This window comes from Pirellulales bacterium (assembly GCA_035656635.1).
Lineage (GTDB): Bacteria > Planctomycetota > Planctomycetia > Pirellulales > JADZDJ01 > DATJYL01.
Genome location: DASRSD010000176.1, coordinates 1 through 57671, shown reverse-complemented (window position 1 = coordinate 57671; position 57671 = coordinate 1). Strand labels below are relative to the sequence as shown.

Sequence of the window (57671 nt, the reverse complement as noted above, 5' to 3'; positions counted from 1 at the left end):
CAAAGTGCTCGGCCCGCCGCCGGAGCCGCCGCAGCAAAAGAAAGCGGATTCTGGCGCGGGTGAATCTTCCACTGCCGCAGATGATTCTCCCGCCGCGCCACCCAAGAAAAAACTGCGCAAAGTGCCCCTGCAAGGCGGACTGGGCCGCTCGCCGATGGGCGATAAATTCGGCCTGAAGTGGTAGCAGTTTCTGGCGTACTGCTAATCGCGGCGTTAACCGCTCTTGACCCGCCCGGCCAAATTGTGATTCGATTGATCGCCTGGGCAAGGCCCGAGCCTATGTCTATGCCGCAAATGCGTTTGCGCCCGTAGAAAACGGATTGTCTCCACTTAGCGGCTAAGTCTTTGTGACGCCAGCAGTTCGCGTTGGCTACTCATATTCGTACCAGGTGCAAGGAAGCGCTGCGAGCAGGGCTCTGGACCAGTTGCTCGTCGTAGGATTGATTGTGATCGATGTTCATCAATACACCGACGAGCAATTGGCGGCAGAAGCGGCCCGCGAAGGGTCCGATGGCCCCGCCTTTGTGGAACTGGTGGAGCGTTTCCGCCAGCGGGTGTGGCATATTTGTTTTCGCTTGCTAGGAAACGAACACGATGCCAGCGACGCCGCACAGGAAGTTTTCGTGCGGTTGTTTTTGCATCGCGCCAAGTTCGAGGGCCGCTCCAAGTACAGCACCTGGGTCCACGGCATTGCGATTCGCACTTGCCTGACATTGCGGCGTGGCCGTGGCCGCCGTCAACGGCACGAAAGCATTACCAGCGATGAAACCATCGAAGCGCATTCGCCCGGCACGCCGGCGCCGACGGAAGGGTTATCGCTCGACCTGTTGCAAATGCTCGATATTTTAAGCGAAGAAGATCGTGCTTTGCTGATCCTGAAATATGCGGAAAATTACAGCCACGAGGAACTGGCGGAAATTTTTGGACTAAGCGTGAGCGCCTGCAAAATGCGAATCAGCCGCGCACGAGAAAAAATTCAAGATCAATTCGGAGAAAAGACGGAAGGCAAACAACCAAAGCCGCAAGCAGAAGAAACGGAAAACCAATAACCATCGTCCGAGCCGGGCTATTCCCAGCCCGGTGTGCGGCAAATGGAAACGACAAATAAGATTATGCAAACACCGGTGTGAGGACACACCGGCTCAGTAATATCAACCATCACAAACCATCCGATATACCACCAACGGATCATCACATGTCAACCGATTTACTTGAACGTCTGGCGGAACTGCCGGTCCCCCCGCCGCCGCCGCCAAAAACCTTCGATCGGGCGGTTCACCAGCGGATTAACAGCCGGCTGATCGTAGGCCAAATTCTCGATTTGCTGTTTCGCGGCTTTGGATACGCCGTGTTGCAGTTTGCGAAAGTGACACTAAGTGCTTTGCAGTTCACATTTACGGGAAAATTGCCGGACAACAAACACGATCGGGGCCAACCCCCGGTGTGACGCCGCGGCTTTCCTCGGCAACGCAGTTTGTTAGAAGCCGACCGCATGAGGCCAGCACAAGTAGTGCGGCAACACAAAGGCTGTGCGGGCGGCCCGAACAAAACATAAGCACTTCCCTTCAGCGAATTACTCACGCTGTTTCGATTCAACACATGTGCTTCGCAGAACGGAGGCTGCGGAGAAAAAGTATTAGCCCGATTCACTTTCCTTCACCTCGGCCGCACACTAGCGGCCACAGTTCAGTCGTAAACGACTGAAAGGAGCAGACTGTATGTTTTCGATTTTGGCAGACGTTCCCACGACTACGAATGTAGGCGACACGCTCACCAAAACAGGCCAGGAAGCCGGCACTGCCTTGCGAGCCAGCTTTGAAAATGCTTGGGCGCAAATTGTCGATTACACGCCCCGCGTGTTAGCGGCCATTGTGGTGCTGGTGGTTGGTTATTTTATCGCCAAGTTGGTGGCCCACGCCGTCACGTTGTTGTGCGAACGGGCCGGCTTGCAACGAGCCGCCGAACGCAGCGGATTGTGGGAATCGATGACCCACATGAACATTAAGCGGAATGTCCCCGCCATCGTCGGCACAATTGTGTTCTGGGGATTGATGCTGGTGTTCTTGATGGCCGGTTTCAACATTCTGAAAATCACTTCGGTTTCCGATTCAATTAGCCAGGTTGTGGCGTACATTCCCAACTTACTGGTCGCCACCGTGATGGTGGTCGTAGGCTTGCTGGTCGCCGGCTTCCTGCGAGGCGTCATCGCCACTAGCGCCGATCGGGTGGGAATCAGCTATGCCGATCATCTGGCCAACGGCTGTTATTACATCATGGCCCTGATGGTCTTCATGGCAGCGTTCGATCAGCTCCACATTCATTTCGAGTTGCTGAATTACGCCATCCTGATTGTGTTCGGCGGCTTGGCCCTGGGCTTTGGCCTGGCGCTGGGTTTGGGCGGGCGCGATACGATGGCCGGCATTTTGGCCGGTTATTATGTGCGACAACGGCTGCAGGCCGGCGACCGCGTGACCGTGGGTCACCTGGAAGGCACCGTGCGTGAAGTCGGCCCGGTAGCCACCGTGATCGAAACCGAAGAGGCAGGCATGTTGAATCGCCACAGTGTTCCTAATTCAAAAATGCTGAACGAGGCCGTGCGGTAACGCCGGGGTGATTCCAGCCGGCAATAAAATGGCCGGTGCAAAATCACGCCTCGTTTAGCGACAAGTAACCGTCGCTAAGGCGGAAAGCGACAACGGCCCTGGAGTTCTTTATGGATTCCCAGGGCCGAGTTTTTTGAATGACCAAGACCAGGAACGAAGATAGGTCATTTTCGTTGTCATTTTCCGCTGAACTGCCGCCAGAAATAATATGTGGCTAGCGAAAAGCCAATCACCACGACTATCCGCCGCACAATGGTGCGGTCGATTTTCTGCGCCAGCGTGGCTCCTAAAAAGCCGCCGATAATGGAACAGACAATCATCGGCCCGGCCAGCGACCAATCGATTTGCCCCTTCGTCAAAAACACCAGCACGGCCATAATGTTGATGGCAAACGCCAGGCAGTTTTTCAGGCCGTTCATCACGTGGATGTCGGCCAGGCCCATGAGCCCTAGCGAGCTCAGCATCAGAATGCCGATCCCAGCGCCGAAGTAGCCGCCGTAAATGGCCACAAAAAATTGGAACACCACAATTGCGGCCACGGTGCCGCCATGCGGCTGGGCGTGCGGCGCACCCACGCCGGTCCAGCGGGCAATTTGCGGCTGCAGCACGAACAGCACCGCCGCGGTCAAAATCAGCCAGGGCACCAGCGCACTGAACTGATCCGGAAAAGTAACGACGAGCAATCCGCCGATGAGCCCACCCAGCAAACTCGGTGGCAACAGCCACTTGAGCCACTGCTGCGAGTGCTTCAATTGCCGACGATAACCCCAAGCGGCGGCAAAAATGCCGGGGATCAAGGCCATCGTGCTGGTTTGATTGGCGACCACGGCCGCCGTTTTTTCATCTCCCAGCTTGTGCGTCAGCACGGCAATCAGCACAGGAAAGGTCAACAAGGTGCCACCGCCGGCCACAGAATTCACGGCTCCGGCCGCCAAGGCTGCACAACACGCTAATATGATTTCCCAACTCATGGCCGGAGTGTAACGTGCGAAGAATAGAAGTTCTAGGCGATTTTTAAAGCGTGATTTTTTCTGCCGCTGGGAATGACGGCCGTGCGACTGCTGGGTAGCGGGCCAATTTGATGGAAACAGTTTGGGTGGCCGGCGTCGAGTGCCGCCGAGCCCCCGGAATTTCTGCGACTGGGGGCTCACTTCGTTCGACCCCAGCCACCCTGAAAAATCAAACTGGCCCACTACCGACTGCTGCCCGATGGCGGCAAATCGGTGTATACTCGCACGCGCTAGATGGATTTTTGAGCCCCCGCACTTGCCGCCTGCCTTTCACGTTAATGCCTTACCTTATCGGCACGGACGAAGCCGGTTACGGACCCAACTTTGGGCCGCTGATTATTACCGCCACGGTCTGGCGCCTCGACGATGGGGTGGACGCGGCCACTCTGTACAAACATTTGCGGCGGCATGTGACGCCGCATGCCGCTCGGGCAGGAAAAAAGAAAATCTGTTGGGCCGATTCCAAAGCGGTTTACAAAAACGGCTGCGGCCTAGATCACTTGGAGCGCGGAGTGCTTGCGGCGCTTGGCATGCTGGGACGAACACCGCGCCAGTGGTGCGAGCTGTGGCATTGGCTCGATCCGCAATACGCGCCGCGCATTGACGAATTGCCTTGGCACTTGGGTTACGCGGCGGAGGTTCCCTTGTGGACCGACGGCGACGAACTGCCCGCGCTGATCGAAATGCTCCAACTCGGCCTGGAGGCCCTGGGCGTGCGCTTGATCGGCCTGCTGTCGCGCGCGGTTTTTCCAGACGAGTTCAATCAATTGGTCGCCGCCAGCAACAAGGCCGATGCACTTTCACGAGTTACCTTGGCGCTTGTGGCCGAGGCGCTGTCGCTGGCCGCCGACGGCTACGTGCAAGTATTTTGCGACAAGCACGGTGGACGAGATTATTATCATCCGCTATTGCAAATTCAATTTGAGGAAGCGTGGATTGAAGTGCGGCAAGAATCGGAAGCGATCAGCGTGTATCGCTTCGGCCCGGAGGAGCGGCGTGTGGAAATTGGCTTTCACGTCGGCGGCGAGCGGTTTTTGCCCGTGGCCCTGGCTTCGATGACTTCTAAATACTTGCGCGAAGCGGCCATGCGGCCGTTCAACGAGTTCTGGTGTGCCCGGGTGCCGGGGCTAAAACCGACGGCGGGTTATCCGATGGATTCGCGGCGATTCAAACAGCAAATTGCCGCCACGCAGCGCGAACTAGCGATTGACGACCACATTCTGTGGCGCAGCCGGTAATTTTTGGCACCGGGTTGGCGCGGAAGTTAGAATTGCGATGATTGGCGGGTCGTTTCTATTTCTGATTGGATCCCACCGAGAGACACACCATGCTGCTTTACATTGTTCGCCATGCCTGGGCCGAAGAGCGCGATGAACACAAGTGGCCCGATGATTCGCTGCGTCCACTCACCGACGTCGGCGAGAAGCGGTTCAAGAAGCTGGTGAAGCAATTGACCGAGGTGCGCTTTGCGCCAGAGGTGATTGCCACCAGCCCGCTAGTGCGCTGCCAGCAGACGGCCGAAATCATCGCCAAGCGATTTCCCAGCAAGCCGGGCGTTGTGCCGCTGGAGGCGTTGGCGCCGAATTCGAATTTGGAAGCGCTGGTTCAATGGACGGCCGAATTGCAAAACGACGAAGTAGCGTGGGTCGGTCACGATCCGGATGTGTGCTATTTGGCGGCGCGGCTCATCGGCAGCGGCGACGCGGCCATTCGGTTTCGCAAGGGAGCGATTGCCGCGATTCGCTTTGAAGAACCCATCGGCCTGGGCAAAGGCGCGCTGCAGTGGCTAGCGACCGCGAAATTGCTGGGAGTGTGAAGCAGGGCCTGGTGTCTCCACCAGGGCATCGCGGTGATAGCCGGATGCTCACCGCATCCGGTCCGGAAGGCCTGGCCTTCCGGCTAAGTTGAAGACGGGCACCAGCCTATTCGACCCCTTCTGCGGTGCCTTGTTATCAATAATTGCTATCGGTAAAATTCAGGGTCTCTCAGGCGCCCACTCCTTGAATGTCGCTTGGGGCGCGGAGGCATCAACTTGTAAAAATTGACGAACAGCCTACAGAAGCAAAGCATCATGTCAGCCGCAACCAAATTCCCCTTCCGCCATGCCGCCGGCGGCGGCGCCTCGAACCTCGACTGGTGGCCCAACCAGCTGAAGATCGAACTGTTGCACCAGCATTCCTCCAAGTCCAATCCGATGGGCGGGGAATTCAACTATGCCGCAGAGTTTAAGAGCCTCGATCTTGCGGCGGTAAAGAAAGATCTCGCGGCACTGATGACGGACTCGCAAGACTGGTGGCTGGCGGACTTCGGCCACTATGGCCCTCTATTTATCCGCATGGCGTGGCATAGTGCCGGCACCTACCGCACGGGGGACGGCCGCGGCGGCGGCGGCAGGGGCCAACAGCGTTTTGCGCCGCTGAACAGTTGGCCAGATAATGTCAGTCTGGACAAGGCCCGCCGTCTGCTTTGGCCAATCAAGCAAAAGTATGGCCGCAAAATTTCGTGGGCCGACCTGATGATTCTGGCCGGCAACGTCGCGCTGGAAACAATGGGATTCAAGACATTTGGTTTCGCCGGCGGTCGTGAGGATGTGTGGGAGCCAGATCAGGATGTCTATTGGGGCGCCGAGAAGAAATGGCTGGGCGGAGATATTCGCTACACCCATGGTTCCGAAGGCATCGACAAAGATACTGCAGTGCTCGTCACAGATGACGACCCAGATGGCGATATCCACAGCCGCCGACTGGAAAATCCGCTGGCGGCCGTGCAAATGGGGCTGATTTATGTCAACCCCGAAGGTCCCGACGGCAATCCGGATCCAGTCGCCGCTGCGGTCGATATCCGCGAAACGTTCAAGCGCATGGCCATGAACGACGAGGAAACCGTCGCCCTCATTGCCGGCGGACATAGCTTTGGCAAGACGCATGGCGCCGCCGCTGCATCGAATGTGGCCTTCGAGCCGGAGGGCGCCGGACTCGAGGAACAGGGCCTGGGCTGGAAGAACAGCTTTGGCGCCGGCAAGGGCCCCGACACAATTACCAGCGGCCTGGAAGTCACCTGGACCACGACGCCCACGAAGTGGAGCATCAACTTCCTGGAGAACCTGTTCGGATACGAGTGGGAACTCACCAAAAGCCCGGCCGGCGCGCATCAGTGGGTGGCCAAGGGCGCCACCGCGACCATTCCCGATGCTTTCGATCCATCCCAAAAACGCTTGCCGACCATGCTCACCACCGACTTGTCACTGCGGATCGATCCGGCATACGAAAAAATCTGTCGGCGGTTCATGCAGCATCCCGATCAGTTCGCTGACGCTTTCGCCCGGGCGTGGTTCAAGCTCACGCATCGCGACATGGGTCCGCGCGCCCGTTATCTTGGCCCAGAGGTTCCAGCGGAGGAACTCATCTGGCAGGATCCCATTCCGGCAGTGAATCATCAATTGATTGCCGCCGATGACGTTGCCGCGCTAAAGGGCAAAATCCTGGCTTCCGGTCTCACCGTTTCGCAACTGGTTTCCACCGCCTGGGCATCGGCATCCACATTCCGTGGTTCTGACAAGCGCGGCGGCGCGAACGGCGCGCGCATTCGTCTGGCGCCGCAGAAAGATTGGGAAGTCAACCGGCCCGCTCAACTTGCAAAGGTGTTGAACGTTCTCGAAGGCATTCAGCGTGAATTCAACGGCGCCCGGATTGGCGGCAAGCAGGTGTCGTTAGCCGACCTTATCGTTCTGGCCGGATGCGCAGGCGTCGAGCAAGCTGCGAAAAATGCCGGTCACGAGGTCACGGTTCCTTTCACACCAGGGCGCATGGACGCCTCGCAAGAGCAAACCGACGTGGAATCGTTCGCCGTGCTCGAGCCCATTGCGGACGGCTTCCGCAATTACCTTAAGGGTGAATACACCGTACCAGCGGAAGCGCTGCTGATCGATAAGGCACAACTGCTGACGTTGACCGCACCCGAAATGACGGTGCTGATCGGCGGCATGCGCGTGCTCAACACCAACTCGGGTGCGATGAAACACGGTGTGTTCACCAAGCGGCCGGAGGCCCTGACCAACGACTTCTTCGTAAATCTGCTCGAGATGGGTACACAGTGGACGCCGGTCACAAAAAACGCCGACATGTTCGAAGGCCGCGATCGGAAAACGGGCGAACCGAAGTGGACCGCCACACGCGTTGACCTCGTCTTCGGCTCAAACTCCCAACTACGCGCCCTGGCTGAAGTCTATGGGAGTTCCGACGCGAACAAGAAGTTCGTCCACGATTTCGTCGCAGCATGGAACAAAGTGATGAACCTCGATCGCTTCGATCTGGCACGATCGTAGGCGACGACTGCAATCGCCTCTTGCCTTACGAAAACAGCTCGTGCACGGGTTTGCCGCCGTCGACCACTTTGATCGGCCGGCCGATGCTGCTCATGTTTTCGTGCTCGGGCTTCATGCCCAGGCTTTTGCAGAAGGTTTGGAACAAATCGTTCACAGCCACGGGGCGTTCCTTGATTTCCTGGCCCGTGGCGTCAGTTTCGCCAATGACGCGGCCGCCGCGAATGCCGGCGCCGGCCAAGGCCACGTTGAACGCTTTGGGGAAGTGGTCGCGGCCGCTGTTGGCATTAATGTTGGGCGTGCGGCCGAATTCGCCCATCCAAATGACCAGCGTTTTATCGAGCAGGCCGCGCTGCTTGAGGTCCGCCACCAGCGCGGCGAACGGCTTGTCGACCGTGTCGGCCAGCCGCGAAACGCGGGCGAAATTATCTTGGTGCGTGTCCCAGCCGTCCAACTGCACTTCGACAAACGTCACGCCTGCCTCCACCAGCCGCCGGGCCAGCAAGCAGCCGTTGCCAAAGGCGCTGTCGCCGTAAGCGGCGCGGGTTTTATCGTTTTCCTTGGTTAAGTCGAACGCTCTCATGTCGGGGCTGGTGATCATCTTCACGGCCCGTTGGTACAGTTTTTGATGATCGGCCGATTCCGACGACAGCTTTCCGCCGCCGGCCGCAATTTCCAACTGGCCGAGCAAATCGAGCCGGTTGTTGTAGCGGCCCATGTCGGTTTGCACGGTGGTGTTGGTGGGCGGAGCGCTAGGGTTGGGAATGTCGAACGGATCGAACTCATTGCCCAAAAATCCACCGCCGCCGCCGCTGGCACGTCCGCCGCCGATGCGCACAAACGAGGGCAATTGCCCGGCGGCATCGGCAATTTCGTGGGCCACCAGGGAACCTAACGTGGGATACTTCACCGTCGCCAGCGGCAAATATCCGGTGTGCATGAGCAACTGTGCGCGGGGATGCGCGCCTTCTCGGCTGTTGACCGAGCGGATGAAAGCAATGTCGCCCGCCTGCTTGGCCACTTCGGGAAAGTCGGAGGCGATTTGAATGCCGGGAACGGCCGTGGAAATGGCCTTGGTTTCGCCGCCGGTGGCTGTGCCGGGTTTGGGGCTGAACGTTTCGAACTGGCTGGGGCCGCCTTGCATCCACAGCAAAATGCAAGCCATACCGCGGCTGCGCAAATCGGCGGCGTTGGCGGTGACTAAATCGGTCCAGTGCAACAACCCGCCCGCCAGTCCGCCGGCGATGGCAGAGGCCGAAATGCCTTTCAGAAAATCGCGCCGGCCGAAGGCGCCTTCTTTATGAGCTTTGGCGGTAATGCAATGGCAAAGTTGGATAGACATGGCTGCCTCGTTGTATACGGTATGCAGTATACCGTAGGAGGTACGCAGAGGCGGTTTTTGTTTCCTGCCGCCTGCTGCATACCGCCTACTGCCTGCTGTTTACCGCCTACCTCCGTTGTAAAAATTCCGTCGAATTAATCAGCGCCCACAGCACATCTTCAAATCCTGTGGTGCGGTTGCTGGTTTTTTTCACGTGATCGACACAAGTTTGGAGTTCGGCTTTATTCGGTTCGCGCCCCAGGCAGCGCAAATACAATTCGGTGGCCACGGCCTCATTATCGCTAGTAGAGTTGAGCAACTGCCCCAACGTGCCGCCGCCGGGACGGAAGCCGGTAATGGCCCGATTGATTTGCGGCCCGTTCATCATTAGCAGGGCTTGCGGAATGGAGCCGGTCACTTCGTCGCGGGGTGCGCTGGGATCGTAACCAAACACCTGGTCGAATTGATTTCGCGGCGATCGGAGAAGTGCCGCGGCTTTGCCTCCCTTGGCGCCGTCGGCCGCGGCAAATCGCAGGGCCGGCATGTCTTCGTTCGCGCCCAAGGCGGAAACCAGCGCGTCGTACACTTCGTCGCCGCGCAAACGCTCCGGGCAATTGGCCGCAAAGGGCATTTCGTCGGGCTTGCGGCGCGAACGGCTGTCGCGCTGGTACGCTTCAGTATCGGCAATAATGTGAAATAGCCGCTTGATATCGAAGCGGCTGTCAGCAAACTCGTGCCCTAAAATTTCCATGGTTTTGGGCGCGCTGCAAGTGCGGTCGGGCCCAAGGTCGTCGATGGGGTTATAAAATCCTTCGCCCACCAGCTCGGCCCAAATGCGGTTGACGAACGCCTTGGCAAACCATTCGTCGCGCGGATCGGTAATCCACTTGGCAATGGTTTCACGGCGCTGGGCATCGGGCGTGCCGAACGGCAAGTTTTGGCCGGTGAGGAAAAACACCGGCTGCATTTTCGTTCCTTCTGATTCCGGATGCTTCAAGTCGGGCATGAAATGCTCGGGGCTGCCGACCGGACGGTTGGCCATTTTTGGATTGACTCGCCGGATCGGGTTGTCGTTCCCGGAAACAACAAACGTGCGCTTCTCGCCTGCGTTGTCTGGCTTGAGGGCAACTCGCGGGAAGAAGGCCGCCAATTGGTGAAACTGTTCGCGCTTCCAGCGATCGGTTTTATGGTCGTGACAGTTGGCGCACTGAATTTGCACGCCCAAGAAAATGCGCGAAATTTCTGAAGTAATATCGGACGTCATGCCGTTTTGCGCCATAATAATGCCGGTCGCGCCGTTGTCTTTCACGTCGCCGTCGGCGGTCATGAACGAGCGGGCAATGGCATCCCACGGCGTGTTCTTGTTGAACTGCTCGGTCAGGTAGTCGGTGAGCGCCGGCTGCACCAGCATGGCCCGATCTTCCTGGCGACGATACATAATGACGTCGCGCCAATAGCGGCCCCAGTTTTCGCCGAAGCGCGGATCGTCGAGCAATTTGACAATCAGCTTATCGCGCTTGTCCTTGGCCGGATCGAGCACGAAGGTGGTCACTTCGTCGGCTGTCGGATTATGGCCGATGAAATCGAGATACACCCGCCGCAAAAACACTTCGTCGCTGGCGCGCTTGCTGAACGTCAGCACCTTGTTGGTATCGTCCGAGGCGGCCAAATCTTCAGTAAGCGAATGGTCGATTACCTTGGCCAGCGCCGTCGGCTCCAATTTGCTTTGCGAAAACGGATCGGCCTTGCCGGTCCATGTAATCAGCGGCGTTTTCTTCGCGGAAGTGTTGTACTCGGCCGCCGGCAGCGACAGACCCCAGGCCGCCAAAACCAGTCCTACGACCACCACAGAAATAGGCTTTAACATGGCAGTTCTTCTAAGAGTGAGCCCATCCCTTTAATTCTCAGCCATTTATTTGAACCCCGCAAGCTCCGCGGCAGTTCCGGGGGCTAGTTAGAAACTATGCTTTCTTATCGGGCCGCCGCAAGCAAGGTTTCCAGAAAACAGCGCCGTTGAGGATCGGAAACACCACCCAATAAGTTGCATGTACATCGTCCGGGGGCATCGGGCGGGTGCGGCAGCACGGTCTGAGAATTGCCCCAAGTCATTACACCGTAAGCGTATGTTCAACGTAACAGAGCTTAATTCGCTGTCAGAACTGAGCGGTTTACAGACCGTATGGGGCGATTTGCTGGCCGCGACCCCGGGGGCGACCTTTTTCCAATCGCTCCCCTGGTTGCAAACGTACTGGCAGTTTTATGGAGATGGCGTGTCGGCCCTAAGCCATGCCGCTAACGAAAACACAGCCCCCGTCCGTCCGGAGCGGTTGCGGGTGCTGGTTGTGGAAGCCAATCGTGAGTTAGTCGGCATCTTGCCATTAGTCATGACCACCGAACCTTATCGGGTTGGCCCGGTGCGAGTGCTGGGCTATCCCCTGGCCGGTTGGGGTAGCTTTTACGGCCCGATTGGTCCACATCCGGCTGCTACGTTGCAAGCCGGCTTGCAACACATTCGCCGCACGGACCGAGATTGGGATTTGCTCGATCTGCGCTGGGTCGATGCCGAAATCGACAGCAACAACACTCCCCAGGCAATGCAAGCGGCGGGTTTCGGTTTTGACCGTCAAGTATGGCATCAATCTGCACAAGTGGATCTAACACCAGGCTGGGAAAATTATTGGGGCACGCGCAAATCGACTTGGCGAAGCAATGTGCGCCGCTGTGAACGGCTGCTACTCAAGCGCGGCAAGCTGGAATATTTCCGCTATCGTCCGTTGGGCGAGGCACACGCTGACGGCGACCCACGCTGGGATTTGTACGACACCTGCGTGCAGTTGGCGGAACGGAGTTGGCAAGGCGATTCGAGCACCGGCACTACGCTTTCCCACGACTCGGTGCGGTCCTACCTGCGTGCGGCACACGAATCCGCAGCCCGGGCCGGCGCGGTCGACATGAATTTATTGTTGCTCCGCGATAAGCCGGTGGCGTTTTCGTACAACTATCATTATCGCGGCTGGGTCTACGGCGTTCGCAACGGTTACGATCCGATGGCGGTGCAGGAAGGGGCCGGCACGGTGTTGCTGGGCAAAATGATCGAAGACAGTTGCCTCTGCGGCGATCGGCTGATTGATTTGGGCCCGAATTACTTGGAGTGCAAGCGCTACTGGCTGACCCGCTTACAGCCGGCCTACCATTACACGCACTTCCATCCCGCCCGGCTGCGTGCTCAAGCCTTGCGCTTGAAGCGCATCGTCAAACGCTGGCTGGCCTGGAGCCGGCCCGAGCCGCAGTCTGCCGCCGATCAAAAATCTGTCAATCTGCTTGGATGAATTTTTCTCTCTCAACCCATTGACGCCGATCGACCGAAACTGTATTTTACCGATTAGTTAATTAACCAAACGGTAAATTACGGTTCCGACACATGATTGCCGATCCCCTCAGCACCACGTTCGCCGCGCTGGCCGATCCCACACGCCGGGCGATTTTGGCGCGGCTGTCGAAAGGGGCGACATCGGTTACCAAATTGGCCGAGCCGTTTCGCATTACCCTGCCGGGAATTTCCAAGCACCTGAAAGTGCTGGAAAGGGCAGGGTTAATTGCCCGAGATCGGAAGGCCCAGTGGCGACCGTGTCGGCTGCGGGCCAAGCCGCTGAAAAACGTGGCCGATTGGGTGGAGCGCTACCGCCGCTTTTGGGAAGAAAGCTTCGACCGGCTGGACGAGTACTTGCAAGAGCTGCAAGAGCAGGGGCGTAAAAAGTAAATCTTTCCAACATACCGGAGCCCAGCCCTAATCATGCCGCTGTACATTATCGTTCTTATCATCGCCGCGGTCATTGTTGTCGGCCTGTGTTTGATCATTGCCCTGCAGCCTGGCTCGTTTCGGGTGGAGCGCTCCACAATCATTTCCGCGCCGGCAGCCACCGTATTTGGCAACGTGAACGATTTGCACCGCTGGGACGCCTGGTCGCCGTGGATTGGCATTGACGCCAACTTGCAGCAAACCTACGAGGGTCCGCCGGCCGGCGAAGGGGCAATTTACAGTTGGGTCGGCAAAAAAACGGGAGCCGGCCGCATGACGATTATCGAAAGCCGCCTGAATCAGCTCGTGAAAATCAAGTTGGAATTTTTCAAGCCATTCATGGGAACCAATACCGTCGAGTTCACGTTTCAGCCTGACGGCAATCAAACCGTCGTGACCTGGTTGATGTACGGTCCCAAAAACTTTGTGGCCAAAATGATGCACATGCTGGTCAACATGGACAGCATGGTCGGGGGCATGTTCGCTCAGGGCCTGGCGAAACTGAGGATCGTCAGTGAATCCTAGGCACAACAACTCTATTTCAACCACTTAAAATAGCGAAGGTGATCCTATGAATACCGAACCGAACCCATCTGCCAACAAAGAATTTACCATTTCGCGCACCTTCGACGCCCCGCGCGATATGGTCTGGAAAGCGTGGACCGAGCGCGAGCATTTGATGAAATGGTTCGGTCCCAAGGGTTGTATGATTTCGACGGCCAATCTCGATTTCCGCCCCGGCGGCGTGTTTCATTACGCCATGAAAACCCCCGACGGCAAAGAAATGTGGGGTAAGTTTGTGTACCGCGAAATTGTGCCGCCGGAAAAAATTGTGCTCATCAATTCCTTTTCCGACGCGCAAGGAGGCATTACCCGGCATCCGATGAGCCCCACTTGGCCGCGGGAGATGCTTTCGACTTCGCTGTTCACCGAGCAGCAGGGGAAGACGACGATCACGCTGACTTGGATTCCGTTCAACGCCACGGCCGAAGAATGGGCCACCTTCAACGCCGCGCATGGCGGCATGCAGCAGGGCTGGAACGGCACCTTCGAGCAGTTGGAGGAATACCTGGCAAAATTGCCTGGATAGACCGTTTTCACGTAGCCGAGTTTCTCCGAAACTCGCACGCGTCTTGGAGAGACGCGGCCACATGGTCATCACTCGTCGTAACGCGCGCGGCGAGAGTAGCCGCGGCGGTAAAAGGGCATCCGCGCGCCCGGCGGTGGGGCCGTTACGCCTTCGCGGAAGAAGTAGCCGCCCATCAAGCGGTAGAAAAATAGGAGCAGGAAGGCGCCGGCTGTGCCGACGACAAACCCCAACGGGCTGATTGGCGAGATGTGCCGGTCGGAAAAGTACGACAGAATACCGCAACCAATAATGGTGCCGCCAATGCCCATCATGAGCGTGGCAACGGTGCCGCCGGGATCGCGGCCGGGCATAATGGCCTTGGCCAGCAAGCCGACCAACGTGCCGAAGCCAACCCAGACCAACAATTCGTTGGCCGCTTGTTGCACGGCGGTGGAAAATTCAACATCGGCCATGGGAATCGCGGGTGGTCGGTTGGTTCACAAAATTACTTGAAGCGAGACCCAGTGCGGCAATGACGAATGACCAAATCCCAATGACCAAGGATTTGCTTCTGAAATTGGTCATTGGTGCTTGGTCATTGGTTATTCTTGTCGTGTGAGGCTTCCCTCAGCGCGGCTGACGTCCGATGGGGCGCCTTGTAAAAGGCGACGCCAATCAGACGTCAGCGCGAAGGGGTCGTCCCCCCTGCCGCCGGTTGTCGTTGCCGCCGTGGGAGCAAACTCCCGTGTGGCAGGCAACGGCGCCGGCGTCCGACAAACTTGTTCGGCTCGACTCCGGGAAGGGCGCCGAGCCGGGCCTCAGCACGGATGGCCGAAGCGGGTTGAACTAGCTAACCAAACTCAAATTTCAATTTCGATGGTTTGCATTACTGCTCCGTGGGAACGGGTCCTTGCTGCTGGGCCTGAGTTTCACGATTCGCTTTTTGCGCCGCGGCTTCTTCGGTCAGTTTGAATTGCGGCCCCGGCGGATAGTATTGCAATTGCGCGCTCAAATAATATGGGCTGGGCAAATTCTGGCCGGAATAGTTCGCCATGCAGCCGGTTAATCCGCAGCTAGCGGCCAGGACCACTCCCCAGAGGGCTTTTTTCCAGCAGCGAACGGTTTGCCATTGGCTCATCGGCCACCTCCTGCACAAGACCTGCAAATTTTCGGATAGCGCAAGCCCATTCCAAGCCGCGGCAGTCCGGACCGCCAGCGGTGTAATTTCTAAAATCGGCACAATCGTTATCGTCTATCCAAGCGACCAACTTGCGGACGATTTATGAAATCGCCCCCCGCTAGCATCTGAATCGCTTAACCACGGAGGCACAGAGGCACGGAGAGAAGGTTTTTTCAGGGAAGCTAGGAAACCAGGAAGGAACGGTTGATCGCCCTTTTTCCTTCCTGAATTCCTGGGGTTCCTCATCATACCATTGGCTGTCTTCCTCCGTGTCTCTGTGCCTCCGTGGTTATAAAAGCCTTAAAGATGAGGGGAAGCGTCAGTAGTCGCGGAACATTGCAGTGGCGGGTATGATGAACTTATCGCCGAAAACTGCGGTCGGGACAGATATTATCGAGGAGGCGATTTATGCCGGGACTATTTTCGCGCCGCCTGCGGGCAGCCCAATCCGGATTATGTGCGCCGGCACTTTCCGTCGCGATTTTGCTGTTCACCGTGTTGCTAGCAGTGCCAGCCAGGACCGCGCCTCCTGCTGCCGCTGGTGCTGGGCAAACCCAGCAAGTGCCGGTGGTGATAGGCGCCCAAGTTGCGCCGGGAAGCGGGCGATCGTATCCTGCGCCGAGTTATTTTTTCGCGTTCAATTCGCTGAACGACGGCGATTACCGAAGTGCCCTGGAACAGTTTACCCGTGAGCTGCGGGGAGCTTATCGCAACGGCCAGAATCGGTGGATCGATTCGATTTGCGATTACACGATGGTCGGCGAATGCGATTATCGCTTGGGCGACTACTCGGCGGCGCTGGAAAATTTCAATGCCGCTTTGCAGTTATACATGACCAATTCCGATTGGATGTTGCGGGTGCAATTTCCGCCCACGCTGGGCTCCTCCGGCGCTTCTCGCGGCGCGCCGTGGGGCAAAAGCAGTCGGGGCAGTGCGCCGGCCCGCTTTTCGGAAACGCTGCCCATTGCCGTCGGCATGTTCGATGCCAACCAAGTGAACAACGTTTTGCAACGCGGCGGCGTGCTGCAAGCGCCGATGTATTTGACCGTGAATGTGCAAGAAATTGTGCGCTGCACCTGCCTGGCGATGATGCGCCGGCAAGATATTTTAGGCCAGCTCATCACGCACGACACGCTGACCGATGAAGTGCTTTCCGTTGCCAGCCGGCGGCAGGGTCCGCCCAATCATTGGTCGGAAGCGTGGCTGGATGCCATGCAGGGCACGGCGTATAACTCTGCCGGCAAAGGAGGGCAGGCGCTGGCGCTGTTGAAGCGTTCGCTGCTGATGCAGGGGCAATTCGATCATCCCCTCACCGGCTTGGCGCTGTTGCAGCTAGGCCAGTTGGCCATGGATGGGGGCGACAATAAAATCGCCAGCGGATACTTCGAGGAAGCCACGTACAGCGGTTACAATTATTCCGACGCCACCGTGATTGCCGAGGGATTCAAAAAACTATTCTTGGCGCATTTGCTGGCCGGCGATGTGCAAACGCTAGACACCGCGCTAACCTTGGCGGCCAGTTGGGCTCACAATAAAGCCCGCGAGTTGGATGCTTCCATTTTGCTGATGGCCGCCGAAAGCCTAGCCATGCGCGGGCAGCGGAACCAGGCCGTGGCCTTGCTCGCCGAGGCGACGGGAACCATCGGCCGGCGCACCATGGGGCTATGCGAAATTGGTTCGCAATTGAATTTTTTGACCGCGCTGACGCAATATCAGCAAGGGGCCATCAACTCCGGCGATACCGCATTAACCAACGCTTTGCAGTGGTACAAAAACGGCGGCTCGAAATGGCTGTTTCAAATCGGACAGGCCGACAATTTGTGCTTGACCAATCCTAACGGGCGATACGATCGGCACGTGGCGATGCCGCTTTATGCCACCATGCTGCGCGATCCCACGCCGGCCGATTGGACAATGCAGCCCATAGAAAGTTTGGCGGTGCTGGCCACGCCGCATCCGCTCCCCTTCGAGCATTGGTTCGAAATTGCGATGCAGCAGGCCACCTCGCCCGATGTTGCGGCCCAAGGGGCACTATTGATTTCCGATTTGGCGAAGCGGCACAAATTTTTAAGCACGCAGCCGTTTGGCGGGCGAATGTTGGCGTTGCGCTGGGTGTTGGAGGCGCCGCCGGAGACGCTCGGCAAAGAAGCCAAGCTCCAACGGCAAGATTTGCTGTCGCGCTTTCCCAAATATGCCGAGGCGGCCGATAAAGTTCGGCAACTGCGGACCGAAATCATTCAAGCGGGTGTGGTTCCTGAAGGGCGTGATGCGCAGCGCGCGGTATCGCAAAAATTCACAGAGGTGGCGGCGCTAACCACCACGCAGGAAAACATGTTGCACGAGATGGCCGTTAGCCGCGTGCCCGCCGACATGCTGTTTCCACCCGTTCGAGGCGTCAAAGAAGTGCAGCGCGCGCTGGGCGGCAATAAATTGCTGCTCATGTTTTTTGCCACTGCGCACGCCATGTACGGCGGGTTTTACTCCGGCGACCGCAGCTCGGTGTGGAAAATTGATAACCCGGCGCTACTGGAAAAGCGGATTGCGACATTGCTGAAATCGTTGGGCAATTTCGACGCCAATCACGAGCTTCAAGAAGTCCAACTGACCGATGATGCTTGGCAGCAGCCCGCCAAAGATGTGCTGGCCTCGGTCCTGGCCAATCCCAAAACTGCATTCAACATAGAGTTCAAGGAACTGATTGTGGTTCCCGATGGATTGGCGTGGTACGTGCCGTTTGAAATTTTGCCAATGGGCGACCCAAAGGCCACCAGCACGTTAATTTCACGGATGCGGGTCCGCTATGCGCCGACGGTAGGCCTGGCGATGACGGAGCGTGCGGGACGAAAGCCCGCGCCCGATTTAGGCGTGGTGGCGGGCAAGTTGTATCCGAACGAGCCGGCAGATTTTACCGCCGCAGCGGTGGAAGACATTCGGCACGTGGCTGCGCATGCCATTGTATTGCATGCACCGCTGCCGGCGATTTCACCGCTGGTGGGAGCGATGCTGGACGGCGTCGTGGTGCTGGACGATATTCCTATGCCCGTGGCGCAAGCTGGCCCTTACGAATGGTCGCCGCTTCCGGTGGAAAAGAATAAAGGCATTGGCGCGCTTTCCGCCTGGCTCGGATTGCCGTGGAAGAATGCGGATGTGTTCATTTTGCCGAGCTTCCATACAGCAGCGGAAAACAGCTTGAAAAACCTGGCGGTGGAAAGCAAAAACGGCATCACGGCAGGCAGTGATTTGTTTTTGGCCACCACCGGCTTAATGGCTACCGGGGCCCGCACCATTTTAATTAGCCGGTGGCGGACGGGCGGCCAAACGTGTGTCGATCTGGTGCGGCAATTCATCCAGGAATTGCCGTTCTCCTCCGCCGACGCCGCCTGGCAACGAGCCGTGGAACTGGTTAGCCAATCTCCGCTCGATCCACAGCACGAGCCGCGCGTGAAGCGCAAGCCCGATGCGCCGCCGACCAATGCGCAAAGCCCCTTCTTCTGGGCTGGCTACTTGCTCATCGACAGCGGCGTCGGGCCGGAGGAATCATCGGAGCAGCCCAAAGATAAGCCGCTAATTTTAAAGTTCGATGTCAAGAACATTGGCAACGACGTCAACAATGCCGCCGGCGACAAAAAGCCCGCCGACGGCAAAGAGGGAGACGCCAAGTCGGAACGGCCAAAACTGCCGGAGATCAAATCGATCGATCATCCCACCGGCGTCAAATCGGGCGAGCAGAAGCCGCCCGGCGCATAACCGCAGCGGTTACAACTTTTTATCGGTCAGGGTTTTTTCCAAATCCTGCTGCGCGCGTTGTAAATTGCTCATTTGATCGGCCAGATCGGGCCGCTTGCCTGCCTGATCGATGGCTTGGTTGATCCAGCCGCGGGCTTCCGCCGCCCATTTTTTAAGCGTGTCGGGGGTTACATCGTTTTTGGCAGCAGCCAGTTGAATTTCTATCCCCAGCGCTCTAGCTGCGAAGGTGCGCCACCGCCAACTATCCGGAGCATCCGGGGCCAACGTAATTGCTTTGCGAACATCTTCCAGCGCCCCTTTGCGATATTCCAACTTCTTTGCCGCAGTGAATGTCGGCGAGCTAGATTGCGCGCTTCTGAATTTCACATTGGCAGAGTACCAGTCGGCCATGGCTTCGGTGCGTGGGCCCGGTTTCAATTGAATCACACGATTGTCGTCTTTGATGACTCCTTCGGCCGTCGTCATGTTCCAATCGCTATTGGGCAGGCTGTACCGGCATGCCGCCCGCGCTAATAACAGGCTGACATCGGCGCCGTCCACTTTAGAAGGATCCAGCGGCTTCGTGGGGTCGGCCTTATCGTAATCAGTAAGAGCAGCGTCGTATTCCTTGATGGCGTCGTTCAATTTGGGCGGCTTTTCAGCTAGCAAGCTTTCGCCCACCAGCAGTACTGCTTGCTTGGTTGTGGAGGATCCGCCCAAGCTCGGGGCCTGCTTCAGTTCATCTGCGCGCTCGCGGACGGCTTTGGTTCGATCCGCGTCGGAAAGCGCTTTGTTCAAAATGGCGTTGCGGGTCCAATCGACTATAAACATGGAGCGTTCCGGCAGCTTTTGCTCTTCTGCCAGCTTTACCGAACTGCCCAAGGCTGCATCGGCATCGTCATATTTGCCGAGCACCTGGTCGACTTTCCCCAGCCACCAATCGGGCTCAACTGCATTGGGATTCAATAGTTTTGCCTGCTGCAAATCGGCAATTGCTGCTTGCATGTTTTCTTCCAGCGTGCCGCCACCGAGCGCCTTGGGATCCAGCTTGCTGTCGGCAATCGCCTTATAGTAGCACCGGGCCCGGCTGACCAGCGGCAGCGCCGAAGAAGGATTGTTGTTGATGGCCTGGGTGAATGCATCGATCGCGGCGCGGTAATTTTTCTCCGGCTCTTCACCCACGATCCAAGCCAAATCTTCCAGCGCATTGCCCAAAGCGGTGTAAGCATAATCGGGATACGCCTTTTCCAAATCGACCGCTTGCTGAGCATTGGCGACGGCCTGGCTGAGCAAGTCTTTTTTCACCGCCGAATCGGTATCGAAGTTCGCCCGTTCCAATTGCGCCATGCTCAGATATAGGAAGTGCATGGAGCGGTCTTTATCGTCGGCTTTCGATTTTTCAACGGCTGCTTTGCACTGGGCCAAGGCCTTTTCCAGATCGGCGGTGCGTGCGTCAGCCGAGGGCTCCCGTCGAGAGCGGTAAATGAGCGCGTACCCTTGCAGAGCGTAAGCGGCCGGCAAGTTGGCATCCAGCTTGACCGCCTCGGTGGCATCTTCCAGCGCTCCGTCGACATTGGGCGGCGTGAGCGAAATGCGGGCAACACCGCGCTCCGTATAGTATTTGGCCACTTTCGGGTTGAGCTTAATGGCCGTGCTAACCAGCTTTTCAATCTCCGCCTGACGGTCAGTAAATGGCCACTTGGTGGCTCGTTGATAGTGCTTAACGAATTCCGCAGCCGCGGCGTAAAACTTATCAAGTTCCGCTGGAGGAGATTTGCCTGCCGCCAGGCCATCAGCCACACCCAGCGCGGGCTGCAGCACTTCGGTGTAAATGGTCACCGCTTGTGGATCGGCCACGCCGAACTGCTTTTGGAACAGCTCCGCGATTTGCTGTGCGGCCTGCACGCCTTCCAGTTGCTCTGCCTGGGTGTTGTTCAGCGTGCGGTAAGCAACGTACAAAATGGGGAAAGCGTCGACGCCCAAATCTGTATTGGACAATTTTGCCAGTTGGGCAATTTTTCCCAGCAGGAGTTGTTCGCTAGCCTTGGGCTTCCACTGTGCGGCCAGCGACCAGTTCACCCACAATTCGCGTTTGTTTTGCTTCAAATCGAGCTTCTCAAGATCTTCAGAAATGACCCGCGCCACATGCAGCCAGCGGAACACTTCGGCGGCGACGGCCGGATCGCCAAACGGATTGGAAAGCACCGTCGCCGGATTGTTCGAAATGGGCACGCGCTTGGTCATGCCGGCTTCGATCAGCATTTTGGCAGCCAATGCTCGGCGGAATTGCGGCGCCACTAACCCGGCCGAAGATGTTCCATCGCCGTAGGCCCCAATCAACAGTTTGGCAATTTGCGTCCAATCAGGCTGCGATGCTAATCGCAATACGCGGGCTTGCACAAACTGCGTGTAATTGTCGACCGGCTTGGCGTGATCCATGAGCGCGGAAAGTTCCTGGCGATCGGGCGAGCTTTGCGCCAACAAGCATTCGGCGTGGAAGGCATCGAGCGTGCCATTGGCAGCCATGCCGGCCGTGTCAATCTGATCGAAATCTTGCAGCAGCTTGGGCAGTTCTTGCGCCGATGGCGGATTCGGCTGTGCGGCGCGCTGCATCAGGCGCGCGGTGAGCAGCCGCGCCAGACGATCGAGCGTGCCTTTGTCGCCGGGATCTAAATCGCGGGCTTTGGTGGTGAGTTCAATGGCCGCTTCCAGCAAGTTGCTCTGTGGTGCCAGCGCCAACGCTTCTGCGGCCTCGCACAATCCGCCGCGCAAGCTGGGAGTGAGTTGCCCTAGCAATGCTCCGCACTGGCCGAGGGCTTTGGCTGCGTCGGGCGGCTTCGACGCCGGATCGCGCAACGTGATCAGCAATTCGGTGCCGGTTACTTCGGGCTTTAAATCGGAATCGGCCGGAAGCTTTTCGGAAACAGCCTGCAACATTTTGCGGGCGTCGTCGTAGTTCTTGGCTTCCACCGCCGTCTTAATTTTGAACATTTGCAGCTCGGCGCTAGAGCCCAGCTGTTCTAATTTTGTAACCAGCGCGGTGGCCTGATCGGCGGGGAGCGTATTCAATGTTGGCCGTACGTTGTCGATGATCTGCGTGCGCAAACTATCCAGCCGGCTGCGCTCCCACGAATTCAAGGCCAGCGCGGCCGGCGGGGCGGCCCCTTTCTCCAGCGCCAAATAAGCCAGCATGTCGTCCAGGGCCTTCATCCAATCGGCCGGAGCCGCAGCTTGGAGTCCTGTGGCCAGCACCAATAAGGCGGCATGCAGCGGTTGATATTCGATGGGCAATTCGGTCGTTTTCCCAATTTTGTTCAAGCCGGCCAAGCCGCCGGCATAATCGCCTTGTTGAATCTGGCAGCGGGTGACGACAAACAGCGCATCACGGTCGCCGTCGAAGCGGCGGAGCAAGCTGTGCGCGGTTTCCAAGGCACGCGTGGGTTGGCCGTTTTGCAATGCTTCCTGGGCTTTGGTGAGCCACAGCCCGCGAATTTTTTCGTACTCCTTTTGCTTATCTTCCGGCGCCAGGCCGATGCCCGCCAGCGTGTCATCCAATTCGGCCAAGGCTTGCACGTATTTTTGCCCCCCGGCCAGCGAATCGATGTAAGCCAGAAACGCCGTTTTCAGCCGCTTTTGCAAATTCTCTTTTTCGTAGCCCGGCAATTTGCTGGGCGCCTTGTCGAGCAGATCGATGGCGGTGTTAAAATCGCCGCCGTTGATGTCTTTCTGCACGGCCTGAATGTACTGCGTATTCTCGTCCGGCGGCGGCGCTTCCTTGACCGGCTCCGTCACGTTGGCTGTTGTATCTGGGTTGTTGCTGGCCGTTTCTTGCCCTTTGACGCCCGAATCCGGATTTTTTCCGAGCGTTCCTGATCCGCTGCCGGCCGAATTTTGCACGCCACCAGTCGAAGGCTGCTTGCTTCCGCTGACCGCTAAATTTCCGTTGGAAGGCTGCGTGTCGCCACCGGCAGTCGGAGCGTTTTGGTTGTTGTTCAACAGCTTCGGCACAACCACAATTCCTGCCAACACTCCACATCCCAAGACGACAGCTCCGATCATGGGAACCAGCGACTTCTTTCGCCCCGGAGCGACTACTCTGCCCTCTTCACCCAGCGCCGGCTCCATTCCCAGCGGCGAGGGAGACGTGCGCTGCGAAAACATTTCCGAAGGGGTGTGACCACCGGGGTGCATGGTGTCTCGGCTGGGATCGACCGGATGCCGTGTTGGTAAGCCCGTGCCACGCAATTCTGGCCGGGCCGTAAGCGAATGGCTGGGCGTGGGGCCGCCGGTGTAGGCCACCTCGCCGGGCCGCAAGGGGAGCTCTCCGGTTTGCGCTACCGCATGCCGCAGGGCTAAAATTAAATCGCGCGAGGTTGGCCAGCGATCTTCCGGGATGCCATCAGTCGCCCGCATCACGACTTGCTTTTCCGGGTCCGGCAGCCGGCTGAAATCTAAATTGCGCGTGACGTGTGCTTCCATCACCTGGTAGGGAGTCATCGTTTCGTCAAACGGCAACCTGCCGGTGCGCAATTCGGCGTAGGTAATGGCCAGCGAATACTGGTCGCTGGTCGGCGTCACTTTTCCTTTGAAGCTTTCGGGGGCGGCATAAGCCACGGTGACCGGCGCCATGGAAGTTTTTCGCAGCGTTTCCACCGCGCGGGCCAGGCCGAAATCGCACACTACAGCCGCATCGCCCACAACCAAAATGTTGTGTGGCTTTACATCGCCGTGGACAATCGGCACCGGACCATTGCCCAAGTCGTGAATGGGCTTGTTCAAAAAATCGATGCCCCGCGCCGCCTGCTCCAAATATTCCAGTAGTTCCGCCACGGGGACGCCGGCCTGCCCTTGCTCGCGGCATTCCTCCAGCCGGCGATGCAAGCTCATGGAGCCCAACTGCATGGCGATGATTAATTCCACCGGCCGCGCAAACCGCGTGGTCATGGCAATGTTCGACTTGGCTGCCTCCATGGCTTGCTTGGCGTTGGGCAAGAATGCCGTTTCCTGCAAATTGCTGGGTGCGGCTTCGCCTTGCTCATCGATAATTTGTCCTTCCTCATCTTTCATCCAGAACGCTTGCAGCGAGATGAGGTTAGGATGCCGGACTTTTTTCACTACCCGCAGCGAGGTGAATTCCTGCACCCCTTGTTGCCCGGTGAGATCGATAATTTTCAGCGCCACTTCCGTGCCGCCCGGGGCCGTCGCCTTCCACACCTCACCGAAGCCGCCGGCACCCAAATGCGACATCAGCCGATACCCGGCCACGGGCTCATCGCCGATTTTGTAACGATGAAAAGTGTGCGACATGATTGGTGCAATCGATCCAGCTAGCGGGTTGCCGGCGGAAAACCTACCGGCGCGCAAATTCAGCGCAGATTCCTACTCATTCTAGCCTAACGGCCCCTGCTCGGCGATTCAAGAAAGTAAATGGTCGTGGGTCAATTTAAACGAAACGTTTTGGATGGCCGGGGACGACGGACACCGCTACGAACCCGTGTCGGCGAGTCCCCGGATTTCAGGCAATGTGGGCATAGTTCGCCCACAGTCCCCTGGCCCCTCGGCGGCGATTCAAGAAACAAATCGCTGCCTTTATTGATAGCGTAATTCGTCGCTAGCTATTACAACTTTAATCCGCAGCCGGCCGGTCCGATGGCTTTTCCCGGTAAGGTTTGTGCTGTTGGAATAAATCGACCCGGGTTTGCATGTCGGCCCGCATTTTTTCGTCCTCTTCCAAGCTGACGGCCTGCTTTTGGTTTTCCACAGCCTTGTCAAAATCTCCCGCTTCGGCGTAAGCGGCGGCCAACGTGTCGATGAGCGCGGCATCCTTATCGTGCGTCAACTCTACCGCCTTTTTGGCCTCTTCCACGGCTGATTTTCCGTCTCGGAATTTGTCTTCGGGGCAAGTGGCCAAAATCCAGGCCAATTCGTTGTGAGCCTGGGCCCGACCGGGAGACAGCTCGATTGCTTTTTTGAAGTCAGAAATGGCCGCCCGCCATTCCTCGTTCTGCACGAACGCATCGCCCCGGGCGTCGTAAATGGCTGGATCTTTGGAATCGAGCCACAAGGCCGCAGTGTAGTCGGCAATGGCGTGCTTGAAATCTTTTTGAACGGCATAAGCGCTGCCGCGCAGCAAATACACCGTGGGATTTCGGGAATCGAGCTTTAGAGCCTCGTTGAAATCGGCCATCGCCTTGTCGTATTCGTGCTGATCGACATACACGCCGGCGCGATAGGCCAAAACTTCGGCCTTGAATGCATCGTCCAAATCGTGGCTGAGCGCTTCGTTGAAATCGGCCAGCGCTTTAGCATACTCCTTGCGCTGGTCCCACACGTAACCGCGCTTCAGCAAGGCCAAGGCGGGATTCTCTTCGCGCTTCACCGCGGCGTCGAGATCATCAATTGCTTTATCCCACTCGCGCTTCGCCACCCAAATTTCAGCGCGATTGATCACGTAGCTTGTTTTGTCCGGCTCCAAGCGGATGAGGGCGTTCAGATCGTCCAGCGCAACATCCCAATCTTTTTGATCTTCGGCAATGGCCGCTCGGGCTTGGTGCAACTTGATATTGTCGGCGTCTTCGGCCAGCAGTTTGCTCAACGGCTCCAGAGCATTATCAAGCGGAACCACGTCGGCGGCATCGACCCAGCCAGCCCGCCCGGACGTTACGCCCAGAAATCCCTGGTCGTTCAACTCTTCCACCACCAGCGGCGTGCCGGCCTCCAGTTGCTTTACTGGCAGGTCGTCTACGCGCAGCGGAGTTTCGTGAATCACAATGACGCGGCTGCCGACTTTATACTTCGGCGTCTGAGATTCCTGCGGCTTCGCTTCCTGTGTTTTGGCCGCTGGCGCATCCTCCGCGCGAGCCTTAGCTCGATCAGCAAGAACCGCTCCTACCGCGGCCAGTGGCAGAACAACAACAAGCCATTTGGCAAACATGATCAGGCGCCCTTCAACAGATCTTTCCAGCGCTGCCAGGCTTCGTCACGGGCTTTAGCGTTGGCTTCGTGCTGCGGCGTTTTGCTGGTGGGGTCTTCGCCGTCGCGCATAAAGCCGTGGCCGGCCCCGTCGTACGTCTTTGGTTCGTAGGTTTTATTTTCTTTTTTCATGAGATCCGTGATGGCGGGAATCATCGCTCCAATGCGGCTATCCATGCCGCCGTAGAAACCGTACACGGGACAGTTGATGCGGGCGACATCGGCCTGGGAGGTTGGCGGCGGACCGTAGAATGAGTAGACCGCTTTCAAATTTTTGTTGTTCGTGGCGTAGCGGAATCCTTGACCGCCGCCCCAGCAAAATCCGCAGACGACCACTTTGCCGTTGCACGAGGGGAGTTTGGAAACATAATCGTACACCGCGTTCAAATCGGCCGTGATTTGATCCGGCGGCAGCGATTGAATCGCCCGACCAATGGCTTGCGATCCGTCGGCCTTGATGATGGCTTCGGTCCCTTCGCCATTGGCGGCCTTGCCCCATAGCAGATCGGGCGCAATGGCAATGTAGCCTGCCTCGGCCAGTTCATCGGTCACGCCGCGAACCCAATCGGTGAGGCCGAAAATTTCGTGAATGACAATCACGACCGGCACTTTATCTTTCGCTTCCGGATACGTGATGAAGCAGTTGACGTCGCGATTGTCGTGAGTGACTTTCACCCATTCGCCGTGGCGAGGTGACTTGTCCAGCCGCTGTTTGGCCCAATCTTGAGCCAACAAGCCAGTGGAACAAAACGCCGACAATGCAAAATAAGTTGCCAGCGCGGTTACAAACGAGCGTGTCATGGCAAGTGTTCCTGTAAGGAAGTAGTGAGCGTGCAAGTTGGTGGCGTGCGGATGCTGCGCCGCATGAGAGACATTTGAATTTCTGAAGCGTGCCCGACTCCTATTTTTCCGAAATACAAAACAAATGTTCTTTGCCCCGAACGAATAATTCGTTGCCGACCAAAGCCGGCGAGGCGTCGACTCCTTCGCCCAACGGATTCGTTGCTAGCACTTCCAGCTTGTCGGCATTGCGAATCACCACGGTCGTGCCATTGCGGCCAATCAAATACACCCGGCCATCTGCGCCAACCGGCGAAGCGTAAGCATCATCCATGCCATCGAGTCGTTCCGGGCCAAACAACCGATTTCCCGTGGCCGCATCGAAGCACGACACAATCGCTTTGTTTACTTTGTAGCAATACAAGCGACCGTCGTACAGCAGCGGAGATGGCACATAGGGAGTATCTTTATCGAACTTCCAGGCAATGGCATCCGTCCCCGTAAGATCGCCCGTCTGGCCCAGTCGAATGGCCAACAGCGAGCTGCCTTGAAAGCCCGACATCAGGTACACAATCCCGTTGGCAGCTACGGGCGTCGGAATGGCAATTCGCGTCAGCCCGTTGCACTGCCAGACCAGCTTGCCATCAGCCAAGTTGTACGCTCGGGCCGTTTGATTGCCGGACGTGACGACCAAGGTTTGATCTGCCGTTGGCACCACCAGCGGCGTGGCCCAGGAAGATTTTTCATCGCGCTCGGTGCGCCACAGTTGCTCGCCGGTTTCTTTATTGAAGGCGATGATGAAGGAACCCGCCTCGTGATCCCAATTCACGATGACAGTGTTGCCGTACAGCGCCGGCGATGAACCTTCGCCAAAGGAAAAAATCGTCGTCATTTTGCCGAGGTCTTTTTCCCACTTCAAATTGCCGTGCATGTCGTAGCAGTGCAGCCCGCGCGAACCGAAGTAGGAAATCACGCAAGTGCCATCGGTCACCGGCGAGTAGGAGGCATACCCATGATCGGGATGATGTCCTTCGTGCGGCACGGCTTCGGCGGCAATTTTTCGCCAGCGTTCCTGCCCCGTTTGGCGATCAAGGCACAAGAGCACGAATTGATAGTATTCGTTCGGCTTTTCGATGTTGAACATCGGCGCTTTGGCGGATTTTGCCGTGCCGGCTTTATCCGCTTTGTCTGTCGATGGTGATGCCTCCTGAGCATCGGCGGGCGGATCAGTCACCACTTCTGCTTTGCGGCCGGTAGGAATGGCCGTTTGGATGAAAACTTGATCGCCCCACACAATCGGCGTGGACGAGCCTGCGCCCGGCAAAGCCACGCTCCAGCGGATGTTTTTTTCGGGGCTATTGTCGGTTTTTGCGCTCCAAGCCAGCGGCGGATGAGCGTCGGGCGCCACCCCTGTGCCAAGCGGTCCGCGCCATTGCGGCCAATTTCTGACGTACTCCGGCGTGGCCTCAAGGGGCATGCCTGATGCAGCATCGGCGGGCGTGGCGGCCAGCGCGGGGTGGCCGTCGGCGATCATCGACAGCAGCGCGAACGTGAAACAGAAGCCGATGGGGAAAAGCACTCGACAGATCAAACAGCGCATGGCGTTGATTCTCTGCGTCGCGGAACAAATATATGGAAACGGCGCTGAGATTTTAACCGGCTGCCAGCGACCCTGCCATTGGTCGGTGAGAAATATTTGGCTGCTTAGGACTTACGCGCCGGCGACAGCAGGCTGTGCAGCGACGTGCCTGTGAATTTAGATTCAAAGCAATGCAGGCCAAACTTTTCCGAAAGGTCTTGGCAAACTTTGATGCCGCGGACGCTGTTGCCTTTGGCATCTAAAGGGGGTGAGAAAATTCCGATGCCGAATTGTCCGGGCACCACGCCCACGATGCCGCCGCCAACGCCGCTTTTGGCGGGAATGCCTACGCGGTAGGCCCATTCGCCGGCGTAATCGTACATGCCGCAGGAGTGCATGATGCTGAGCAAGTATTTGACGTACTCCTGCTTGATGGCGCGCTGGCCGGTGGCAGGATTCACGCCGCCGTTGGCCAGCGTGGCGCCGATCATGGCTAAATCGTGACAGTTCACTAGGATGGAACACTGTTGGAAATAGAGTTCCAGGGAATCTTGCATGTGATCGCCCACCATGCCGAAGTTCAACATTAAATGGCCGATGGCGCGGTTGCGATGACCGGTGACGCGCTCCGACATGAAGACGGTGTTGTCGAGATACATTTCGCGCCCGCAATAACGGCTGAACATGGCGAGCAAGCGGTTGACACGCTCCGGGTAATCTTTGCCGGTGATGAGATCGGCGGTGGCAATTGCGCCGGCGTTCACCATCGGATTGAACGGGCGGTTGGATGCTTCATCCAGCACAATGGCGTTGAATGCTTCGCCCGTGGGTTCCACACCGACTTTTTTCAGGACGTAATCCAGCCCATGATCTTCCAGCGCTAGGCCGTAGACGAACGGCTTGGAAATGGACTGAATGGTGAAGAGCTGTTTGCAATCGCCGACTTCGAACACTTGGCCATCGGCAGTGGCGATGGAAATGCCGAACCAGTTGGGATCGGCCTTGGCGAGCTCGGGAATGTAGTCGGCGACTTTGCCGTCGTTAACGGCGGCGTAACGGGCATGCAGTTCGCGAAGAACTTCGCGCAGCGGGGCGGCGGCCGATTTCATTTTGCCCAGCAGCAGGTCGAGTTCGCCGTCGTCGGAAGTTACGGACACAAGTTCACTCCAAAATGCGCTTGGCGACGCCTTGCAGCTCCTGGCTGAAAGGATGGTCGGGAAAACGGTTGGTGAAAATTTCGCCGCTGGCCAGGCGGACCATTTCGGTATTGAGGGGGAGCACGCCGGCGACCTCGGCCTGATACATGGTTTGGATTTTTTCGCGCAACTCCGGCACGTTGGTGCCTGGCGCCACTTTGTTCACCAGCAACAGCATTTTGGGAACAGCGAGCTTGCGTGCCAGTTCCACAGCGACGGCCGTGCCTTGGAAATCTTGCTTGTCGGGGCGGACGATGAGTACGAGCATGTCGGATACGGCGATAGAGAGGAGCGTTTCCTCGTTGACGCCGGGATGCGTGTCGATGAACAGATAATCTAAATTCAGCCGGCGGACGGCGTCTTGCAGGCCGTCGTTGAGGAGGGCGACATCGTAACCTTCGCGGAGAATGCGGGCGATTTCGCCGGTGCGGAGGCTGGAAGGAATGAGGAAAACGCGCGGGCGGGAAGCATCTTCGGGGATGTTGCCGATGCAACGGGCAGTGACATCGTAAGCGGCTTCCTCGATGCGGCAACGCTTCCAGAGATAATCGTTCAGCGAATATTTAACGGCGGATTCTTCGAGCTGAAACAGGACGTGGATGCCGGGGGATTGAATGTCGGTATCGATGACGCCGACGCGATGGCCGGCGCGGGCCACGAGTACGGCCAGGTTGGCCGTGGTGTTGGATTTGCCGGTGCCGCCGCGGAACGAATGCGTGGAAATAATTTTTGGCAAAGGGTTGGCCCTGGTGATTATTGGCGTTGATCGCGGAGTTGTTGGGCGCGGCGCTGGAGCTGCTGAAAGTAATCGGCGTCGACAATTTCGCTGACTTCGCGCTCCAGTTTGGAGTGATCGAGCGCGAACAGATCTTCGCCGACCGTGGAATCGAACATCATGGTCATGCGGTTGTCGGTGTGTGGAGGCGCGGGATTGAAACGGAGCGTGGGGCCGTCGGATCCCAAGCGAAAGGTGGTTTCGCCTTGAATGGGAACTTCGGTAATGGACTGGCCTTGCACAATGACGCCGTGGCGGCCGAGCGAAACCAGCTTCCACCCGCCATCGGAATGTTGCAGTTGAGCGTGGTCGCGGGAGACGTAGGGATCGCTGATTTGGACGTCGCGGTCGTCGGCGCGGCCGATGGAAATGAGCGGCTGGTCGGTGAATTGCCAACTGCGAATGGGGCGGCCCAACGCCGAATCCAACAGGTGAATGGCAGCGTAGAGGGATAGATCGGGGACATTCGGTGCTGGAGTTGGAGCCATGTGCCGATCCGCCTAAAATCGGTGGTTCGATAAGCGCAGCATTTTCCCCTTGCCGCTAACGATGCCGGGTGGTTCGCAATTACCATGCCGCTGAAAATGTCGCGATTGAAAAGAAGAGTTAACTTGTTGATTCGCAACGCGCTTGATGCGGAATTAATATATTGCCGGAAGGGCGATTGCCAAGCTGGCAAGCACCGAGTGCGCTGGTTGTGCGCAGTTTTGCGGCGGGTTAAGAAAAGATTGTTAAAAGCGTTGATACACTGCCAGCGGCTTCGCGGCGCACAAACATTATTCTTCGATGACTTCTTTGAGCAGTTGCACGAAGTGGGGTGATTTGCCGGAGGCGCTTAGCTCGGCTGCTTTTTTGTCGGCATATTTGCGCTCGTTGTATTCGAACTTCACGACCGGCTTCATCGATTGGTTATAGACGGCCCAAAATGCCTTTAGGCGCACTTCCTTGGGTGTTTTCGCGCGGCTTTTGCGCTTGGTCGGCGTCTTTTTGGCGGCCTTCTTATCACCCTTTTCGCCAGCCTCGGCGGCTTCCGCTTCGTCGTTTTGGGCACGCAACTCTTTACGATTCAGAATTTTTTTGGCCATGGGGCGCTCGCGGGTTTAATTCAGAAAATATCGCCTTGTTGCGGCGAAGTGCGGCAGCCCAAGATTCTAGCCGAATCAGGGCGAGACGGCTAGCAGGCGTGTCCTGCTAATAACCGCAATTTGCAGCAGTTTTTATTTCCCAATGGGCGTGGCCCCCGGGGGAGGCACTCCGCCGCCGGCTTTCACGTAATGAGTTCGGCCGGCGGCGTAATCGGCAGCGGCCGGGAGATTGTCAACCGCCGCAGTTGAAGAGGTTTCCTGGTGGGCCGCTTCAAAAAGTTTGCGCAGATACGGCCGACACCAGCCGCAGCCGGTGCCGGCGCCGAAGCACTCGCTCATTTGACTCGCGCGCCGCGGCTTTTCTACATGCAAAAAGTTCAGTACTTTTCGCTTCGTGACGTGAAAGCAGAGGCAAAGTTCGTCGTCCAGTTCCATGACCCTCTACCCCCTACTCTCCACCCTCTGTGTTTTCTGTCGCCGTTGCCAGTCGCAAGGCAATTTCGCAGGCCTGATGGAAGGCCGCGATGTCGAGCCGTTCAGAAGTTGTATGGGCGTTCATTTGCCCGCAGCCGAGCGTGACCGTGGGTATTCCGTGCACGTGCATCCAGTTGGCGTCCAGGCCGCCGTTGGAAATTGCCCGGACGGGATTGAGGCCCATGTCGCGCAGGGCAGCTTCGGCCACTGCGACGCAAGCTTCGCCATCGTCGAGCTGGAACGATTCGTAATCGAGATGGCCTTCAAACGTCACTTTGCCGCGCGCTCCTTGTGCGCTGCGAACTTGTTTGGCGGCGTCAGTGAACGCACTTTCGATGGCCCGCACAATTTGTTGGCGAAATTTCGGATTGTGACTGCGCGCCTCAGCTTTAAGCTGCACCTGCTCGGTCACCACGTTGGTGGCCGCTCCGCCTTGAATCACGCCGACATTGCTGGTTCCACTCTGTTTCCCCTTGACGATTTTTCCGTGCCAGCCTTCCTGGTGCAGCCGGCTGATGGCCAAAGCGGCGATGGCGATGGCGCTAACTCCCAGTTCGGGCGCGGAGCCGGCGTGGCTGGCCAGTCCTTCAATTTGAATTTGCATCCGGTAACCGCCGGTCGCGCCCAGCGTCACTTTTTCCGGAGTGCCGCCATCCCAATTGAAGGCCAGTTTCGGCTGGCCGAGCAGCTTCACGTCGGCGTGTCGCGCACCGTACAGACCAACTTCTTCTTGAATGGGCCAGAAAAAAGTGAGCGGCGGATGCGGCAAGTTGTATCGTAAAATTGCCAGGGCGGCGCACAAAATAGCGGTTGCTCCTGCGCGATCGTCGGCGCCTAAGCCCGTCTTCGCATCGGCGGAACGAACAAAGCCCTTTTCGATCAGCGGTTTGCAACCCAGGCAAATCGGCACGGTGTCCATGTGTGCCATCAGTAGCCGCCGCGGAGCTTTGAACGTGCCAGGCAATTTCAAAATCAGGTTGCCCACCTCGCCGGCAATCGGCGTGCGTTGGTGGGCGGTATCGAGCTGAATCGCTGTTTCCGGCGCGCCGGCATGCCGCAATTGATCCATAATGAATTGCGCCACCAAACCCTCGTGGCCGCTGAGTCCCGGCAACGACATCATTTGCATTACCAAACGCAGGCCTTCGTCCGTAGCGACCTGCTGCCCCGCTGCTGAAGCGCCGGTTGGCTTTTGTTTGGAAGCTTTCCCAGCCGGGGCGCGGCGCTTGCGGGAACGGCGAACCTGAGATTTTTCAGCCATGTTGCGGATACAATGATCGATGTAGTTTGCCGCTTGTTGCCCCGGGGCCGCTATCCTAACCTAAACGCTGGGCCTCGTCACCCGAATCATAGCATGTTGCACCTTCTCGATCCTGTTGTATTTGCCACGCTGCCCCACTGGTTGGCGCAGTCGGCTGGCGGCGCGCCGGCGTATCGGGCCGAGCAAATTCGGCAATGGCTGTTTGCCGGCAGGGCGGAAGCATTCGACGACATGACCAACTTACCCAAGCCGCTACGGCAGCAATTGGCGGCCGAATTTACGATTTGGACCACGACCACTGAGCGGCATCATCAGGCGACCGATGGCACGGAAAAACTACTGTTGCGGCTGGCCGACGGTCATCACATCGAGTGCGTGCTATTGCGCGATGGGAGTCGGCGAACCATTTGCATTAGTTCCCAAGTCGGCTGCGCCATGGGCTGCGTTTTCTGTGCCAGCGGATTGGATGGCGTGGTGCGCAATTTAACGGCCGGCGAAATCGTTGAGCAAATGCTCCGCTTGCAACGGCTGCTGCCCAAAGACAGCCCTGCCGGTTCTGATGCACAGGGTGAAAGTGCCGGGGAGCGGCTCAGCCACATTGTGGTCATGGGAATGGGGGAACCGCTGGCAAACCTCGATCGTTTGCTGCCGGCGCTGGCCGAAGCGACCAGTCCCACCGGCCTGGGAATAAGCCACCGGCGAATCACGATTTCTACCGTCGGCTTGCCGCCGGCCATGGATCGGTTGGCAGAACTCGATTCCCGCTTTCAACTGGCCGTTTCGCTCCATGCGCCCAACGACGAATTGCGAAATCAACTGGTGCCGGTAAACAAAAACATCGGCTTATCGGCAATCGTGGCGGCGGCGGACCGTTATTTTGAAGCTTCCGGCCGGCGGCTCACGTTTGAATACGTGCTGCTGGGCGGATTGAACGACCAGCCGGAACACGCCTGCGAACTGGCCCAATTACTGCGCGGCCGCTTAGCTTTAGTCAATTTGATTCCCTACAACGCAGTGCCCGGCCTGCCGTATCACGCGCCGACCCAAAAAGCAGTACAGCAATTTGTAACCACGCTGGAGCAGGCCGGCTTGAACGCGCAAATCCGCGAGCGCAAGGGAGACGAAATCAACGCTGCCTGCGGGCAGTTGCGCCGCGCCATTCAAATGGTTGTTTAGAAACGGAGCAAGCCATGGACGTAAAAAACTTGCAGCAAGTCGAGGCGTTCATTACCAAAGACGGCTCGGAAATTCGCGAGCTATTGGCCCATCGCAATTCGTGCATTGTCAACCAAAGCCTGGCCGAGGCCCGCGTTGCGCCCGGCGCTCGCACAGCTCCGCACTTTCATCGCTTGACGGAAGAAATTTATTACATTCTTCACGGCCAGGCGCAAATGACGATTGATGCGGAACACAAAACGGTCGGACCCGGCGATGCCATTGCAATTCCGCCGGGCGCGATTCATACCGTTTTCAACTCTGGGCACGAGCCGCTGGTGTTCTTATGCACGTGTGCGCCCGCTTACGAACACGAAGACACCGTGCTCGTGGAATGAGTCCCGGGACCCATGCGGATCGACAAAGGTCTGCATTTCGCTTGCGGTTTGGGTTTGATGCGATTGTCACATTCGGCATATCTTACCAAGGCCGCAGGATGGATTTGTTCTAGGGCCAAGCAAGCTTTTCTCCCGCTCCAACTTAACCCGTGCGCGGCTGGCCTGCGAAATCGTCGCATTCGGCATGGCCTGGCAGTCTGTTTTTACGTGTCGCGAATTTTCGGAAAGTTCGGACTTTCAAACTCGGCGAATCGCTCGATTCTCTGTCGATTGCGGTGCTATCGTTTTCCGATTTAAAGGTTAAGGCGTTCTGGCGTCGGTGTATGGATTTTTGGCGCCGGGCAACAACGAACGCCCAAGCTATTGTCAGGCGGCGTAACGGATGACCCACATGAATTCCAACCAGCACAGCCCATTGTGGCCCTATCTGCTGGTTTTGACCGTTCTATTTTTGCTGAGCCTGGCGGTGCCTCAGGGCTGGCAAGAAACTCAAGACAACGGTTTGCGGCCTCTGAACCATCGAGCCCAGGTCCGGCATCGAGACCTCGGCAGCGAAGTGGCGACTTTGCATGCGACGAGCGATTCGTTCGGCGCGCCCCTTGCCATGGCATCTCGCGGAGATTCCGACTGGACCAATTCGGCAGACACCGTCGCCGCCGACACCCAAGCTTCAAATAACGTTTCGACAAACGAGTTTAACGTTTCGACCAGCGAATTAATTGCCCCCTGGGCGGAAACGGTGGCGAAGAAAATTGCCGATTTACGGCATTTCGATCCACTCCGGTATTTGCATCACGAAAGCAACGCCGTGTCGGTTGCCGGCGAAGCAACTCCCGATGATGGCGCTTTCCGTGGTCAGCAAGCGGGGCGGGTGCCGCAAGAAGCGACCGATGCGGCGGCTGAGGCAAATTGGCCGATGCCCAATAGCTTGCTTGCGCAACTCGATCGGCTGTCGCAATACGGCGAATGTTCCACTTGGGCCGCCGAGGTAAAGCAGCAGTGTCTGGCGTTGTGCCAAACTTCGCCCGGGGCTCCGCAACGCGCCAGTGCCATTGTCGACCAATTGGAAAGCCTGGCCAAACAGGCGGAAAAGCTCGATGGCAAGTTGAAATCTGCCAATGCTGCCTCGGAATTCCGCCGAGCGCGTTATGCGTTGATCCGCCGCTTGGCGCTGTGGAATGTGGCCTTTCCGGCTGACGAACAAGCGGCCGTCTATGCCGATGTGCCTTCGCTGGAGGTGCAACAACAACGGTTAAATCAAGCGTTGGAGGCGGCCGATGATTTTATCTGCTCGATTTCCTATGCCGACGCCTGGCGCAGCTATTTAAATTTGGACGAGGTCTCGAAGTTAACAGACGCCAATCAAAACATTTCCACCGAGCAGGCGCGCCAAATTGCCCGGCAAGTTCTGGCCCGTCTGCAGCCGCCGCAGCCCACCGCTGCCCAACGGAACGTGCTGCAAGATCGCACCCTGTTGGCCTTGGCCGAACAACTGCGGACTTGGGGGGACGAATCGGTCGACGTGCGCCAGGTGTTGACGAACTTGGAGCATTACGAAACGAGCGGCCTGCCCAGCGATGCCCGAACCGTCGCGGTGAATTTGCGGCAATTAGATTGGTCGCCGAGCGAACAAAATCGCCAGTTGGCTTTGCAATTGGATGAGCACTATCGCAACGCCAACCTGCGAATTGCCATTTCGGGCGAATTGCTCAATCGCTTGGCGCCCGATCAGCCGACCGCCAAGGGCGTGGTGAACGACACCATTTTGGGCGCCTCGGTCAACGGCACCTCCACCACCAATTCGCAATTGCTAGTGAAACTAATTCCCGATCCGCTGCGGCTGCACATGTGGATCGACGCGCAAGGCACCGTTGATTCCAGCACGGAATCGACCAGCGGACCGGCAACATTCAACAACAATGGCCGATCGAGCTTTGTCGTGCACAAGGCGGTGCTGGTCGATCGGCGCGGCTTGTGGATCGCCAATGCAGCCACCGAAGCCAATACCGATACTCAATTGACCGGCGTTCGCACCGATTACGACAACATTCCCCTGTTCGGTTCGCTGGCCCGCCGGATGGCTGTGTCGCAGCATAATGCCCTGCTAGGCGTGGCTGAGGAAGAAACCGATGAGAAAGTCGCCACACAGGCCAGCCAGCAAGTGAACGCCGAAGTGAAAGCACATTTCACCGAAGCCGAAGGGGCCGTGCGAAAGAGTCTATTCGATCCCTTGGCCAAATTAAGTTTGTCGCCCGAGCCAATTTCGCTGGAAACTTCCCAGCAGCGATTGACGCTGCGGCTGCGAATTGCCGGGCAAAATCAGTTGGGCGGCTGCTCGGCTCGGCCGCAAGCATTTTCCGATAGTTTGGCCAGCGCCCAAATGCACGAATCGGCGTTGAACAATATTTTGGATCAACTGCAGCTCGCGGGCCGCACCTTTACCTTGCCGGAATTGTATCGGCATGTTGCCGAGCGGCTAAGTTGGGACCAAACCGAACCCCCGGGCGATTTGTCGGCCGATGTCCACATTACCTTTGCGGCCAAAGATCCGGTCCGCGTGCGCTGCCAGAATGGATTGGTGCAATTGACCTTGGCCGTCGAGGAACTGGAGCAAAAGGCCCGGCGCTGGAATGACTTCGCGGTCACCATCAACTACGAGCCGCAAATCGAAGATTTGCATGTCCGCTTGGTCCGCCAAGGAGCCATTGAATTGGGCGGCGACAATTATAAAGGACAACCCGAAGTAGCTCTGCGTGGAGCATTCAGTAAATTATTCCCGCGGGAACGCTCGTTCGAGCTAGTTCCGGAAATGATCGCTGACAGCCCCCGGTTAGCCGGCCTAAGCATTACCCAGTGCGTGGTTGAAGACGGCTGGATTGGCCTGGCGCTGGGCCCCGAGCGAGATGAAAGTCCTCCGGCGAGCGCCATGCAAAATCCAGCGACGGCGCAGCGCTAGAAATTTCTGGAATTGGATTCGCGAAGTCGCCAGTAGATAATTGCTAAGCGGCAAACGAATCATCGTCCGAATCGGTTCTCATTGCTGCTTATCTTCCAAACCGTAGCGGCCACGGAATTCTGCCGCGGGGTATTTGCGCTCGTTCTTTACCATTTTGTTGCGAATCGCTTCCGAAATGTCGATTTTCAATTCATTGGCCAGCGCCAGGCTGTAGCACAAAATGTCGGCCAGCTCATCGGCGACTTCGCCTAATTTTTCCGGCTCGCTGGCCACAGCCCGCGATTGCTCGATGGTCAGCCATTGAAAATGCTCCATGAGCTCGGCCGCCTCAATGGCCAGCGACATCGAAAGATTCTTTGGTGAGTGAAACTGCTGCCATTCGCGCGCCGCCACAAAGTTGGCAATCAGCGTCCGCAGCTCGGAAACCGTAGTAACTTCATCGTGCATGGTGGAATCGGTGGGAAAATTTGGAGTGGAAAATCAGGGGACGCAAATGCATGATCGCTTGCTACGAGGGACAATCGCCATGGCTGCCGCCGTTTGCCCGCTCGAAATTATTTGTTATACCTGAGTTCATCGGTGCCCAGCCATTACCATTGTGTTCCCCGGATTGGGCCAAGTTGTCAAGAGCGGTGCCCCCTGAGCGTCGGCTGATCAAACATGCGAATTGCTTACTTCGATTGTGCCAGCGGCATCGCCGGCGATATGTTGCTGGGCGCATTGGTCGATGCCGGCGCCGAACTAGCGGCGATTCAATCGGGCGTGGCTTCGTTGGGCTTGCCGGGGGTGAATATCACCGCCAGCGAAGTGCGGCGGCAAGGATTTCGCGGCCTGAAAATCGAAATTCAGCACGAGCCGGAGCAGAAGCACCGGCATTTGCATCAGATTGTGGACATGATTGACGGCGGCGCAATTTCGCCCCGCGCCAAGGATTTCGCTAAGCGAATTTTCAATCGCCTGGGCGAAGCCGAGGCCAAAGTGCATGGCATGGAAATTCGCAAAGTGCATTTCCACGAGGTGGGAGCCATCGACTCCATTGCCGATATCGTGGGCACGGCCATCGCACTGGACCATTTGGGAATCGAGCGGATCGAAGCCTCGCCCGTTCCCACGGGCCACGGTTTTATCACTATTGCCCACGGCCGTTGCAGTATTCCTGCTCCTGCTACTGCCGAATTGTTAACCGGCATTCCGCTGGCCGAAAGTCTCGTAGCGGTCGAATTGACCACGCCGACCGGCGCCGCGGTTCTGGCAGCACTGGCGGAACGGTTTGGGCCACCCCCGGCCATGACCGTCAAAAAAATCGGTTACGGCGCTGGCACGCGCGATTTGGAGGAGCAGCCGAATTTATTGCGGGTGTTGCTCGGCGATGCGGCAGAAGCTGTTCACGTTGGCTTCGACTCGGTCCAAGCGGAAACGCTGTGCCTGTTGGAAACGAATTTGGATGATGTCAGCGGCGAGGTCGTCGGCCACTGCATGGCGCAGCTATTTGCGGCCGGCGCGCTGGATGTATTCTCGTGCGGCATCCAGATGAAAAAAAATCGGCCCGGTGTGTTGCTCAGCGTCTTATGCTCACCGGCCGATAGCGAGTGGCTGGAAGCCATTGTTTTTCGAGAGACCACGACGCTGGGAATTCGCCGCGTCAGCGTGAACCGCCGAAAGCTGGCCCGCCGGCGGCACCAGGTAACGACGCCTTTCGGACCAATCGACGGCTTGCTCGCCACCTTGCCCGGCGGCGAACTGCGATTTTCGCCCGAGTACGAATCTTGCCGCCAGGTTGCCCAGCAGCACGGCGTCGCGCTGCGGAGTGTCTTTGAAGCGGCGGTGCGCGGGTTTACACCGCCCACTTAGAACCGTGCCTCATCCCTTGAGAAGCGCAATCACCCGGCTGAGCAATATAATCGCGCCGACCACGGCCGCCGCCAGCGAAGCGAACAGCACGGCAGCGCTCCCCGTGTCCAATGCATCGCCCAGGTGCGGGTTGCGCTGCTCATCGACTGCCTTGGCCAGGTGCTCTAATGCGGAGTTCACCATTTCCGCCGTCAGCACTCCTCCAATGCACAAGAGCAACACGCACCATTGCCACAGCTCAACCCGCAGCGCGCAGCCGGCAACAATTACCGCCACGGCCACGGCAATGTGGACCTGAAAACTGCTTTGTCCGCGCATGCCGCTGCGCACTCCGCGAAAAGCATCGCGGAATTTTTCGTACCAGGTGCGCGGCGTCGGCGAGCGAGTGCCGGACAAGTTATCGGCGGGCATTTCTCTGGGCCATGTTGTAGGGGGATTTCCAGAACGTGAGGAATGGCGGCAGTCCGAATTCTAGCCTCGGCATTCGTCATCCGTCATTAGCCATTCGGCATTCTCTACTCTAGCCCATACAAGCCGGCGGGGGGCACATCGATGGTGCCGCGGGTGACCGATGGGTCATGTCCTAAGAAACGCGGCACCAGCGCCACGCTAAAGCCGACGTTGCCGCGGCTTACGTCGACGTTGACCGCCATGGTGAACAGGAACGATTCCCCTACGCGCGTTAGGCGAATGTTTTCGCCAATGTTGCCTTGATTGCGAATATCGAACGACGTGCCCAAAGTGGACAGCCATTTTTGCGTCATGCGGTACGTGTAGCTGGCGGTGAACACGTCGCTGGCGATGGGCCCTTCGTAATCGCTGAAGCCGAGGTAAAAGCTGCCTCGGGGCGGTCGGCTGATGAAACCGCCCACCGTGGTGTAACGCTGGCCGTCGCTGAAGAAATCGTACCCGCCATAGGAAACGACCGTCAGCCGATCGCCAACAAACCAATGGAAGTCGTAATCGAGCAGGCCTGCCGCGCTGCCGAAGTTTTGCGTGGGGTCGGGAAAGATTTCAAAGTCCGTATCCAGTGCAATCCAATCGACCACGTGTTCCTGGCCCGGAATGCCGCGCTTGGTTTGCCAACGCTGGTCGATGTCTAATTTGATTTCCGTCACGTCGCCGGCGATTTCGGTGGGGCCGGTAACCCAACCCATCACGTCGCGCCGCAGGGCGTAAAATCGCTCATCAAATTGCAACGGCACTTGAAACGGTGTGAGCGGCGGCGGCGCAATCGCCGGATAATCTTCAAACGCCAATCGCCGCCTGATGGCTTGAATGTTGTTGTCGTCGATCTCGTCGTAAATGGGAATTTTTCCTAAATCGTTCCCCGTGGCGTTGGCGTACAAAAACTCGCCGCCAAACACCACTTTGTGCGCCACGCCGTTCACATTCCACAGCTCGCTTTGAATGGCCGGATTGACCGACCACATGGGAAGCGTGGCTCGCAAGCCAAATTGGCCATAAGCCCGATCGAGGCTGCCCGTCACGTCGCTGGTGGTGGGATCGAATTGACCGGCGCCCCAGTATGCCACCTCGCCCAAAGCATAGGGAACAATTTTGACCGGGCCCGCTTGGAACGGTAAATCGAATTCGTTCCGGGTGGCTGCCCGCAGGCCGTGGGCATCGACGTCGTACGGCAAGAAATTGAACTGCGATTTATCGATCGGATCGGTCGGTTCGTTCACCTGATCCTGCCGCAAGTAACCGACGTTGGTGTGCTCGTACCAGGTGAAGGTATCGTCCAGCAGCGGTTGGCCCAGCCAGTAATGATCGAGCTTGGGCAGATTTTCGGTCTGCGTGAAGAACGGATCGGCATTGGCCGACGCGCTTAATTCAAGCGACATGTTATCCCACGTTTTCCGCAAGCCCAGGCGATCCACCTGATCTTTTTGTTCTTCCCATTCCTGTTGATAGTACTGTTCCAGGAAGTTGCGGTCGGTCACTTCGCCAACTTCCAGCCGCACTTGCCAGTCGTCGGGTAAATCTTCCTCCAATCGCGATAGAGTGCGGCCCCGCCCTGCTTGTGGGAAAGTAAGATCGCGGCGATCTAAACCCAAGTTATCGGAGCCGTGATCGTCGATGTACCAAGCGTCGATAAAGCCGGCAGCCTGGTCGCCGTTTACCAACAGACCGGGCCGGTCGAAGCTAAACTTTGTGCCGCCTCCCAGGCCGCGCAGGCTCAGGTAATCTAAGCTTGCAGTCCAGCTAGTGCCCACTGGCGGATGACGGAACCCCAAAATTTCGTAAGGATTGAAATCGACCAATACCTGGTTTCCGAATACATCGTCGTGGCGATACGTGAGAGCATTCACATACAGCGGCGGACGCTTCAGGTCGCCGGCGAAGTACGGCCAGTAGAACACTGGCACGCCTTCCACCCAAATCACGTTATTTTGTCCGGTCACAAGCTGTTCGTGTTCGGTGATGGGCTCGTTGGTTTGCGGATTGATTTCGGGCTGGCCGGTGAATGGATTGATCAGCGGCACTTGCTCGTCTTGCAGCGTGAGATTGCCCGAGCGGAATTCATACGTGGGAATGCCCAATCGGCTGGTCGTTAGGCTGGCGTTTTGGGCGACGAAGCGATTGGCATCAACCTGCCGCAGCACTTGGGCTTTGAGCCGCACTAATCCTTCAGATTTCGGCACGGGCGTCAGCAGTTCGGAATCTAAGCTCACGCCGTTGCGCAAGTTTACGTTGTAGTAAAAAGCTTTGGCTTGCAACACGCGGTCTCCCTCGCGGAACACGATGTTCCCCTCCAAATACAGTTCCAGCGGTGCGTTTTGCTGTTGCATCATGGTGGTGCCGAAATCGCCGGCGGTCCACAAAACCATGCGATCGGCCGAGACATCGATGGAGCTGGTTAGCCCTAGTTGCCCGCCAACGTTGGGCAAGCCATCGATCAGAATGTTCACGCCGTTGGTGATTGTGACCACGGTTTCGTTTCCGCGGGGTACCGAATCGATTTGCACCGGCACGTCGCTGCGTGGGACGATCCGAACGCGGCGCGTGTTCACCGGCGGCGGTGCATCGGTCGGCAGCGTGGATGGCGGCAGCATTGAAGGCGGGGGCATCGATAGCGGCGGTGCGGCCATGGTGGGCTGCGTTGTCGACGGCTGTGGCGCGCCGAATTGCAGTGGTGAAGTCAATGGCGGTGAAGTTGCTTGCGGCGCCGCTGCCGGCGGAATAGTTTGGGGTAGAAACACTGGCGGGGCTGGAAGCACTCCCTGCGCATTTGGCTGCGGCATTTGCGCGCTTGCGGCGCGAGTAAGCAGTGCGGTGATTACAGCCAAGAATACAAGCGCCAGCAAATGTGCCCATCGGAAGCGACAGCCGCGCGCAACAGCACCAGGCTCGCGCACAGAGAACTGCGCGCGGAAAGCGGTCCGCACAACAAGAGCGGTGAAACGCACGTTCAGAAAAGTGATCCTTGTCCTGCGCGATTGCGAAGCAGATGAGCAAGCGGCCCGATGTGCAAACATCGCGCCCCAATGCTCAGCGTGCGCGCGCTCGCGCCGACGGCTGTTAAAACTCGATCTGCTGGAAAAGACGAAAACCCTTGCGAGATGAGACTTTACCTTGCGAAAAGCGGGGCGGATTATAGGTCCAAATTCACGAAATGGTCAAGCCGGAAACGGCCGCCGATAGCATGACCTAAGTATTTTTTACACAACGAGTTACAATTGGGAGCCCCAACCAAGATTTTGCCTTCATCGCCAGCATCGCGGTTAGCCACTACAAACGGTGGCCGCCAAGTTAGCATGTACGCCACGCCTACGAATGTCGGATTTATGATCGCGGCCGGATTGGGAACCGGCGTGCTGGGAGCGATTTTGGGAACCGGCGGCGGCGTTTTTTTGATCCCGCTGTTGCTCCTGGCGTTTGGTGTTCCCATGCACTATGCCGTGGCGACCAGCATTGTTTCGGTCGTGGCCACTTCCACCGCCGTTGCCAGCGTGAATGTAGAACGTGGCACAGCCAACATGCGCCTGGGAATGACGTTGGAAATTGCCACGTCGCTGGGGGCCATCACCGGCGGTTTGACGGCCGGCTGGCTCCCGCCGACGGCGCTAGAGATTTTATTTGCCATCGTGCTGTTGCCGACCGCGGTGTTGATGTGGCGCGGAGTAACAGAAAATGTGGGTGACGCTTCCCCAACAACCGATGAATTGAAATCAACCTCGGCTAACCACCGGGAACGTTCCGCGCTGTTGGCCGGTCGCTATTTTGATCCGCGCCGAGGCCGCAACGTGGTTTATCAAGTGCAGCGTTTGTGGGCTGGGCTGGGTATTTCGTTTGTCGCAGGAAATTTATCCGGTTTGTTAGGCATCGGCGGCGGCGTGTTCAAAGTTCCCGCCCTTCACCTGGCTTGCCGGGTGCCAATTCAAGCGGCGGCGGCTACTTCCAATTTTATGATTGGCGTAACGGCCGCAGCCAGCGCGTTTTTGTATTTCGGCCGTGGCGAGGTGCGCCCTGCCACCACGGCGGCAATTGTACTGGGCGTCATTGCGGGCTCGGCCATCGGCTCGCGAATTGGGCCAGCGCTGCACGGAAAATTTGTCAAGCGTCTTTTCGCCGTCTTGTTAGTTGCCGTATCTGTGCAAATGTTCGTGCGCGCACTGGGATGAGGAGCAAACCATCATGAACAATCAGCATGAGCCGGTAGACCGTTTGGCGCGAGCCGTCCATCTATGCTTGTTGACCGGCTTGGTCATTAGTGGCTTGCTGATGCTGGCCGGACTGCTGGTGGCGATGATCAAACATCAACCCCGGCCGGAAGCGCTCGTTACCAAATTGCCTGATCTTTTGCACATGGCGGCCGAAGGCAACGGCGTGGCTTGGATGGAATTGGGAATTTTCGCGCTGGTGCTTACGCCGGTGGTGCGCGTCATTGTCTTGGCGATCGGTTGGGCCGTGCGTCGAGAACAGCGGATGGCGCTCATCGCAATGACCGTGTTTTGCTTGCTCCTGCTCAGCATTTATTTGAGCATCGGCTAGCCAGAGCGGGAACGGACCACTGGCGCGTGCGCCGCGCTTAAAACTCAAAGGTGGCGTACAGCAGCAAATTCAGGCCAATGCGTTCCGCATCGTCCTTGGTGTACCCTTCGCATTCGAGCGAGTCGTGCTTTTCCAGCGCGCAGCTCAAATCGTACGGCGAGAAAATCACCGCGTAACGATCGCCGATTTTTAGCCCTTCCAATTCCGGCGCACCGTGGTGTGTTTTGGCTTGCAACGGGCCATCCGCCGCCCGACTTTGCGGTACCCGGCGCGTGACCTGCGACAAATCGTAGCCGCCGAATTCTGTCGAAAACATCGGATGATTGGCCGGAATCGGCTCCAGCTTGATTCCCTGATCGGCGAACAAATCGTTGATTTCGCGGCGGAAGGAGGCGGTGAAATCGCGGTTGGCGCAAATCGAATCGGCAATCAGCGTGCCCCGCTCCAAATACTTGTGCAGCGCTTTCTTTTCCTCGTCGGTCAAGCGAAAATTCGCCCGGCCGTGCATGAACAGCACGTCGTAGTTGAATAAATCGGGATCGGTAATTTGCACCTGCCGCTGCTCCGGGCTGAAGCGGGCCTTCAATTCGCGATTGGCAGCCCGCAAGAGTCCGGGCAAAGCCCCCGGCGCGGCGTCGCAACCGCCGGGATGCCGGAGGTTGGCCACGTAGCGTTTGCCGCGCTCGAAGGTATCTTCCTCCTTCGGATTTTGATCGGCGAGCTGGAAATTTTCGTCCTTGCTTTTTAGCGCCCGATTGGTGGCGTAGGCCAGCACGTTAATGCCCATCGAAAGCGCTGCGTTGAGCTGCTCCTGAATCACCGCGTTCAGCTTGCGATCTCGGCCGGCAGCAATTTCCCAGTAGCACGAAAGGCCGTTAGGCAAATCGCCTTTGTTGGGTTCCGGTGGAGCCACGTACACCACGCTGGTGCGGCAGCCGTAATCGACGCTCCACAAGTTGGGGCGCAGCGCCGGCCGCACCGGTTCTTCGGCAGTCCACAGCGGATGTTCCGGCGGCACGGGCTTCAATCGGTATTCCGGCTCTTCAAAAATTTTATCGACGAGAGCGCGAAAGCCCGTGTCGAACCCTTCGCTATCCGTGCAGCAGGCTTCGGCGAAAATGAAACCGCCCCGATCGATGTATTCGCGCAGCTTTTGGGCCTGATCGAGCAATTCCGGATCTTTGCTGCCGCTGAGGTACAACACCGGCGTTTGCAGCAAATCGTCGAGCGTGGCATCGGCCAAATCGACAATTTGCCATGACAATCCTAGCGGAAAATCTTTTTTCCATTTCGTTTCGACGTACGTCGTCAAATTTGCCAGGTCGGAGCGATGCCGGGCCCAGTCGTTGTCGTTGCCGTATCGGGCTTTGGAAATCAATATCGGTCGCCGGCCTTTAGCTAAAAACAATAGCGCAAAGCTTGTGGCAATGCGCGGGTCGTCTTCGGCATGGCCCATGCCTTTCCAATAGCCCGAAAGCACGTCTTGCTTGGCGACCAGATATTCGGCGCCCATGCGGTACCAATCGTAATGCTGGTTCGTGCCGCGGCTGATAAAAAACCGGTGCGATGTCATCCGGCCCACGCGCTCCACCGCGTACAAATAATACAAATTCCAAATGCGCTGCACTTGCGGCGGCCCGGGATTAATTTGCACCGAAAAATTGTTGCCCAGCCACGTCAGGCCATCCTCCATGGCTTTAACGGCCGGATTGTTGCCGCGCTGCCCGCAACACTTCAAACCTTGCGGCGTAACTTCAGCATCGCCGGAGTTTAAACGTCCGGACGCAATGAATACCGAGGTAATGCCGGCGCAGGTCATGCTGCCTCGGCCGGGGGCGCCTTGCCCTTCATAGGGCCAGGAGCCGTCGTTGTTTTGCAGCCGCAGCCAGTATTGGAGGGCCAAATTCCAGGTGCGTTCGGTCACTGGCACGCCCACCCGTTCCGCCTCGTACAGCGCCAGCAGTGCAAACTGCGAATTGGACGGATCGCCCATGCCCAAGCCTTGCGAGTACGTCCACGAGCCGTTGGCATTTTGCAGTTGCTCCAGCCACTGCACGTTGCGGCGAATGAGGAGCAAATCTTTCTTCGGCTCCGCCAGGCACAGCACCATGGTTTGCAGCGAAACGACGTACGTCTTATCCGGCGGCAAGCTGCGCAGATAATCTAGCGCCCGCTCAATTTGTGGATCATTTACCGGCACGCCGGCATTCAACAGCGCCAAAGTGCACAGGGCGGTGACGCCGCCGGTGTTGCCGATGTAATCGTTCCACGCGCCGTTTTGATTTTGGGTGCCTTTGAGGTAGGTAATGCCCCGTTCGATGGCGGTGCGCACTTGGCCTGCCGTAATTTCCCCCGGCGCGTCGTCGGCACAGGCGGGCCGCAAAATCAGCAGAATTGATACTAACGGAAACCACCAGCACGCCGGGCATCGCTTCATGACAAACGCATCCTTTGCTAAAGCCGAAGCGTTACACAACCATTGTAGACTCTTTAACTTACGGCCGCAATAAACCGCCGGTTTACGTTGCTTGAATGCGGTCGGGGTTATACGATGAGAGAATGAGCCCGCCGCGTGCCACTTGCTAGCGATGAAGGTCTGCAATTATGCCCTCAGAATCGACCACCGCATCCACCGCCACGCCTCCTGCTGCCGGCGCGAAGTCGCGCAGCCTGGGAGACATTTTGCAAGAGTTCAGCCATCATCGGCGGTTGATGCAGGAAGAGCTGCAAAAAATCATCATCGGGCAAAACGAGGTCATCGAGCAAATGTTCGCCGCCATTTTCACGCGCGGGCATTGTCTGCTGGAAGGCGTGCCGGGCTTGGCAAAAACATTGATGGTCAGCACTGTGGCGCGAATTCTGGATGTGCAGTTCAAGCGTATTCAATTTACGCCCGACCTCATGCCCAGCGACATTACCGGCACAAACGTGCTGGAAGAAGACGAAAACGGCCGCCGCAATTTCCGCTTTGTCGACGGCCCCATTTTCACCAACATTTTGCTGGCCGACGAAGTCAACCGCACGCCGCCAAAAACACAGGCCGCGTTGTTGCAGGCCATGCAGGAACGGGAAGTCTCCATCGGACAAATCACGCATCCGCTGCCGGAACCGTTTTTTGTGATCGCCACGCAAAACCCCATCGAGCAGGAAGGAACGTATCCGCTTCCCGAAGCGCAGCTTGACCGGTTCATGTTCAACATCAAAGTCGATTACCCCACGGCCAGCGAAGAGGAGCAAATTCTCAGCTTCACCACCCGCAACGAAAAGCCGGAAGTTCGCAAAGTGCTCAGCGGCAAGGCCATTGTGAATTTGCAGAAATTGGTAGGCAGCGTGGCGGTGAGCGAGTACATCGTCAAATATGTGGCACGGCTGGTCCGGGCCACGCGCCCCAAGGATGCCTCCGCCCCCGAGTTTATCCGCGACCTGGTCGATTGGGGCGCCGGCCCGCGCGCCGGCCAGTTTTTAATTCAAGGCGGCAAAGCGCTGGCTGCCATGGAAGGGCGCTTCAGCGTGGCCATTGACGACGTAAAAAAAATCGCTGTTCCCGTCCTGCGGCATCGCTTAAGCACTAATTTTCAAGCCCAGGCCGAGGGCATGAGCAGCGAAGCCGTCGTGTTGCGCCTGCTGAAAGAAATTCCCGAGCCTGAAATCCCCAAATACGAAAAACGCTAGTATCCAAGCCGACGACTTGGTCGTCGTTGGTGGACGGCAAAAGCCGCCGGGTTGGAACGCTGCTTCATGTCCACCGTCGAAAAATATCTGAAGCCGGAAGTCGTACGCCAAATTTCGCGGCTCGACTTACGGGCGCAATTCATTGTGCGCGGCTTTTTGCAAGGCCTGCACGCCAGCCCGTTCCACGGCTTTTCGGTCGAGTTCAGCGAGCATCGCAAATACACGCCGGGCGACGACCCGGACGACATCGATTGGCTGGTGTATGCCAAAACCGACAAGTATTACATTAAAAAATTTGAAGCGGAAACCAACATCACCGGTTATCTGGTGATGGATCTCAGCCGCTCGATGGGCTACACCTACCGCCAGGAGCTTACGAAGTTCGAATACGGCGTTTGCCTGGCCGCGGCCTTGTGCTGGTTGATGGTTCATCAGCAAGACCCGGTTGGCTTAATCACCTTCGACGAGCAAATTCGCGCCAGCCTGCCTGCCAAAAGCAAGCGGACCCAAATTGGGCAAGTGTTGTCGCTGTTGGCCAAGTTGCAGCCTGAAGGAAAAACGAACATCGCCCACAGCCTGATTCAAATTGCCGCCATGCTCCGGCATCGCAGCCTGGTGATGCTGTTTTCCGATTTGCTGACCGACCCGGAACCGGTTTTTTCGGCACTGGGTCGGCTGCGGCACCGGGGGCACGATGTCATTTTGTTTCACATTTTGGACGAAGCCGAAGTGAACTTTCCGTTCGACGGCGTGATCGAATTCGAAGAGCCCGAAACCGATGATCGGCTGCAAGTGGATGCCGACAATTTCCAGGCCGAGTACATCGGCGCCATGCGGGAATTCCGCGAGCGTTATCGCCGCCACTGTTTTCAATTGGGCGTCGATTACGTGCCGCTGGATACCAGCATGCAATTCGACCGCGCCCTCACGGAGTATCTGCTCAGCCGCCGGAGCCGGCACTGAAATCTTTTGAATTACCACGAAGGACACAGAGGATCACGGAGAAAGACGAGTAAATGAGGAAGCCAAGAAACCAGGAATAAAATTTCTGATTAATATATTTCGTCCGGAGAAAACAGAGTTCAATAAATTCTAGCGATTGTTTATTCCTGTATTCCTAACTTCCTGGTTTCATTATTAATTTCTTTCTCCGCGATCCTCTGCGTCCTCTGTGGTAAACAAAGCAGCGTAGCAAGTAAATGAGTCTGACATTTTTGACGCCCCTGATGCTTGCGGGAGCCGTGCTGGTGGCGGCGCCGATTGTGCTGCATTTGGTCATGCGGCAGCAGCCCAAGCGTTTATTGTTTCCCGCGCTGCAGTTTATTCGCCAGCGCAACGATGCCAACAAGCGGCGGCTGAAGTTTCGGCATTTATTGCTGTTGTTATTGCGTTGTGGTGCCATTGTACTGCTGGCCCTGGCGTTGTCGCGCCCCAGCTTGCAATCGGCCGGCTTGCTAGGCGATCAAGAAGCGCCGGTTGCCGCCGCGCTGGTGTTCGACACTTCGCCACGGATGGAATACCGGCTCCAAAATCAAACGCGATTGGAGGTGGCGCGGGAAGCGGCCGAGCGGGTAATGGCCAAGCTGCCGGCGGAAAGCGACGTGGCAATTATCGATTCGCGCACCGCCAGTGCCGCCTTTTCGATCGATCCGGCCGCCGCCAAGCAGCGCTTGGGCCGGCTCAGCATCAACGCCGCCGCTCAACCGCTTCCTGGCTTGTGTGAGGAAGCGCTGCGTTTGGTTAGCGAAAGCAGCAAAGGCCGCAAGGAAATTTACGTGTTCACTGATTTGGGCCGTGCCGCGTGGTCGGCTGATTCCGCTCAGCGGCTGCGAAATCAATTAGCCGAAAAAACCGACGTGGCGTTGTACTTAATCGATGTGGGAATTGCCGATCCGCAAAATTTATCGCTGGGCGATTTGCGGCTTTCGGCCGACACCCTGGCCAAAAATACGCCGCTGCACTTGGAAACCAACTTGTTGGTCACTGGCCGCGAGCCGAACGAAAGCAGCGTGGCCCTGGAGATCATTGATTCCGCCGGCAAGTTTCAGCGGCGAGAGCAAGCCACGGTGAAGCCGGCGGTCGATCAGCCGCAACCCATCGAATTCCAAATTGCCGGCCTGGAAGAAGGCACGCATCAAGGCTTCGTGCACATTGACGGCGAGGATAATTTGCCCACCGATGACGCCCGCTATTTTACCGTCGACGTTCGGCCGCCGTGGAAAGTGTTGATCGTTGCGCCCCAGCCCGCCGAGCGGCATGCCGTGTTTCTGACCGAAGCGCTGGCGCCCGCCACGTTCCGCCGCACAGGCCAGGCCCGATTTGAATGTATCGTAATTCCCTTTGCAGATTTGTCTGCTCCCAACGCTCCGGCGCTGGACGATTACGCGGCGGTTTGCTTGCTCGATCCGCCGCCGCTGGCCGACACGGTGTGGCAATCGCTCACGACGTATGTCGAACATGGCGGTGGCCTGTCCGTTTGGCTGGGCCGCAATGCCGAGGCCAAAGGCGCATCGGTCGATAACTTTAACACCCCCTCGGCGCAAAAATTGATGCCCGGAAAATTGGCCCGGGTGTGGCGCAGACAAGATGCTTTTCTGGCGCCGCAAGATTACCAGCACCCGCTGTTGGCGAAATTTCGCAGCGTGGCTGGCGGCGTGCCCTGGGATGCGTTCACCGTTTGGTCGCACTGGCAATTGTCAGACTTGGCCGAAGGGGTTAACACCGTGCTTTCGTACAGCAATGGCCAGGCGGCGTTGTTGGAGCGCAGCGTAGGCAAAGGGCGCGTGCTGCTGTTCACCACGCCCATTTCCGACGAAGCTACCGAGGCCGACTTGTGGAACTTGCTGCCGCTGGGGAGCGAGCCCTGGCCGTTTGTCATGCTTTCCAACGAAATGCTGCTGTACTTGGTAGGCAGCGGCGAAGAACGCTTGAATTACCAGGCCGGGGAAACCGTCACCCTGCGAGTTCCGGAAAATCAGCGGCAACTGATCTTTTCACTGCGGGCGCCCAATGGTGAAGAGTATCCCCAGGCGGTCGATCAAAAATCGGGCCTCATGACCATTACCGCCACCGGCGCCGTGGGAAATTATTTGCTTCGTTCCGGCGGCACCGAAGGGGGTGTGCGGCGCGGATTCAGCGTGAATGTGCCGGCCGTGAGCACCGATTTAACGCTGCTATCCAAAGACGATTTAACCGCACTGTTGGGTAAAGATCGCTTCCATTTGTCGCGCGGCCAGGACGAAATCGAACGCGATGTAAGCCTCGGCCGCACAGGCCGGGAGTTGTATCCGCTGTTGATTTTGCTCGTGGCAATTGCCCTGGGGATGGAGCATTTGCTGGCCAACAAGTTTTATCGCCGTGATGCCCAAACCGAGCAAACCGCCCAGCGCAAAGCAGCCACGGCCGCCATCATTGCTGAGGAGACCGGAACCAAGCCCGAACAAGAAACAGTCGGCGCTGCCTGAATGTTTGAAACAAGGATCGAATTTTTTAGCCGCGTCTCTTAGGGCGCGCTGCGTTCATGAACGGATGGACTTGCAATCCGGTGGGTGGTTACGGCCTGGTCACGGCGACTGCGGCCGTAATGCTGGTGGTGATGATGCTCACCAATCCGCAAATGCGGCGAATGAGCCCGGTGCGCCGTTGGACGCTTGTCGCTTTGCGGCTGGTCGTGTTTTTACTCGTCATTGCTGCGCTCTTGCGCCCCACGCGAATTTACACCCAAATCCGCGAGCGCCCCGCCACGTTGGTGCTGCTGGTTGATCGTTCCAAAAGCATGCAAACCGAAGATGCCTTTGGCGACCGCACACGCTGGGACGCCGTGCACGAAACCATTGCCCAATCGCTCCCGCAACTGTCGAACATGGGAGAAAACTTGGAAGTGAAGGTTTACGTGTTCGATCGCGAGGTCACCCCGCTCGAGTTCGCGCATGGCAAGCTCGACTTGGGAAAAGCAGCCGACGGCTCGGAAACGGCCATCGGCTCCGCACTGGACGATGTGCTGCGGCGCGAAAGCGGCAAGCGGCTGGCCGGCGTCATTTTGCTTTCCGACGGCGCCCAGCAGTCCTACGCTCCGCGAGATTTGCAGCCGCAATTGCCGGCCCGACGGTTGAATGACCTGCCCGCGCCCTTGTACACCATTACCTTCGGCCAGGACCGCGCGGCCACGCAATCGCGCGACGTGGCCATTACCGATTTGGTGGTTAGCCCCAGCGTGTTCATCAAAAACGAGCTGAGCATTGGCGGCACCGCCCGCGTGACGGGGCTGGTCAATCAGCCGATTCCCGTGCAAGTGCTGTTTGAAACCAGCCCAGGAAAAATGGAGCCGGTCGCCTCCACCATGCTGCGCGCCAATCAAAACGGCGAGCAAATTAAATTCGACCTTTCGTACATTCCGCAAACGCCCGGCGAGCGCAAAATTACGCTCCGAGCCGAGCCGCAACCCGGCGAGCGAATTACCACCAATAACGAGCTCAGCACGTTTGTAAATGTGCTAGACGGCGGGCTGAACGTGCTGTATTTGGAAGGCGAGCCTCGATCAGAGCTCACTTTTATTAAGCGCTCGCTGGAGATGTCGCCGGACATTAAGGTGGACTTTGTCTACTTCGACAAGCGCGAGCGCAGCCACTGGCCCATCAACATGGCCGATCGCTTGGCGCAGGGAAAATACAACGTGTATATTCTCGGCGATTTAGATTCGTCCGTCTTCCGGCCCGAAGATTTGGAATTGTTGCGCAACGACGTGCTGCATGGAGCCGGGCTGATCATGCTCGGCGGGTTCCATAGTTTTTGGGGGGGCGGTTATCAGAAAACGGCCCTGGCCGATGTGTTGCCGCTGGCGGTGCGGTCGGTCGATCAACTTTCTCGACAAGATTTTGACGCCCCCATTCGCGAAGATTTGCATTTGAAGCCCCGGCCGGTGCCCAATGGCGTGGGTCCAAATAAGACCGGCGTGCAAATGCTGCCCGATCAGCGTTTTGGATACGAGCCGCCGATGCGGTTGGCAAGTCCCGAGCAAAATCGCGCCGTCTGGGAAAAATTACCGCCGCTGGACGGAGCCAATAAGTTCGAAGCGTTAAAGCCCGCCGCCCGGCCGCTGGCCGATACCGCCGCTGGCCAACCGCTGTTGGTGGCCGCCGAGCCTGGCGATGGCCGAGTGTTGGCGTTCGCCGGCGATTCCACCTGGCGGTGGTTCATGCAGGGCTTCCAGCGCGAACATAAACGCTTCTGGCGGCAGGTAGTATTGTGGCTGGCAAAAAAAGAAGACACCGACGAGCAAAAGGTGTGGCTCAAGCTGGCCCAGCGACATTTTCCGCCGGCCGCCCGAATCGATTTTTCCACCGGCGCGCGCACCGCGGAAGGGGAACCCATTGTCGGCGCCACGTTCACTGCCACCCTCATTTCGCACGACGGCGTCAAGCGGCCCATTCCTCTGGCGCACCAGGCCGATCAATACGTGGGCCAGTTGCGCGATGTGATCGAGCCGGGCGATTATTCCATTTCGGTGCAGGCGACCAAAGACGGCGCCCCACTCGGCGAAACCAAAGCGCGGTTCGTGGTTTTCGAGCAAGATTTGGAATTGGAAAATGCCGCCGCCCGGCCGGAACTGATGGCCAGCTTGGCCAAGCTGACGGCCGAAAGCGGCGGCGAAGCCATCGCCCCGGAGCAGCTGCCCACGCTGCTCAAACACATCAAGGAGCACCCGCGCGATCGGGAAGTAGCCACCGAAACCAAGTTCACCCCCTGGGACAGCCCGCCGTTTTTCTTGTTGATTGTCGGGCTGTTGTGCGTCGAATGGTATCTACGCAAACGCTGGGGCTGGGTGTAGAGGGGACCAGAGTTCAAGATTCAGAAACTGGTAGTGCTGATCGCCGAAGATCACACGACCAGCTCTGACTTACCTTTCTGAGCAGCCGTTTTTGATAAGTTGAATACGGAAAACATAACTTCAGGCGGATTCGACGATTAGGCGGTGTTTGGCCGGTGGAATGGGTAAGCCCAGTTTTTGCAGGCTTTCCAAGTGCAAATCCAATGCTTCGCAGGCGTGGGCGAAAGCTTCCGAAAGCGTGGAGCCACTGGTAATGATGTCGGGAAAGTCGGAGAAGTCGACCGTGTAGGCCGGATCGTTGGCTTGATAATGAATCGTGAATACATAGCCGCGATATTCGTGCATCGTGGTCATAAATCGAGTGCCTTCAAAAGTTTTTTGATGTCGGCAGGGTGACAAGTCTTGTGTCGTCCGTACGGTTTTACAAGCGTTAGCAATCGGCCGTCCTGACGATGATACGTGCAATGGCTGCCGCGTTGGTTAAACAAAACAAAACCCTCTTGCCGCAACAAGGTATGAACCTCGGCGTAGCGGATGCTGTTTGGACTGCTTTACATCCTAACTATAAGCTTATCACGCTTAGTCATTACCTGCACGCATTCTTGTTTTGTATGGTCAATCCACCATACATGATAAATTTACCCGATTTGCAGTTTCCAAAATACGCACCGGGATCACAGCCGCTCGTTCCATTCACGGTTGCTATATTTTTCGGCCACAAGTTGGTCGGTGAGGGAGCGGGGCCAATTCGGGCAATCTTCTGTTGCGGAGAAAGCGGTTATCAGGGCTTGCCGCAAAGCAGGGGCGCCCAGCGGCAGATTCGTGAGAAAATCGGCGTGGTTGCGATGTTCACGATAGGCCGGCTGGCGCGACGGCATCTTCAACAGCGAGCTAATTTCCTCCAACGGGAAGCGGTACAGCAGAGTGCCGTGATACAAAAAGTGACCGCGTTTGCAGCGTAAACTATTGCCGGAGAATTTTTTCTCCCCGAGCACTAAATCGCTGATGCCGGCGCGAGAGACACCGGAGATGTTTTTACCCAAGGCCGCGGCAATGGTCCCCAGCACGAACGAATGTGCCTGATCAATGGGCCGCAAGTCGGGTCGCAGTTCATAACTCAATACCACGGCATACATCAGGCAGCCCGGGCCGGTTAAAATCGTCGCTCCGCCGCTGGCACGCCGCAGCACCGGCACGCCGCGCGCGGCGCAAGCGTTGAGGTTTACTTCATCGGCCAAGCGCGAGGAACTGCCGGCCACAAGCATCCCTTGGCGCGGTTCCCACAGCCGCAGCACTTCTCGGCTCTCGTTGGAGCTGGCTTCCGCAGCATCTAATAGCGCCTCGTCCAGCGCCAAATTCTCTTGCGGAGTGTTGAGGGTGAGGTCGAGTAATCGCACGGTAATTCAAGCGTAGTGGAGTTCGGTTCAATCCTGGGTTGACGAGCGATCTTTGGTCCCTAGACTTACATGTCTTAGCGCGTCATTCTGTGCGATCACATCATGTCCGATATCAAGCCACCGCCTAATTCCCTTTCGTCCGACGATGCGTTGCCGCCGGTGGAACCCCCCAGCGCCGGCTTTCTGGTGCAGCTATTTCTGATTCCCGGGCTGATTGTCGCCATTATTGTCGTCGTGTGGCTGTTGTTCCACTGGCTGGCACAAATGGGGAACGATCCGCGGGAGTATGTCAAAAAGCTGCGGGGCAATAACGAAGTTCGCTGGCAGGCGGCGGTCAACTTGGCCGGCGTGCTGCACAGCTCGGCCGGCGACGAATTGAAGAAAGATTCTACGGTCGTTGCCGATTTAGGCCAAATTCTGACGGACGAAATCACCGCCGCCAACACGGACGAGCGCTCCATCAATTTGCGCGTGTATTTGTGCCGGGCCCTGGGCGAATTTCAAGTCGAAGCGGCCCTGTCGCCGCTGCTAGTGGCCGCGACCACGCAGCGCTCGGATGCGGAAATGGATGTGCAGCGCGCCGCCGTTCAGGGCTTGGCAACGCTGGCGGCTAATTTGAACGAAGCCAAGCCCGGCTGGAACCACGCAGATTTAATGGCCACTTTGTTGGCTGTTTCCAAATCCGACAACGACAATTTGCGAACGGAAAGCGCCTTTGCCCTGGGGATCATTGACGATCCGGAAACCACGGCCCGGCTGACGCAAATGCTGGACGATCCGCACGCCGATGCTCGCTTTAACGCGGCCACGGGATTAGCCCGCCGGGGAGACAAGGCGGCGCTGCCCGGCCTGTTGGAAATGCTTGATGCCGATCAGCGTTTGGCCACGGAGGGGGAGTCGCCGGAAAATCGGCAAGAAAAAACGGCTCTGGTCAACATCGCGGGCTTGCAGGCCCTGGCGAAGTTGGCCGATCAAAACTCGACGATCGATTTGAGCCAAGCGCAAGTGCTCGTGGAGCGATTGACGAAATCGAACATTCCCGACGTCCGGGCCGCTGCGGTCGCTGTGCGCGAAAAACTGGCGCGGCGGCAAGCGCGGCCGCCGGCAGAAGAAGCAAAATCTACAACCGCCACAAAGTAATTTTTCTGGGAGATTCAAATTATGGCAGCCAGCCGCGCGGAAGTGATCGAGTTATTGAAGACCGCCTATTCCATGGAGTTGGAAACGGTGATAAATTACATCGCCAACAGCACAAATTTGGACGGTGTGCGAGCGGAAGAAATTAAAAAATCATTGGCCGCCGACATCACCGCCGAAATTGGCCACGCCACACAATTGGCGCAGCGCATCAAGCAACTGGGCGGATTAACGCCCGGCTCAAAAGGCGTGAAGCTGGGAAATCAAAAGCAACCCGGTGAAGACACGACCGACGTCATCGCCGTGATTGAAGCAGTCATTGAAGCGGAAGACGCCGCGTGCAAGCAGTACCGGAAAATTATTCAGGCGACCGAAGGGGACGACTACGTGACGCAAGACATGTGCGTCACACTCTTGGGCGATGAAGAAGAACACTTGATTCTGTTCAAAGGATTTTTGAAGGAATACAAGAAATCGTGATGCGGCTAAGCGATGAGTAATGGGCGGTGGCGCAATTTGAACATAGCCCGACTGTGTCACTCGGGCGCTCGCGTAAATAAAATGCGCCAGCGAAAACATAGCTTTTTATTGCATCGTGCGCAGGCGAATTTGTTAAGCTTTGCCGGTTAGGAAAAGAGCCTTCGTCAAAAGCAGCCCGGCCAGCACTTTGCGCGACGGACCACCGTTTTGAGGTCGGCGAAAGCGTGCAGGAACTTCAAAAAATCTGATTGAACTGAAGTCATTGCTGGCATTGGCTTTTGGGCACGACTTTTGCTTTTCGCATTTGCATAGCGCGCATTTGTCCGCCAAATTCGTGTGTATGGTGCGCGCACGCGCGACGGACCCGTTTTGCGTGGCTGCGCTTGTAGTTTTTGCAAACAGGAAGTGACCCAATCCATGAACAAACTCGCCCCCTTCACGATGTTGTTGGTCGCCGCGGCGACCGGCGCGATTGCTTCCCATGCCGATGGATGCGGCGCCTGCGGTGGCTGCTCCACGTGCGGCGTCTGCACGGAAACCGCCTACCGCTTGACTTATCAAACGGTGTACGACGAACGCCAAGTCACCGCGTATCGCATCGATACGCAAACCATTTACCAGGACCGTAAAGTGACTTCGTATCGGCCGG

General features: G+C 57.6%; 46 protein-coding genes (1 of these 46 running past the window's edge). 25 read left to right on the top strand and 21 right to left on the bottom strand.

From position 1 onward, the window contains the following. The 4 genes from VFE46_18495 to VFE46_18480 all read left to right on the top strand — a co-directional run. A protein-coding gene (locus VFE46_18495; GenBank protein ID HZZ29992.1) for a S1 RNA-binding domain-containing protein crosses the window boundary here: on the top strand, positions 1 to 184 show its 3' portion. 1562 nt of this gene lie to the left of the window's left edge; the window shows 184 of its 1746 coding nt (coding positions 1563-1746); its start codon lies off the left edge, out of view; the stop codon is at positions 182 to 184. Between the two features lie 262 nt (positions 185 to 446). Continuing rightward, positions 447 to 1049 carry an RNA polymerase sigma factor gene (locus VFE46_18490; GenBank protein HZZ29991.1) on the top strand — a complete coding sequence of 201 codons (603 nt, stop codon included), beginning with the start codon at positions 447 to 449 and terminating at the stop codon, positions 1047 to 1049. Between the two features lie 146 nt (positions 1050 to 1195). Continuing rightward, entirely contained in the window at positions 1196 to 1447 is a 252-nt protein-coding gene (locus VFE46_18485) for a hypothetical protein (protein ID HZZ29990.1), read from the top strand. A gap of 271 nt (positions 1448 to 1718) precedes the next feature. Then, positions 1719 to 2603: a mechanosensitive ion channel domain-containing protein gene (locus VFE46_18480; GenBank protein HZZ29989.1), complete on the top strand. Its 885-nt coding sequence runs from the start codon at positions 1719 to 1721 to the stop codon at positions 2601 to 2603. A gap of 176 nt (positions 2604 to 2779) precedes the next feature. Here the strand turns inward: VFE46_18480 and VFE46_18475 are convergent, their stop codons facing one another. Beyond that, the gene (locus VFE46_18475) at positions 2780 to 3574 is read right to left on the bottom strand and encodes a sulfite exporter TauE/SafE family protein (protein ID HZZ29988.1); all 795 of its coding nucleotides are present in this window, start codon (positions 3572 to 3574) and stop codon (positions 2780 to 2782) included. Positions 3575 to 3891: 317 nt separating this feature from the next. Here VFE46_18475 and VFE46_18470 point away from each other — a divergent pair, with 317 nt between their 5' ends. The 3 genes from VFE46_18470 (at position 3892) to katG (ending at position 7937) form a co-directional block, all read left to right on the top strand. After that, positions 3892 to 4851 (top strand): hypothetical protein, encoded by a 960-nt coding sequence (locus VFE46_18470; protein HZZ29987.1) that lies wholly within the window; start codon positions 3892 to 3894, stop codon positions 4849 to 4851. Positions 4852 to 4940: 89 nt separating this feature from the next. Beyond that, a complete protein-coding gene (gene sixA / locus VFE46_18465; GenBank protein HZZ29986.1) occupies positions 4941 to 5429 on the top strand; it encodes a phosphohistidine phosphatase SixA in 489 nt (162 codons plus the stop codon). A gap of 255 nt (positions 5430 to 5684) precedes the next feature. Continuing rightward, positions 5685 to 7937 (top strand): catalase/peroxidase HPI, encoded by a 2253-nt coding sequence (gene katG / locus VFE46_18460; protein ID HZZ29985.1) that lies wholly within the window; start codon positions 5685 to 5687, stop codon positions 7935 to 7937. A 25-nt stretch (positions 7938 to 7962) separates the two neighbouring features. On the opposite strand, the gene VFE46_18455 is transcribed toward katG, so the two are convergent. Then, positions 7963 to 9276, bottom strand: a complete 1314-nt coding sequence (locus tag VFE46_18455; protein HZZ29984.1) for a DUF1501 domain-containing protein — start codon at positions 9274 to 9276, stop codon at positions 7963 to 7965. Between the two features lie 106 nt (positions 9277 to 9382). Then, on the bottom strand, positions 9383 to 11122 hold the full coding sequence (locus VFE46_18450) for a DUF1549 domain-containing protein (protein ID HZZ29983.1): 1740 nt from the start codon (positions 11120 to 11122) through the stop codon (positions 9383 to 9385). Between the two features lie 256 nt (positions 11123 to 11378). Between VFE46_18450 and VFE46_18445 the strand changes: the two genes are divergently transcribed. From VFE46_18445 to VFE46_18430, 4 genes are all read left to right on the top strand, one after another. Continuing rightward, entirely contained in the window at positions 11379 to 12584 is a 1206-nt protein-coding gene (locus VFE46_18445; protein HZZ29982.1) for a GNAT family N-acetyltransferase, read from the top strand. 92 nt (positions 12585 to 12676) lie between these two features. Further along, positions 12677 to 13015, top strand: coding sequence for a metalloregulator ArsR/SmtB family transcription factor (locus tag VFE46_18440; GenBank protein HZZ29981.1), 339 nt, complete (start codon positions 12677 to 12679; stop codon positions 13013 to 13015). A 33-nt stretch (positions 13016 to 13048) separates the two neighbouring features. Further along, positions 13049 to 13579, top strand: a complete 531-nt coding sequence (locus VFE46_18435; protein ID HZZ29980.1) for an SRPBCC family protein — start codon at positions 13049 to 13051, stop codon at positions 13577 to 13579. 46 nt (positions 13580 to 13625) lie between these two features. Continuing rightward, positions 13626 to 14144: an SRPBCC domain-containing protein gene (locus tag VFE46_18430; protein HZZ29979.1), complete on the top strand. Its 519-nt coding sequence runs from the start codon at positions 13626 to 13628 to the stop codon at positions 14142 to 14144. Between the two features lie 68 nt (positions 14145 to 14212). Here the strand turns inward: VFE46_18430 and VFE46_18425 are convergent, their stop codons facing one another. Both VFE46_18425 and VFE46_18420 read right to left on the bottom strand, forming a co-directional pair. Beyond that, complete coding sequence (locus VFE46_18425; GenBank protein ID HZZ29978.1) at positions 14213 to 14596, bottom strand: GlsB/YeaQ/YmgE family stress response membrane protein; 384 nt, start codon at positions 14594 to 14596, stop codon at positions 14213 to 14215. Positions 14597 to 15009: 413 nt separating this feature from the next. Continuing rightward, on the bottom strand, positions 15010 to 15261 hold the full coding sequence (locus VFE46_18420; protein HZZ29977.1) for a hypothetical protein: 252 nt from the start codon (positions 15259 to 15261) through the stop codon (positions 15010 to 15012). Positions 15262 to 15711: 450 nt separating this feature from the next. Here VFE46_18420 and VFE46_18415 point away from each other — a divergent pair, with 450 nt between their 5' ends. Next, positions 15712 to 19050: a CHAT domain-containing protein gene (locus tag VFE46_18415; protein ID HZZ29976.1), complete on the top strand. Its 3339-nt coding sequence runs from the start codon at positions 15712 to 15714 to the stop codon at positions 19048 to 19050. A 9-nt stretch (positions 19051 to 19059) separates the two neighbouring features. Here the strand turns inward: VFE46_18415 and VFE46_18410 are convergent, their stop codons facing one another. The 10 genes from VFE46_18410 to VFE46_18365 form a co-directional block, all read right to left on the bottom strand. Further along, a complete protein-coding gene (locus VFE46_18410; protein HZZ29975.1) occupies positions 19060 to 24336 on the bottom strand; it encodes a serine/threonine-protein kinase in 5277 nt (1758 codons plus the stop codon). 319 nt (positions 24337 to 24655) lie between these two features. Beyond that, positions 24656 to 25963 carry a tetratricopeptide repeat protein gene (locus VFE46_18405; protein ID HZZ29974.1) on the bottom strand — a complete coding sequence of 436 codons (1308 nt, stop codon included), beginning with the start codon at positions 25961 to 25963 and terminating at the stop codon, positions 24656 to 24658. A gap of 2 nt (positions 25964 to 25965) precedes the next feature. Beyond that, on the bottom strand, positions 25966 to 26802 hold the full coding sequence (locus tag VFE46_18400; protein ID HZZ29973.1) for a dienelactone hydrolase family protein: 837 nt from the start codon (positions 26800 to 26802) through the stop codon (positions 25966 to 25968). Between the two features lie 100 nt (positions 26803 to 26902). Further along, positions 26903 to 28381 (bottom strand): PQQ-binding-like beta-propeller repeat protein, encoded by a 1479-nt coding sequence (locus VFE46_18395; GenBank protein ID HZZ29972.1) that lies wholly within the window; start codon positions 28379 to 28381, stop codon positions 26903 to 26905. Positions 28382 to 28485: 104 nt separating this feature from the next. Continuing rightward, positions 28486 to 29517: a glutaminase A gene (gene glsA, locus VFE46_18390; protein HZZ29971.1), complete on the bottom strand. Its 1032-nt coding sequence runs from the start codon at positions 29515 to 29517 to the stop codon at positions 28486 to 28488. A gap of 4 nt (positions 29518 to 29521) precedes the next feature. Beyond that, on the bottom strand, positions 29522 to 30292 hold the full coding sequence (locus VFE46_18385; protein ID HZZ29970.1) for a MinD/ParA family protein: 771 nt from the start codon (positions 30290 to 30292) through the stop codon (positions 29522 to 29524). Between the two features lie 17 nt (positions 30293 to 30309). Beyond that, positions 30310 to 30819 carry an FHA domain-containing protein gene (locus VFE46_18380; protein ID HZZ29969.1) on the bottom strand — a complete coding sequence of 170 codons (510 nt, stop codon included), beginning with the start codon at positions 30817 to 30819 and terminating at the stop codon, positions 30310 to 30312. Between the two features lie 288 nt (positions 30820 to 31107). Then, a complete protein-coding gene (locus tag VFE46_18375) occupies positions 31108 to 31416 on the bottom strand; it encodes a hypothetical protein (GenBank protein HZZ29968.1) in 309 nt (102 codons plus the stop codon). Positions 31417 to 31548: 132 nt separating this feature from the next. After that, positions 31549 to 31851, bottom strand: coding sequence for a (2Fe-2S)-binding protein (locus VFE46_18370; protein HZZ29967.1), 303 nt, complete (start codon positions 31849 to 31851; stop codon positions 31549 to 31551). 13 nt (positions 31852 to 31864) lie between these two features. Next, positions 31865 to 33151 (bottom strand): M20/M25/M40 family metallo-hydrolase, encoded by a 1287-nt coding sequence (locus tag VFE46_18365; protein HZZ29966.1) that lies wholly within the window; start codon positions 33149 to 33151, stop codon positions 31865 to 31867. Positions 33152 to 33244: 93 nt separating this feature from the next. Here VFE46_18365 and rlmN point away from each other — a divergent pair, with 93 nt between their 5' ends. From rlmN to VFE46_18350, 3 genes are all read left to right on the top strand, one after another. After that, a complete protein-coding gene (gene rlmN, locus VFE46_18360) occupies positions 33245 to 34327 on the top strand; it encodes a 23S rRNA (adenine(2503)-C(2))-methyltransferase RlmN (GenBank protein ID HZZ29965.1) in 1083 nt (360 codons plus the stop codon). A 14-nt stretch (positions 34328 to 34341) separates the two neighbouring features. Then, the gene (locus tag VFE46_18355) at positions 34342 to 34704 is read left to right on the top strand and encodes a cupin domain-containing protein (protein HZZ29964.1); all 363 of its coding nucleotides are present in this window, start codon (positions 34342 to 34344) and stop codon (positions 34702 to 34704) included. 391 nt (positions 34705 to 35095) lie between these two features. After that, entirely contained in the window at positions 35096 to 37660 is a 2565-nt protein-coding gene (locus tag VFE46_18350; protein ID HZZ29963.1) for a hypothetical protein, read from the top strand. A 78-nt stretch (positions 37661 to 37738) separates the two neighbouring features. Here VFE46_18350 and VFE46_18345 read toward each other — a convergent pair whose 3' ends face one another. Then, a complete protein-coding gene (locus VFE46_18345) occupies positions 37739 to 38107 on the bottom strand; it encodes a nucleotide pyrophosphohydrolase (GenBank protein ID HZZ29962.1) in 369 nt (122 codons plus the stop codon). Between the two features lie 213 nt (positions 38108 to 38320). Between VFE46_18345 and larC the strand changes: the two genes are divergently transcribed. After that, on the top strand, positions 38321 to 39511 hold the full coding sequence (gene larC, locus VFE46_18340; GenBank protein HZZ29961.1) for a nickel pincer cofactor biosynthesis protein LarC: 1191 nt from the start codon (positions 38321 to 38323) through the stop codon (positions 39509 to 39511). Between the two features lie 9 nt (positions 39512 to 39520). Here the strand turns inward: larC and VFE46_18335 are convergent, their stop codons facing one another. Next, complete coding sequence (locus VFE46_18335; protein HZZ29960.1) at positions 39521 to 39922, bottom strand: diacylglycerol kinase; 402 nt, start codon at positions 39920 to 39922, stop codon at positions 39521 to 39523. 104 nt (positions 39923 to 40026) lie between these two features. Continuing rightward, positions 40027 to 42759, bottom strand: a complete 2733-nt coding sequence (locus VFE46_18330) for a hypothetical protein (protein HZZ29959.1) — start codon at positions 42757 to 42759, stop codon at positions 40027 to 40029. Between the two features lie 513 nt (positions 42760 to 43272). Between VFE46_18330 and VFE46_18325 the strand changes: the two genes are divergently transcribed. Both VFE46_18325 and VFE46_18320 read left to right on the top strand, forming a co-directional pair. Then, positions 43273 to 44139: a sulfite exporter TauE/SafE family protein gene (locus tag VFE46_18325; protein ID HZZ29958.1), complete on the top strand. Its 867-nt coding sequence runs from the start codon at positions 43273 to 43275 to the stop codon at positions 44137 to 44139. Between the two features lie 13 nt (positions 44140 to 44152). Further along, entirely contained in the window at positions 44153 to 44509 is a 357-nt protein-coding gene (locus VFE46_18320) for a DUF1634 domain-containing protein (GenBank protein ID HZZ29957.1), read from the top strand. A gap of 37 nt (positions 44510 to 44546) precedes the next feature. Here VFE46_18320 and VFE46_18315 read toward each other — a convergent pair whose 3' ends face one another. Continuing rightward, positions 44547 to 46946 (bottom strand): DUF4159 domain-containing protein, encoded by a 2400-nt coding sequence (locus tag VFE46_18315; protein HZZ29956.1) that lies wholly within the window; start codon positions 46944 to 46946, stop codon positions 44547 to 44549. Between the two features lie 242 nt (positions 46947 to 47188). Here VFE46_18315 and VFE46_18310 point away from each other — a divergent pair, with 242 nt between their 5' ends. The 4 genes from VFE46_18310 (at position 47189) to VFE46_18295 (ending at position 54008) form a co-directional block, all read left to right on the top strand. Continuing rightward, the gene (locus tag VFE46_18310; GenBank protein ID HZZ29955.1) at positions 47189 to 48181 is read left to right on the top strand and encodes a MoxR family ATPase; all 993 of its coding nucleotides are present in this window, start codon (positions 47189 to 47191) and stop codon (positions 48179 to 48181) included. A 66-nt stretch (positions 48182 to 48247) separates the two neighbouring features. Beyond that, a complete protein-coding gene (locus VFE46_18305; protein ID HZZ29954.1) occupies positions 48248 to 49144 on the top strand; it encodes a DUF58 domain-containing protein in 897 nt (298 codons plus the stop codon). Between the two features lie 236 nt (positions 49145 to 49380). After that, complete coding sequence (locus VFE46_18300) at positions 49381 to 51645, top strand: VWA domain-containing protein (GenBank protein HZZ29953.1); 2265 nt, start codon at positions 49381 to 49383, stop codon at positions 51643 to 51645. A 56-nt stretch (positions 51646 to 51701) separates the two neighbouring features. Beyond that, positions 51702 to 54008, top strand: coding sequence for a hypothetical protein (locus VFE46_18295; protein HZZ29952.1), 2307 nt, complete (start codon positions 51702 to 51704; stop codon positions 54006 to 54008). Positions 54009 to 54128: 120 nt separating this feature from the next. On the opposite strand, the gene VFE46_18290 is transcribed toward VFE46_18295, so the two are convergent. Together VFE46_18290 and VFE46_18285 are read right to left on the bottom strand one after the other, a co-directional pair. Continuing rightward, positions 54129 to 54362 carry a type II toxin-antitoxin system HicB family antitoxin gene (locus VFE46_18290; protein ID HZZ29951.1) on the bottom strand — a complete coding sequence of 78 codons (234 nt, stop codon included), beginning with the start codon at positions 54360 to 54362 and terminating at the stop codon, positions 54129 to 54131. A gap of 320 nt (positions 54363 to 54682) precedes the next feature. Beyond that, entirely contained in the window at positions 54683 to 55405 is a 723-nt protein-coding gene (locus VFE46_18285; GenBank protein HZZ29950.1) for a lipoate--protein ligase family protein, read from the bottom strand. A 102-nt stretch (positions 55406 to 55507) separates the two neighbouring features. Between VFE46_18285 and VFE46_18280 the strand changes: the two genes are divergently transcribed. From VFE46_18280 to VFE46_18270, 3 genes are all read left to right on the top strand, one after another. Beyond that, complete coding sequence (locus VFE46_18280; GenBank protein ID HZZ29949.1) at positions 55508 to 56545, top strand: HEAT repeat domain-containing protein; 1038 nt, start codon at positions 55508 to 55510, stop codon at positions 56543 to 56545. Between the two features lie 21 nt (positions 56546 to 56566). Next, positions 56567 to 57022 carry a ferritin-like domain-containing protein gene (locus VFE46_18275; protein ID HZZ29948.1) on the top strand — a complete coding sequence of 152 codons (456 nt, stop codon included), beginning with the start codon at positions 56567 to 56569 and terminating at the stop codon, positions 57020 to 57022. Between the two features lie 417 nt (positions 57023 to 57439). Continuing rightward, the coding region (locus VFE46_18270) for a hypothetical protein (protein ID HZZ29947.1) at positions 57440 to 57671 on the top strand (232 nt) is incomplete at its 3' end.

What these genes read in the sequence shown, in the direction of transcription:
- VFE46_18485 (HZZ29990.1), top strand. Translation starts at nt 1,196, where the DNA reads ATGTCAACCGATTTACTTGAACGTCTGGCGGAACTGCCGGTCCCCCCG.
- VFE46_18480 (HZZ29989.1), top strand. Translation starts at nt 1,719, where the DNA reads ATGTTTTCGATTTTGGCAGACGTTCCCACGACTACGAATGTAGGCGAC.
- VFE46_18475 (HZZ29988.1), bottom strand. Translation starts at nt 3,574, where the DNA reads ATGAGTTGGGAAATCATATTAGCGTGTTGTGCAGCCTTGGCGGCCGGA.
- VFE46_18470 (HZZ29987.1), top strand. Translation starts at nt 3,892, where the DNA reads ATGCCTTACCTTATCGGCACGGACGAAGCCGGTTACGGACCCAACTTT.
- sixA (HZZ29986.1), top strand. Translation starts at nt 4,941, where the DNA reads ATGCTGCTTTACATTGTTCGCCATGCCTGGGCCGAAGAGCGCGATGAA.
- katG (HZZ29985.1), top strand. Translation starts at nt 5,685, where the DNA reads ATGTCAGCCGCAACCAAATTCCCCTTCCGCCATGCCGCCGGCGGCGGC.
- VFE46_18455 (HZZ29984.1), bottom strand. Translation starts at nt 9,276, where the DNA reads ATGTCTATCCAACTTTGCCATTGCATTACCGCCAAAGCTCATAAAGAA.
- VFE46_18450 (HZZ29983.1), bottom strand. Translation starts at nt 11,122, where the DNA reads ATGTTAAAGCCTATTTCTGTGGTGGTCGTAGGACTGGTTTTGGCGGCC.
- VFE46_18445 (HZZ29982.1), top strand. Translation starts at nt 11,379, where the DNA reads ATGTTCAACGTAACAGAGCTTAATTCGCTGTCAGAACTGAGCGGTTTA.
- VFE46_18440 (HZZ29981.1), top strand. Translation starts at nt 12,677, where the DNA reads ATGATTGCCGATCCCCTCAGCACCACGTTCGCCGCGCTGGCCGATCCC.
- VFE46_18435 (HZZ29980.1), top strand. Translation starts at nt 13,049, where the DNA reads ATGCCGCTGTACATTATCGTTCTTATCATCGCCGCGGTCATTGTTGTC.
- VFE46_18430 (HZZ29979.1), top strand. Translation starts at nt 13,626, where the DNA reads ATGAATACCGAACCGAACCCATCTGCCAACAAAGAATTTACCATTTCG.
- VFE46_18425 (HZZ29978.1), bottom strand. Translation starts at nt 14,596, where the DNA reads ATGGCCGATGTTGAATTTTCCACCGCCGTGCAACAAGCGGCCAACGAA.
- VFE46_18420 (HZZ29977.1), bottom strand. Translation starts at nt 15,261, where the DNA reads ATGAGCCAATGGCAAACCGTTCGCTGCTGGAAAAAAGCCCTCTGGGGA.
- VFE46_18415 (HZZ29976.1), top strand. Translation starts at nt 15,712, where the DNA reads ATGCCGGGACTATTTTCGCGCCGCCTGCGGGCAGCCCAATCCGGATTA.
- VFE46_18410 (HZZ29975.1), bottom strand. Translation starts at nt 24,336, where the DNA reads ATGTCGCACACTTTTCATCGTTACAAAATCGGCGATGAGCCCGTGGCC.
- VFE46_18405 (HZZ29974.1), bottom strand. Translation starts at nt 25,963, where the DNA reads ATGTTTGCCAAATGGCTTGTTGTTGTTCTGCCACTGGCCGCGGTAGGA.
- VFE46_18400 (HZZ29973.1), bottom strand. Translation starts at nt 26,802, where the DNA reads ATGACACGCTCGTTTGTAACCGCGCTGGCAACTTATTTTGCATTGTCG.
- VFE46_18395 (HZZ29972.1), bottom strand. Translation starts at nt 28,381, where the DNA reads ATGCGCTGTTTGATCTGTCGAGTGCTTTTCCCCATCGGCTTCTGTTTC.
- VFE46_18380 (HZZ29969.1), bottom strand. Translation starts at nt 30,819, where the DNA reads ATGGCTCCAACTCCAGCACCGAATGTCCCCGATCTATCCCTCTACGCT.
- VFE46_18375 (HZZ29968.1), bottom strand. Translation starts at nt 31,416, where the DNA reads ATGGCCAAAAAAATTCTGAATCGTAAAGAGTTGCGTGCCCAAAACGAC.
- VFE46_18370 (HZZ29967.1), bottom strand. Translation starts at nt 31,851, where the DNA reads ATGGAACTGGACGACGAACTTTGCCTCTGCTTTCACGTCACGAAGCGA.
- VFE46_18365 (HZZ29966.1), bottom strand. Translation starts at nt 33,151, where the DNA reads ATGGCTGAAAAATCTCAGGTTCGCCGTTCCCGCAAGCGCCGCGCCCCG.
- rlmN (HZZ29965.1), top strand. Translation starts at nt 33,245, where the DNA reads ATGTTGCACCTTCTCGATCCTGTTGTATTTGCCACGCTGCCCCACTGG.
- VFE46_18355 (HZZ29964.1), top strand. Translation starts at nt 34,342, where the DNA reads ATGGACGTAAAAAACTTGCAGCAAGTCGAGGCGTTCATTACCAAAGAC.
- VFE46_18350 (HZZ29963.1), top strand. Translation starts at nt 35,096, where the DNA reads ATGAATTCCAACCAGCACAGCCCATTGTGGCCCTATCTGCTGGTTTTG.
- VFE46_18345 (HZZ29962.1), bottom strand. Translation starts at nt 38,107, where the DNA reads ATGCACGATGAAGTTACTACGGTTTCCGAGCTGCGGACGCTGATTGCC.
- larC (HZZ29961.1), top strand. Translation starts at nt 38,321, where the DNA reads ATGCGAATTGCTTACTTCGATTGTGCCAGCGGCATCGCCGGCGATATG.
- VFE46_18335 (HZZ29960.1), bottom strand. Translation starts at nt 39,922, where the DNA reads ATGCCCGCCGATAACTTGTCCGGCACTCGCTCGCCGACGCCGCGCACC.
- VFE46_18330 (HZZ29959.1), bottom strand. Translation starts at nt 42,759, where the DNA reads ATGCCGCAGCCAAATGCGCAGGGAGTGCTTCCAGCCCCGCCAGTGTTT.
- VFE46_18325 (HZZ29958.1), top strand. Translation starts at nt 43,273, where the DNA reads ATGTACGCCACGCCTACGAATGTCGGATTTATGATCGCGGCCGGATTG.
- VFE46_18320 (HZZ29957.1), top strand. Translation starts at nt 44,153, where the DNA reads ATGAACAATCAGCATGAGCCGGTAGACCGTTTGGCGCGAGCCGTCCAT.
- VFE46_18315 (HZZ29956.1), bottom strand. Translation starts at nt 46,946, where the DNA reads ATGAAGCGATGCCCGGCGTGCTGGTGGTTTCCGTTAGTATCAATTCTG.
- VFE46_18305 (HZZ29954.1), top strand. Translation starts at nt 48,248, where the DNA reads ATGTCCACCGTCGAAAAATATCTGAAGCCGGAAGTCGTACGCCAAATT.
- VFE46_18300 (HZZ29953.1), top strand. Translation starts at nt 49,381, where the DNA reads ATGAGTCTGACATTTTTGACGCCCCTGATGCTTGCGGGAGCCGTGCTG.
- VFE46_18295 (HZZ29952.1), top strand. Translation starts at nt 51,702, where the DNA reads ATGAACGGATGGACTTGCAATCCGGTGGGTGGTTACGGCCTGGTCACG.
- VFE46_18290 (HZZ29951.1), bottom strand. Translation starts at nt 54,362, where the DNA reads ATGACCACGATGCACGAATATCGCGGCTATGTATTCACGATTCATTAT.
- VFE46_18280 (HZZ29949.1), top strand. Translation starts at nt 55,508, where the DNA reads ATGTCCGATATCAAGCCACCGCCTAATTCCCTTTCGTCCGACGATGCG.
- VFE46_18275 (HZZ29948.1), top strand. Translation starts at nt 56,567, where the DNA reads ATGGCAGCCAGCCGCGCGGAAGTGATCGAGTTATTGAAGACCGCCTAT.